The organism is Streptomyces sp. NPDC005728, assembly GCF_040630895.1.
Taxonomy (GTDB): domain Bacteria; phylum Actinomycetota; class Actinomycetes; order Streptomycetales; family Streptomycetaceae; genus Streptomyces.
Map to the genome: position 1 here is coordinate 56694 of NZ_JBEXYL010000012.1, position 53308 is coordinate 110001.

A 53308-nucleotide genomic window follows, 5' to 3' on the forward strand; every position below is an offset into this window, starting at 1 on the left:
CCACCCCAGCACCGCACTTCGCCACCCCACCCGTCCGGCGCCACCCCGGCACCGTCGGAAGCCGTCCGTGTCCGGCTGCTGCGGCTCGTGTACGACGATCCGCGCGCCGCCGCCGAAGCCGCTGTGCGCCTGACCGCCCGCCAGCGGACGGGTGTCGACCCCTTGCCCACCGAACCCACCGCCCTGGCCCCGGGGTTGCTGCGTGCCCTGAGCCGGAAGATCCGCACGCTGCCGGACGACACGCGACGCCTGCTGCTCCTCGCCGCAGCGGACCAGCATCCGGTGGCCGCCCACGCCTGGCTGCGTGCGACGGCGGCGGCCCGGCTCGACACCCGCCCGCTGGAGGCCGCCGAGGCGGCCGGCATCGCCCATGTCACCGCCGCAGGCGTGGTCTTCCGGGACGACTGGACGAGGATCGCCGCCTACGAGGCCGCCTCCCCGGCCGACCGGCGCGAGGCCCACCGACTGCTCGCCCGGGTGCTCGGCGGCAGCAGCGAGGCCGCCCGCCGGTCCTGGCACCGGGCGGCGGGCGCCCTCGGCCCCAGCCGACGTCTCGCGGCCGAACTGCGCGCCGCGGCGGACCGGGCCCGTGCGGCGGGACAGCCCGCCCTGGCAGGCGTCCTCGCCGAACGCGCCGCCGCACTCTGCCCCGACCCGCGCGAACAGGCCCGCCTCCTGGCCCGCGCGGCCGCCGACGCCTGGCACTCGGGCCGGCCCGACCGGGCCCGCCGCCTCGCCTCCCGCACCGACACCCCCGCGCTCGACGGCATCTTCGCCCTCCGCGCGGGCAACGCGCCCGAAGCGTTCGACGCCCTGCTCACCGCAGCAGCCCACCAGCAACGCCCTGCTGAATTCGTCCGGTTACTGGCCCTGGCCGCCGACGCGGCCGTCTACACCGGTGACCTGAGACGCTGCCACGAAGCCTGCGCACTCGCCCACCGCCGGGGCATCCCGCCACCGGGCATCCTGTCCGGCCTCGCGGCGGCGGTCGAGGGCGACTACGAGAAGGCCGGCGACCACCTTCGGGCGACGGCGGGCCGCCACGATCCCAGCACCACGCCCACCCCGCACGCGCCCGGCGACACCCCCGCACTCCACCTCCAGGTCGGCATGGCCGCCCTGCTGCTCGGTGACCACACCCGTGCCGCCACCGCGACCTTGCGCGCCGCCGCCTCGGCCCGGGCCGGCGGCACCCCCGCGACCGAGACCCAGGCCCTGGAGTTCCGGGTGTACACCGACTTCTGGACCGGACGCACCCGTGTCGCCGAGGCCGCCGCCCAGGAGGCGCTGCGGCAGGCGTATGCCACCGGGCAGGACAACGGTGCCTGCCATCTCCAGGCGGCGCTCGCCATGTTCGCCGCCGTCACCGGCGACGAGCAGGCCTGCCGGGAGCGCGCGGCGGCCGCTCGGGCGCATGCCCTCGCCCGCGGTCTCGGTCTGCCCGCCGCCCTCGCCCAGTGGGCGCAGGCCTTCCTCGACCTCGCCGCCGGCCGCTTCCCCGCCGCGGCGGCCCGGCTGCGCGCCCTCGCCGGATTCGGCCCCGGACACGGCCACCGCGCCATCCGGCACCTGGCCGCCCCGCACTATGTGGAGGCCGCCGTCCGCACCGGCGACACCCGGGTGGCCCGCGCCGCCCACGCGGACTACGAGCGCTGGGCCGGCGTCGTGGGCAGCCCCGACGACCTCGCTCTCAGCGCCCGATGCCGGGCCCTGCTCGCACCCGGCACCGAGGCCGTCGAGCACTACCGCACCGCCCTCGACCTGCACGCCCGGGGCACCCGCGACCTCGAACGCGCCCGCACGGAGCTGCTGTTCGCGAGCGCCCTGCGCAGGCTGCGGCACCGCGCCGAGGCCCGCGACCGGCTGCACAGCGCGCTGGAGGCCTTCGAGTCCTTCGGCGCCCCGCACTGCGCGGCCCAGGCCCGGGCGGAACTCCGTGCCCTCGGCGCCCCGGTGTCCGCACCCGCCGCCGGATACCCCGACGCCCTGCTCACGGCCCAGCAGCTGGCGGTCGCCCGCATGGCCGCCGAGGGCGCCACCAACCGCGAGATCGCCGGCCGGCTGGCGCTCAGCCCCCGCACCGTCGACCACCACCTGCGCGGAGTCTTCGCCCGCCTGGGCATCCGCTCACGGATCGAACTGGTACGGCTGCTCGACGGCCCCCAGGGCGAGGCCACGGACAACCACTGAATCCCTGTCGGCCCTGCGTACGTATCTCAATCACCGGAAACCACGCAGCCGTACATGCAGGGACGCTCACCGCGGTGAGGCAGGACGTCATGCTGGAACACCGGCGGGAGATCTCCGCCCGGGTCGCTGACCAGTACGATGCACTCGCCCGGCGCCGCAGCCGCCGCCGGGCCGGTGCCGCAGCGCGCGACGGACGAGCGCTGACACCGCCGCCCGACACAGGGCGTCCGGTGCGCCAGGAATCGAACGACACGGCGGCATGATCCGTGTGCCCGGGTGGAGCGCGCCTTCCTGCCGGGACGGCAGAAGCCTTGGGCAGGCTCTGTCGTCCCAGGTCAGAACTCCGTCAGGGTGCCTGTCGGATTCGGAACGCCTCCGCGTCCCAGGTCCCGTCCAGGCGGGGCGCCAGCCAGCCCGGTGCCGCCGCGCGGAAGCCGGCGGGCGGGAGCGCACCCGCCCCGGCGGGCAGCGCACCGAGCAGGGGGGCGCCGGCGACCTCCGGGAGGTCCATGACGTTGCAGCGGGAGGCGAGGTCGGGGGCGTCGGGCCAGCTCCCGATCACCACGCCGGCCAACTCCAGGTCCCGCGACCGCAGTTCACGCGCCGTCAGTTCCGTGGTGTTCAGGGTGCCGAGGCCCGCGGCGGCGACGACCAGCACCGGCGCGTTCAGGAGCCGGGCCGCGTCCGCCAGGGTCCCGCCCGCCGCGTCGAACCGGACGAGCAGCCCGCCCGCCCCCTCGACCAGCACCAGATCGTGCTCGGTCGCCAGCTTGGCCGCGGCCTCGGCCACCTCGTGCGGATGCACCGGGGCCATCCGGGCCCGCCGAGCGGCCGTACCCGGTGCCAACGGCTCCGGATAGCGGGCCAGCTCGGTGGCCGTCACCGGACCCGCGAGCCGGGCGACCTCGTCCGCGTCACCGCGCTCGTCCGGCCGTACCCCCGTCTGTGCGGCCTTCAGCACGGCCACCGAACGCCCGGCCGCGAGGGCCGTCGCGGCGACGGCCGCGGTCGTGACCGTCTTCCCGACCTCGGTGCCCGTGCCCGTGATCACCAGTACCGGCATCTCATCCCTCCCGTGCCGCGGCGCACACCGCGCGTGCGATCCGTGCCACGTCCGCGTCCCCGGTGACGTACGGCGGCATCGTATAGACCAGGTCGCGGAACGGGCGCAGCCACACGCCCTCCCGCACGGCGGCCCGGGTGGCCGCGGCCATGTCCACCTCGTGGTCGAGCTGGACCACCCCGATGGCGCCCAGCACCCGGACGTCCTTCACGCCCGGCAGGTCCGCGGCCGGCGCGAGTCCCGCACGCAGGCCCGCCTCGATCCGCCCGATCTCCGACCGCCAGTCCTGTCCGAGGAGCAGTTCGAGAGAGGCACAGGCCACGGCCGCCGCCAGCGGATTGCCCATGAACGTCGGCCCGTGCGCGAGCACCGGCACATCGCCCCGCGAGATCCCGTCGGCCACCCGCGCGGTACAGAGCGTGGCCGCCATCGTCAGGTAGCCGCCGGTCAGCGCCTTCCCCACGCACATCACGTCCGGAGCGACGCCCGCGTGCTCCGCAGCGAACAGCGCACCCGTGCGCCCGAAGCCGGTGGCGATCTCGTCGAAGACCAGCAGCACGTCATGCGCGTCGCACGCCTCGCGCAGCACCCGCAGATAGGCGGGGGAGTGGAACCGCATCCCGCCCGCGCCCTGCACCACCGGCTCCACGATCACCGCGGCCAGCTCATCGGCATGCCGCCCGATCAGCTCGCGCAGATGGTCGGCGTACGACTCCTCGTACTCCACCGGCGGCGCCTCGGCGAACACCTGGCGCTGGAGCACGCCGGTCCACAGCTCGTGCATCCCGCCGTCGGGGTCGCACACCGACATCGGCTGCCAGGTGTCGCCGTGGTAGCCGCCCCGCCAGGTCAGCAGCCGCTGCTTCGCGGGGCGGCCGAGCGAGCGCCAGTACTGCAGGCACATCTTCACGGCGACCTCGACCGACACCGACCCGGAGTCGGCCAGGAACACATGCTCCAGACCGTCGGGTGACATGTCGACAAGGAGCTTCGCGAGGCGTACCGCGGGCTCGTGAGTGAGCCCGCCGAACATCACATGGCTCATCCGCCCCAGCTGCTCGCGCGCCGCCTCGTTGAGGACCGGGTGGTTGTAGCCGTGGATCGCCGACCACCACGAGGACATGCCGTCGACGAGTTCGCCCGAGCCGTCGGCCAGCCGCAGCCGGACCCCGCTCGCCGACTCCACGACGAGCGGTTCGACCCGCCCGGGCATCGGACCGTACGGATGCCACACGTGTCGCCGGTCCAGCTCCAGCAGCTCGGGCACGCTCAGGCCGGACGGGTCAGGCATTGGGCGCGAGATCCGTTCCGGCGCCCCGGCGGCGGACGGCTACGAGGTCGGTGCGCGGCTCGTTGACGGCGGGCGCCGCGGCCGTACCGCACACGTCCGCTCCCTCGTGCGAGCCGCAGACGGATCCGCACCCGGCGCTCTCGTGCGACCCGCACCCGCCCGCGACGGCGTCCGCCCGGTGCTCCGGCAGCGTCACCTGGTCGGCGCCCTCCACCTCGAAGCCGGCGTCCGCGATCAGCTCCAGGTCGGTCTTGCCGGCCTGGCCCTCGCTGGTCAGGTAGTCGCCGAGGAAGATCGAGTTGGCCAGGTGCAGGGCGAGGGGCTGCATCGTGCGCAGGTGGACCTCGCGGCCGCCCGCGATGCGCACCTCCACGTCCGGGCAGACGAAGCGGACCATCGCGAGGATGCGCAGACAGCGCTGCGGGGTGAGATTCCACTCCTGGGAGAGCGGGGTGCCCTCCATCGGGATGAGGAAGTTCACCGGAACGGAGTCCGGGTCCAGCTCGCGCAGCGAGAAGACCACGTCCACCAGGTCCTCGTCGGTCTCGCCCATACCGGCGATCAGACCCGAGCAGGCGGAGAGACCGGCCGAGTGCGCCTTCTGCACCGTGTCCACCCGGTCGGCGTACGTGTGGGTGCTGGTGATGTCCCCGTAGGTGGCCTCGGAGGTGTTCAGGTTGTGGTTGTAGGCGTCCGCGCCCGCCTCGCGCAGCCGTTCGGCCTGGCCCTCGGAGAGCAGACCGAGGCAGGCGCACACCTCGACGCCCTCGTTCTGGTCCTTGATCGCCTTGATGGTCTGGGAGACCCGGTCCACGTCCCGGTCCGTCGGGCCGCGCCCGCTGGCCACCAGGCAGACCCGCTTGGCCCCTCCGGCCAGGCCCGCCGCGGCCGCCTGGGAGGCCTCGTCGGGCTTGATCCAGGTGTACTTGAGGATGTCGGCCTTGGAGCCGAGCCGCTGGGAACAGTAGGAGCAGTCCTCCGGGCACAGGCCGGACTTGAGGTTGACCAGGTAGTTGAGTTTCACGCGCCGGCCGAACCAGTGCCGGCGCACCTTGCCGGCCGCGGCCACCACATCGAGCAGGTCGTCATCGGAGGTGGCGAGTACGGCGAGTGCTTCTTCGCGGGTCGGCAGCTCGCGCCGAAGCCCCTTGTCCACCAGCGTGTTCAGCAGGTCCATGGGAGCCGATCCTGTCCTACGTGGCCGTCTCGGGCCAAGGAGAGTTTGCACAACACTGGCAGATCGACGTGTGGGTATTGCCACACCGTGGGCGGCGGGTCGTGCGGCTAGTGTCTGTCCGCTACCTACAAAAGCCCCGGAGGACCCATGGCGTTCGGCTGGATCGACGAGCAGGCCGAGGCGCGCCGCCGCGCAGGACTCGTACGGACGTTGCGCCCGCGCCCCGCCGACTCGCCGCTGCTGGACCTCGCGAGCAACGACTACCTGGGCCTCGCCCACCACCCCGAGGTCGTCGAAGGGGCGGCCGGGGCGGCCCGGACCTGGGGCGGTGGCTCGACCGGCTCCCGGCTGGTCACCGGCACCACCGAGCTGCACACGGCGCTGGAGCGCGAGCTGGCGGACTTCTGCGGTGTCGAGGCGGCCCTGGTCTTCTCCTCCGGCTACGCCGCCAACCTTGCCGCGGTCACCGTGCTCGGCCCGCACGGCTCCCTGATCGTGTCCGACGCGGGCAACCACGCCTCGCTCATCGACGGCTGCCGGCTCGCCCGGGGCACCACCCAGGTGGTCGGGCACGCCGATCCGGAGGCCGTGCACAAGGCGCTCGGCACGCACGAGGGGGACGCGATCGTCGTCTCCGACACCGTGTTCTCCGTCGACGGTGACGCGGCGCCGCTGGCCGCACTGGCCGAGGCGTGCCGGGCGCACGGCGCGGGGCTGGTCGTGGACGACGCCCACGGCCTCGGCGTGCTGGGCGACGGCGGCCGGGGCGCGCCGCACGCGGCCGGGCTCGCGGGCGCCGAGGACGTGGTCGTCACGGCCACGCTGTCCAAGTCGCTGGGCAGCCAGGGCGGGGTGGTGCTGGGTCCGGCCAGAGTGATCGACCACCTGGTCAACGCGGCCCGGACGTTCATCTTCGACACGGGCCTGGCTCCCGCGGCCGCCGGCGCGGCGCTCGCGGCGCTACGGCTGCTGCGACGCGAACCGGCACGAGCCGAACGGGCCCGCGCGGTCGCCGCCGAGCTGCACGCACGCCTGACCGCCGCGGGTCTGGAGGCGGTACGTCCGGACGCCGCGGTGGTCTCGGTGCGGGCTCCGTCCCCGGAGCAGGCCGTGCGCTGGGCGGCCGACTGCCGTACGGCAGGACTGGCCGTGGGCTGTTTCCGTCCTCCTTCCGTGCCCGACGGCATCTCACGGCTGAGGCTGACCGCCCGCGCGGACCTCTCCGGGGCCGAGATCGAACGCGCTGTACGTGTGATCGGCGAAACGCGACCATGAGTCGGCGTGACACGGCCGGGTATCGCACGAAAGTGATCGGATCTGATCAGTAGGGGTCGGTCGGATCGGAGGGGGAGGGGATCACCGCAGCGTGGTCATGAAGCCCGCCCAGCTCTCGGGGGAGAAGAGCAGTGCGGGTCCGGCCGGCTGCTTGGAGTCGCGCACGGCGAGCAGTCCGGCCCCGGGGCCGGAGTACGGCCGGGCCGTCTCCACGCAGTTGTTCGCTCCCGTGCTGTAGCTGCTGCGCAGCCATGGCACGTCGTACAGATCGGTACTGGCAGGGACGTTCCGAGGCAGTGCTGACATGGTGCCTCCTTACGCGCCGTCACCTATCCCGGCGATGTAATCCAACGAGTCCTCGGGTGAAAGGGCGTGGATCTGAAGGGTGTTGAAGGCCTCCAGGTAAGCCTTGAGGTCTTCTTTCCGTTCCAGATAGAGGCTACTCGTCAACTGGTCGAGAACAACCACATCCAGATCAGAAGTGCTCGGAAATGAGAAGATAACGAAAGGCCCCGTGAGGCCGACATGCGCTCCCGTGGCGAACGGCAGTACCTGGAGCCGCACTTGGGGCAGACGGGCGGCCTCGACCAGCCGCTTCAGCTGCCGCGCCATCACCTCGGGCCCGCCGGTCTCGCGCCGGAGCACCGCCTCGTCCAGTACCGCGGACAGCTCCAGCGGTGGATCGGAGCGCAGCACGTCCTGCCTGGCCAGGCGCACCTCCACCAGCGCGTCCAGACGCTCCTCGTCCACCCCCTCCAGGGCCGCCCGGGTCACGGCGCGGGCGTACTCGGGCGTCTGCAGGAGACCGGGGACCACCGTGGTCTCCAGGGTGCGCATCCCGCTGGCCTGCGACTCCAGGCTGATGAAGTCGCGATAGGTGGGCGGCAGGATCCCACGGTAGGCGTGCCACCAGCGGCTGCGGCCGCCCGCCTCCTCGGAGCCCGCCAACATCAGCAGCAACTCGCGCGGTTGTCCGTCCCGCACCCCGTAGGCGTCGAGGAGTAACCGCACATCGGCCGGTTTCACCCCGCTGGCGCCGGTCTCGATGCGGCTGACCTTCGACTGGTGCCAGCCCACCAGACGGGCCGCCTCACCACTGGTGAACCCCGCACCGGTGCGCAGCGCGCGCAGTTCGGCGCCCAGTTTGCGGCGCCGCACCGCGGGACCGTTCTGCATGGGTACTCCTTACTCCTTCCGGGCCGCCCAAATACGGTCTCCCGTCGCAGAGTTCACCGCTTTGAGCGACAGATATATGCATATCCTGGTGGATCGCTCCCCCGACCGGCCCGGTGATGGCAGTCTGGCGACGAAGCACCAGTCCGGGACCGTACTCGAACCATCCGCTCCTCGTCGGACTGCGGTCCCGTGGGAAAGGGACGACGTCGCCATGGCAGACCATCTGGAAGCATCCGTCACTCTGCCGAGCGATCCCGCCTCGGTCTCCGCCGCCCGCTCCTACGTGGTGGGGACCCTCGCGGAGTGGGGCCTCCCGTCGGACACCGACGTGGCCGACACCGTGCGGCTGATCGTCTCCGAACTCGCCACCAACGCCGTACAGCACACTTTCGGGCAGTCACCCACCTTCACGGTCGACATCGCGCTGCACCATGACGAACACCTGCGCATCGGCGTCACGGACAGTCATCCGCGCTTTCCGAAGAGACTGCCCGCGGCCGTCCAGCAGGACAACGGGCGCGGCATGGTCATCATCCGCTGGCTCACCGCCGAGTGCGGCGGCAAGCTCCGCGTCCGCCCCACCCGCGAAGGCGGCAAGACGGTCTCCATCGAACTCCCCTGGACCATCCCGGCCGAACCGGTCCCGGCAGGCCAGGAGCCCTAGGACCTGTCCGGCGGATCATGCGCTGCTGAGGCACCGTCGGCTGAAGCCGGCCTTTTCCGCCGGACAGGCCCTAGCCCGCGCCGCAGGTCGACCAGCAGTTCCGACCCCGGTCTTCTTCGCCATCACGGCAGCGGAGCCAAGCCCACCCGGCCGGGCGACGGGTCAAGGAGACGGGAGCTGACGCACCGGCGTCCGCTGCGCCCGGCCGAACGCGCCGTGCAGCAGGGCCCGGAACGCCTCCGCCGCCGGAGCGACCTCGTCGGCCCGGTAGGCGACCGAGATCGTACGGCGCAGCCGCCCCGGCTCCAGCGGCCGCACCCCGACCGGAGTGACCGCGGTCCGCGCGACCATCTCCGGTACGACGGCCACCCCGAGCCCGGCGCTGACCAGTGCGCACACCACCGCGTACCCCGGCGTCGGCACGAGCAGCGCCGCGGTGGCGCCAGCCTCGGCGAGCAGCGCCTCCACCTCCCGCCGGGCCGGATGGTGCGGCGCCATGCTGATCAGCGGCTGCCCGGCCAGCTCCTCCAGCGGCAGCCGGGACGAGGCACTGCTCAGGGCGTGGCCCGGGGCCGTCACCAGCACCAGCTCCTCCACCAGGACCGGCTCCAGCGCGACCGAGGCCGGTACCGGGGCGGCCTCGCCCGGGTGGTAGGCGTGGGTCAGCGCCAGGTCCACCTCGCCGGCCGCCACCGCGCCGACCCCGGTCGGCGGATCGTAGTCCGCGACCGACAGCTCGACATCCGGGTGCGCCCGGCGGAACGCGCTCAGCGCCGGCGGCAGCAGATGGACGCCCGCGGTCGGGAAGGTGCCGAGCCGCAGCACCCCGCCCGAGAGGCCGGTCAGCCGGGCCAGTTCGTGCCGGGCCTGCTCCAGCTCGTCCAGTACTCGCCGGGCCCGCGCCACCAGCACCTGGCCCGCCTCGGTCAGCCGGGCCCCGCGGTGGTGCCGTACCAGCAGTGTCGTGCCGGCCTCCCGCTCCAGCTTGGCCAGCTGCTGGGAGAGAGCGGGCGGCGTGTAACCGAGCCGGTCGGCGGCCCGTGTGATGGAACCCGCCTCCGCTACGGCGACCAGGGCGGCCAGCCGGGTGGGGTCGTACATGAGGCCAGCCTAAAGCACTGCTTAAGGCAGACCCTTCTCATTCGAAATACCTGCTGAAGGCTCTCTCCGTGCACGCTGGCCGCATGGACGGACAGCTCATCGCCTTCACCGTGATCGCCGCCGGACTCGTCGCCATGCCGGGCGCCGACTTCACGGTGGTCGTACGCAATGCCCTGGTCTCCCGCCGGGCCGGCGCGGTCTGCGGGCTCGGTATCGCGGGCGGTCTCCTGGTGCACACCACGCTGGCGGTGGCCGGGGTCGCGGCCGTGCTGGTCGCCGTACCCGCGCTGTTCCGCGCGCTGCAACTCGCGGGCGGCGCCTATGTGCTGCAGCTGGGCGTGCGGACCCTGTGGTCGCTGCGGCGGCCCGCCGGCGGTTCCGCCGAGGCGGCGCCGTCGGCCGCGCACCCGCTGCGGCAGGGCTTCGTCACCAACGTCCTCAACCCGAAGGCCTCGCTGACCTTCCTCAGCCTGCTTCCCCAGTTCGTGCCGTCCGGCGGTTCCGCACTGCCCAGGACGCTGTTGCTCGCGCTGATCGTCTGCGCGCTGGCGCTGGTGTGGTTCCAGATGGTGGCCCTGCTGGTGGACCGGCTCGGCAGGTGGCTGCGCCGTCCCCGGGCCGCCCGCATGCTGCAGACGGGCACCGGGGTGGCGCTGACGGTCCTCGGAGCGGCCCTGTTGCTGGAGCCGCTCCTGCCCTGAGTCCGGGTCAGCTGACCCGGCCGTACCAGACGCTCCTGCTCCAGATCTTCTCCAGCCGCACCACGGACCCGGTCTTCGGGGCGTGCCAGATCTTGCCCTTACCGGCGTAGATGCCGACGTGGTAGACGCTGGACCCCGAGTGGAAGAACACCAGGTCGCCGGCCTTGCGGTTGCCGGCCGAGATGTGGTGCGTCTTGTTGTACTGCTGGGCGGCCGTACGCGGCAGCTTCTTGCCCGCCTTCTTGAACGAGTAGAGCGTCAGCCCCGAGCAGTCGAACCTGCGCGGCCCGGTGGCGCCCCACGCGTACGGGGCACCCTTCTTGGAGGCCGCGATCTGCAGTGCCTTGGTCCCTATGGTGGCGGCCGAGGCGTCGGTGGCGAGCCCCGGTACCGCGATCGAGCCGCCCACGGCGGCGAGGGTGAGGGCCGAGGCCGTACCGGCCCGGGCCATGAGCGACGGGACACGATTGAGCGCAGTCATGCGCAACCCTTCGTCAGCCGCCTGTGAAGGATGACCTGTCGGATTCGGGCTGGCGAAGTTGCCCGGCCGCGTTGCCGCGGCTTCACCCCAAGGGCTGCTCGGCACGACCGCCCGTCTGTGACGAACGTTCGTCCCGGCGACCCGTCTTGCTCGGGTCCTCCACTCCTGCCGATCCACTCCTGTCGACCGGTCATCCGCGCGGCGGCAGGACTCGGCGTCCGCCCGGATCGCCCCGCCGCTGTGGCGGGGGCTTGTCGTCAGTCAGGGATCTTGACTCACGCCGGTCGGAAAATCCCAACGGAATCGGGAGTTTGTGGCGTTACTCACCACTCACCCGTTCGGGTGGACACTGCTCTGTTCGAGTCACCGTCAGATCTCGTACGTAGCCCCCGACCTGGGGCGGAGCACTTCCGCCCGGACCCGGAAAGCGCGTGCTGCGCAAGCCGGGAGGCCCGGAAAAAAATCTGAAGATACGCCGGCCGGGGGTACACCGTTCGGACCGTTTCAGCTCCGGCCCGGACGGTGTGTCGACAGGTGGGTCCCGCCGGGCCGGACGTGCGTCCGGGTCAGCCGACGCAGTCCGGCGGGAGCACGACGCGAGCGGTACGGCGCTCTCCGTCGAGCACCCTCAACGCCCGTGCCAGCGTGTCCCCGTGCAGCTCCGTCTCGCCCCGGTGGTGCATCAGGGCGAGCGCGTCCCGTAGTTCGGCCGCCTTGCGCACCAGGGCCTGCGCCGCGCGCAGCCCGCGGTAGGTGTCCCCGGTCTGCGCCGGGTTGATCCGGCCCAGCAGGTCGACCGCCTCCAGGTAACGGTCGATCAACTCGCCCTCGGCACGCGTCAGTGCGGGCAGCGGAGGAAGTTCCGGTGGCAGCATCGACGGCTCACCCCGCGTGGGTGCCGGGGGTGGCCCCGCGGCTCGGGACGACGCCGTCCACCAGTCCGTAAGCGAGGGCGCCCGGCGCGTCCAGCACCAGGTCCCGCTCCAGGTCCTGGTGGACCTGCTCGACGCCGCGCCCGGTGTGCCGGGCCAGCATCTCCTCCATCAGTGTGCGCATCCGGGTCAGCTCATCGGCCTGGATGACGAGGTCGCTGGGCTGTCCCTGCGCCGGCTCGGGCAGTGCGGGCTGCTCCAGCACCACGCGCGCGCCGGGCAGGATGAACCGCCTGCCCGGCGTCCCGGCCGCGAGCAGGACCGCTGCGGCCGAGGCGGCCTGGCCCAGGCAGTAGGTCTCCACGTCGCAACTGACGTACCGCATCGTGTCGTAGACCGCCGTCATCGCGCTGAACGAGCCGCCCGGGGAGTTGAGGTACAGCGTGACGGGCCGGTCCGGGGCGGCGTGTTCGAGGTGCATGAACTGCGTGATCACATCGGTCGCCGCCGTGTCGTCGAGCGGTGTCCCGAGGAAGACGATCCGGTTCTCGAACAGCTTCGAGTAGGGATCCAGGGTGCGGTGGCCCGTGCTCGTGCGCTCGGTGAACTCGGGCAGGACGTGACGGGCGGACGGTCGGGTCATGGGCATACCCCTCCTCAGCGACAGGGCCTCGGTCGGCCTCGCTTCTGTAAAAAATGTACAGGATGTACGTGACCTTAGGGGCGGACGCATTCTGGTGATTGCGAGGAAGTAGCAGCTCAGAGGCGCCTTTTCGGCGTCAGCGAGGGTTGATTTCTCACGATTTCTCACACGGCGCTCAGGTCGCGGATTCGTCACCGAAGCCCAAGAGGACCGTCAGGTGTTCGGAAGCCGCCCGTAGATCCTCCGGGCCCGGACGGACGTAGACGCGCTTCGTGAACGACGGGCTCACGTGCCCCGCCCACGCCGCGAGGACGACGTCCTCGAACCCGTTGACCGCCAGGAACGTCAGACAGTTGTGACGAGCGTCGTGCAGCCGCACCTGTCGCATCCCGAGTGATCGCATCAGGGAGTGGGCGCTCTCGCGCAGATGACGTGTCGTCAGCGGCTGCCCGAGGTGGTCGACGAACATGTGGCCGGACGGCAAGTAGTAGCCACCCGGGGACATCTGCTCGATCTCCTGCAGGGCCTTGAAGGCGATCAGAGCCTGCCGTGCGGGTGCCGGAAGGCGGCCTCGGCACGCAGCTCGCGCAGCCGGGCACCGAGGGCTTCACGGGCCGTCTGGAAGTCGGTGGTCACACGGTCGATACCTGCCGGGCGAACTCCTGCGTAGGCACAGCGTGATGCCAGGCAGCGTCTCGGTCCTGGCGGGCGGCGAGCACCTCGGCTGGCTCTTCGGTGATGTACACGCCGAGGATGATGTCGTCCTCGTCGAACGCGAACCGGGCGACTGAGGCGTCTGTCGAAGAGCCAGAGGTCGTAGTCGGCGCAGGCGCTCGAACCGCTTCCCGGCGGCCGTCCGCTCGGCAACGCTTTCCCGCCACGTGCTGGCCGGGTCCTGGGTGATGTCCTCGCCGGCCTGCCGGCGTGCCCACTTGGCGCTGTTGCGGTCGGAGGCGTAGCCACGTCGGGTCTCAAGCCGCCAGGCGGTGTGCCGGAACTCGCGGGACAGGTGGGAGATCGAGAACGACGGCTGCAGTTCCGGCGCTGGTGCGTTCGGGGCGTACCAGGTGAGCAGGCTGCGGGGGACGCGGACGAACGTCTCGGACGGCTTCACGTCCCGCAGCTGTACTTGGTGCTCCGGGTTGGTCTCGCGGTCGCCCTGGACGAGGATCTCGTCGGTGCCCGCGATCTCGTCGAGGGTCGGGCAGTCGCCGCCGTCGCCGGTGGTGCCGAGGAACCTGAGCGCCATGTCGCCTCCGCTGCCGGGTGGTTGGACTGACCTGCACGGCCGCCCGACGACAACGGCCCCGCCCTCACCCCCTGCCCCGGCATCCCCGAGGCGCTGCGCGCCCGACTGTCCGAACTGGACTCCCGGGTCGTCCGGTCGGGGACGAAGCGCGCGGAACTACGACGCTCAGCCCAGCTGGTCGAGAGCAGCCTCTGCCCGATCGGCCCTGGCAAGGAGACGGTCTCGTCTGCGGGGCCACCACAGCAGATCGGCCAGGAAGAGCGCGACCACCAGCCACGAGGCGATGGTCTCGCCGGTGGAGCCCGTCACGGTGTCGTACACGGCGAGAACGACCGTGAGCGCGGTGACGAGCAGGACGACCCAGCGGCGCAGCCGGTCCTCCTCGGCGATCCGGCGCAGGGCGCCGGCGTACTCCACGACCGAGGATGCCAGCCGGGGATCGCCGATGGCCTCACCACGCCGGGTGGCGCGCACCACCGCTGCTCGATCGGCGCCGCTCAGACCCTTGGCGCCAGGCCAGGCCCTTTCCATCCGGCGCGCCACCCGGGCTCCGTAGAAGAGACTCAGCGCCACGAAGACCACGACGGTGCCCGCCCACGACCGGGCCTCGACGAGAACGAAAGCCCCGAAGAAGACCCCGGTGGCGAAGCCGGCACAGGCACCCCGGCTCACCGCCCCCCGTTTCCACATCCAGCCCGGAACGAGAATCACCTGTCCACGGTGGCCGTCATCCCTCCCGGGGGCAACGACCGCACCGGCACGTCGGCACAGGCGCACGGCGCACGACGCACGCGCCGCCTCGTCTCCTCACTGTCGTGGCAGGGCGCCGGTCGTGTGTGTCCAACGGATACGGGTGGAGCCGAAGCCCGTCTCAAGGTTCCGGATGTGGGTGCACGAGGTGCACCGCAGGCGCAGTTCGGACAGGTCACCCGGGCTCGGCGCCCGATGTCCGCCTGCGGATCAAGCGGAAGCGCGGCCGTCCCCACGCTGTTCATGACCGGACACAGGTGCGCCCTCCTGCCACGACAAGAGCACGTGGGGCACGTCACAGCAGCTCTGTGAACTGGCGCCGAATCACCTTTCCGGCACGTTATGAAGCTCATATGGACTACGAGTGACGAGTCGTGAAGTTGCGGGACGGTGCGGTCGGGCATATTTCGAGGCACCCTGTCGCCGGACAAATGTGCAGGATTCGAAACCTCGAATCGAATAGGCGCGGGATCTCGCGGGGCCGGACCTCGTACACCCTCGAAACAAGGAGGGGCGCTCGTCATGCAAGTAGCCACTCGATCAAGGACACAGTCCCGGTGCGCGCACTGGGGAGCCCGGCTCATGGGCGCCGGCCTGACCGCCGTAGTGGCCCTCGGCGTCGCTGCCAGCCCCGCGCTGGCGCAGGCGGGAGCGCCGAGTGGCGCGGGCGTGCAGCCTGTCGAAGTACCCTTCCCGGGCGGGGATCCCGTGTGTCCCGACGGATCGACCGCGCTGAGGGTCAACGAACCGTTCAGCGAGGGATCGACGAACATCAACATCCCCGGTGACGGGACGCTCACCCTCACCATCCACGGCTCGGACAACCAGACGTTCGACTTCACGATCAACGGCAGCACCGCTGCTCGTCAGGTCTTCGTCAAGGGTGGCCCGAACCAGAACCTGTACAACTACGACGCGGCCCACGGCTTCCCCAACGGTGTCTCGGCCGACACCGCCCTCCATGCCCCCCTCGGCGCAGGCCCGAACGGCAGCAAGTTCTTCGGCCTCAGCCACATCGACTTCTGCTTCATCCCCAGCCCGTACAACGGCGGCGTCTGACAGCAGCGGAAGTCGGGGCCCTGCACCACGGGCCCTCCGGACTCCCGTATGCGGCCATGGGGCGGTCCCCACGGACCGCCCCATGGCCGACGCGCTTGCCGCGGTCGGCGCGGCGGGCCTGCTCGCTGGCTCGCTCGAACTCGACGGCGGTGGCCTCGATGGTGTCGGTCTCCGGCATGTCGTCGACGGTGGAGACGTCGGCCGGGTCCAGCGCGGTGATCTCCTCGGCGGCCGGCGTCTCGGCCGGGGCGACGGAGTGGATGGAGTCGGCGGCGGTGTCGACGAGGGTGCCGATCAGGTCGTGCACGGTCCAGGCCTTGCGAGGGGTCAGGAGAAGGTTGAGCACAGCGGACCGTGGGGCGACGGGGTACACGCGCCAACAGGTGCGGCCCATCGTGCTGGCCGGCGACGACTCGGCCACAGGGGAGTCGTGAACGGGGTGGCGCACCCGCCGTCGTCTTGCACATATCTCACGGAGTACCGATGAGGCGACGGCCACCACCGTACTGACCTGGACTTTCTCCGTATTCCATGGACCTCCTGGACCTCATGGACGCCCCGTAAGCTAGGGGCATGGCCTATGAGATTCCGGTGACGCAAGCCAGGGCTGAGCTCGCCGACCTGATCAACCGGGTGGTGTACGGCGGTGAGCGCGTCGTCGTGACGCGGCACGGCAAGCCGTTGGTCGCACTGGTCTCGGCCGCCGACCTGGAGCGGCTCGACGCCCTCGACGAGCCGGCCGGGGAGCAGCAGGTGGTCACCTCGGTGACCGGGGTCCGCGAGGCCGCGCCCCCGACCCGGGAGCAGCAGCGGTTCGGGATCGCGGCGGAGCACCGGAGGCCCGGCGTCTCGTAGCCGGGTATGTGCGGGCCCATCGCGCAGTCATACGTTGATCAAGGTCTGGTTAACGTCGCTGAAACTCCGGCGAACTAGCCTGCCGATCCACGCCACCAGGGGTTTTTCTGCCCGCATTCATCACCGTCGGGCGAATTTGTCTGTGTGTTACACCTATCCCGTCGTGGTGGCTGCGGCAACCGGACCCCGCACGGTCCGGAGCAAGGACTGTGAGGTGGGACGTGCAACTGACCCCGCACGAGCAAGAGAGGCTGCTGATCCATGTGGCGGCCGACGTGGCCGGGAAGCGCAGGGCCCGTGGGCTCAGGCTCAACCACCCGGAGGCGGTCGCCCTCATCACGTCGCACCTCCTCGAGGGCGCGCGGGACGGCCGCACGGTCGCCGAGCTGATGTCCTCCGGCCGTAAGCTCCTGACCAGGGACGACGTCATGGACGGCGTCCCAGAGATGATTCACGACGTTCAGGTCGAGGCCACCTTCCCGGACGGCACCAAGCTCGTCACCGTCCACGAGCCGATCATCTGAGGGGGCCGCGATGATTCCCGGAGAGGTTCTTTTCGCGGACGGCCCGGTCGTCTACAACGAGGGCCGCGAGGTCACCCGGCTGACCGTCCTCAACGCCGCCGACCGGCCCGTCCAGGTCGGCTCCCACTACCACTTCGCCGAGGCCAACCCCGGCCTGGAGTTCGACCGGGCCGCCGCGCGCGGCACGCGGCTGAACATCGCCGCCGGCACCGCCGTGCGCTTCGAGCCCGGCATCCCGGTCGACGTCGAACTCGTGCCCCTCGCCGGCGCCCGGATCGTGCCCGGGCTGCGCGGGGAGACCGGAGGTGCGCTCGATGCCTGAGATCTCCCGTGCCGCCTACGCCGACCTGTTCGGACCCACCACCGGCGACCGCATCCGGCTCGCCGACACGGACCTGCTGATCGAGATCGAGGAGGACCGCTCCGGCGGTCCCGGCCTCGCCGGCGACGAGGCGGTCTTCGGCGGCGGCAAGGTCATCCGCGAGTCCATGGGCCAGTCGCGGGCCACGCGCGCCGAAGGCACCCCCGACACGGTCATCACCGGTGTCGTCATCGTCGACCACTGGGGGATCGTCAAGGCCGACGTCGGCATCCGCGACGGACGGATCACCGGCATCGGCAAGGCGGGCAACCCGGACACGATGGACGGGGTGCATCCGGACCTGGTCATCGGTCCGGAGACCGAGGTCATCGCCGGCAACGGACGGATCCTCACGGCCGGCGCCATCGACGCGCACGTCCACTTCATCTGCCCGCAGATCGCCGACGAGGCGCTCTCCGCCGGCATCACCACTCTGGTCGGCGGCGGCACCGGGCCCGCCGAGGGCTCCAAGGCGACCACCGTGACGCCGGGCCCCTGGCACCTGGCCCGGATGCTGGAGGCGATGGAGCAGTACCCGCTCAACATCGGCTTCCTCGGCAAGGGCAACACCGTCTCGCACGAGGCGATGCTCTCCCAGATCCGCGGCGGCGCCCTGGGCCTGAAGCTCCACGAGGACTGGGGCTCCACCCCGGCGGTCATCGACGCGTCCCTGACCGTCGCCGAGCGCACCGGCATCCAGGTCGCCATACACACCGACACCCTCAACGAGGCCGGATTCGTCGGCGACACGCTCGCCGCGATCGCCGGCCGGGGCATCCACGCCTACCACACCGAGGGCGCCGGCGGCGGGCACGCGCCGGACATCATGACCGTGGTCTCCGAGCCGCACGTGCTGCCCAGCTCGACCAACCCGACCCGGCCGTACACCGTCAACACCGCCGAGGAACACCTCGACATGCTGATGGTGTGCCACCACCTGAACCCGGCGGTCCCGGAGGACCTGGCCTTCGCCGAGTCGCGGATCCGGCCGTCCACCATCGGCGCGGAGGACGTCCTCCACGACCTCGGCGCGATCTCGATCATCTCCTCCGACTCCCAGGCCATGGGCCGCGTGGGCGAGGTCGTCCTGCGCACCTGGCAGACCGCGCACGTGATGAAGCAGCGGCGCGGCGCGCTGCCCGGCGACGGACGGGCGGACAACCGACGGGTACGGCGGTACGTCGCCAAGTACACGATCAACCCGGCGCTGGCCCAGGGGCTCGCCCGCGAGGTCGGCTCCGTCGAGCCCGGCAAGCTCGCCGACCTGGTGCTCTGGGAGCCCGCGTTCTTCGGGGTCAAGCCGCACCTCGTCATCAAGGGCGGCCAGATCGCCTACGCACAGATGGGTGACGCCAACGCCTCCATCCCGACGCCGCAGCCGATCCTGCCCCGGCCGATGTACGGGGCGATCGGACGGGCGCCGGCCGCCAACTCGTTCAACTTCGTGGCACCGCTGGCCATCGAGGACGGCCTGCCGGAGCGGCTGCAGCTGGGCAAGCGCTTCGTCGCCATCGACTCCACGCGCGGGGTGACCAAGGCGGACATGCGGGAGAACGACGCCCGTCCCCAGGTGCGGGTCGACCCCGACAGCTTCGCCGTGCACATCGACGGCGAGCTGGTCGAGGCGGCACCGGCCGCCGAACTGCCCATGGCCCAGCGCTACTTCCTCTTCTGATGTCCAGGGCAGCACTGCTCGTCCTGGCCGACGGCCGCTTCCCCGCCGGAGGGCACGCGCACTCCGGCGGGGCGGAGGCCGCCGTCAAGGCGGGCCGGATCACCTCCGCCGCGAGCCTGGAGGACTTCTGCCGGGGGCGGCTGCACACTGCCGGGCTGGTCGCGGGCGCCCTCGCTGCCGCCGCCGTCCTGGGCGTCGAGCCCCGGGAGCTGGACGCGGCCGCGGACGCCCGTACGCCCTCGCCCGCGCTGCGGACCGCGGCGCGCAGGCTTGGCCGGCAGCTGATGCGGGCCGCACGGGCGAGCTGGCCGTCGGCCGAACTCGACGCTTTGGCAAGGGAGTTCCCCAAGGGGACGCACCAGCCGGTGGTGCTCGGACTCGCCGCCCGTGCGGCCGGTCTTGGGCCCGTGGACGCGGCGTACTGCGCGGTGTACGAGAGCGTGAGCGGGCCGGCGACGGCCACGGTGCGTCTGCTGAGCCTTGATCCGTTCGACGCGACGGGAGTGCTGGCACGGTTGGCCCCCGAGCTGGATCACGTCGCGGACGCGGCGGTGGACGCCGCCCGGAGGGTGCTCGACGAAGGTGTCGATGCCCTGCCCGCCGCGTCGGGGCCGTTGTTGGAGGTCGGTGCGGAGTGGCACGCGGCCTGGCCGGTGCGACTGTTCGCATCGTAGAAACTGGAGTCGTACATGCACCTCGACCACACCCACGACGGCCCCTCCGCCGTCAGCGCCGACGCCCACCGCCCCGACGGCTCGCGCCGCGCGCTGCGGATCGGGCTCGGCGGGCCCGTCGGGTCCGGGAAGACCGCGACCGTCGCCGCGCTGTGCCGGGCGCTGCGCGAGCAGTTGTCGCTGGCCGTCGTCACGAACGACATCTACACCCGGGAGGACGCCGAGTTCCTGCTCCGGGAGGCCGTGCTGCCGCCCGAGCGGATCACGGCCGTGGAGACGGGCGCCTGCCCGCACACCGCGATCCGCGACGACATCTCCGCCAACCTCGAAGCCGTGGAGGACCTGGAGGACGGGATCGGCCCGCTGGACCTCATCCTCGTCGAGTCCGGCGGGGACAACCTGACCGCCACCTTCTCCAAGGGGCTTGTGGACGCGCAGATCTTCGTGATCGACGTGGCCGGTGGCGACGACATCCCGCGCAAGGGCGGGCCCGGCGTCACCACCGCCGACCTGCTCATCGTCAACAAGACCGACCTCGCGCCGTACGTCGGGTCCGACCTCGCCCGGATGGCCGCCGACGCCAAGGCGCAGCGGGCCGAACTCCCGGTCGTCTTCCAGTCGTTGCGCGGCGGCACCGGAGTCGCGGACACGGCCGCGTGGGTGCGGGAGCGGCTCGCCGCGTGGACGGCATGACGGCGACCGGCGTCCGGGCGCACGCACGGATCGTCGCCCGCCCCGACGGACGCGGCGGTACGGCCCTGCCCGTGCTGGACGGCGAAGGCCCGTTGGCGCTGCGCCGCACCCGGGCGAGCGGCGGCGAGGCGCGGGTGATGGTCGTCGGCGCGATGAGCGGCCCGCTCGGCGGCGACCGCTTCTTGCTGGACGCGCGCGTGGAGGAGGGGGCACGGCTGCACGTGGGGTCGGCCGCCGCCACCATCGCGCTGCCGGGACAGGCCAAGGGCGAGGCCCGCTACGACGTACGGCTCGATGTGGCCGACGGGGGTGAGCTGCACTGGCTGCCCGAACAGCTGATCTCGGCCGGCGGCAGCGACCTGTACGTCACCACCCGGGCCGAACTGGGCGCCGGAGCACGGCTCGTGCTGCGCGAGGAGCAGGTGCTCGGCCGGTTCGGAGAGGAGCCCGGACGGCTCACCAGCCGGCTCACGGTGCGCGTCGCGGGCCGGACCGTACTGGACCAGGAGCTGTCCTGCGGGCCCGGGGCACCGGGCGGCTGGGACGGGCCCGCCGTGCTCGCCGGACACCGGTCGGTCGGTCAACTGGTCGTCATACGACCCGAGTTCGCAGGGCAGCCGCCCGCCGCGCGGATGCTGGGGGAGAGCGCCGCCCTGGTGCCGCTCGCGGGGCCCGCCGTCCTCGTCAGTGCCGTGGCCCCCGACGCGCTCGGCCTGCGGCGACTGCTGGACGAGGCCTTGACCCTGCTCGCCCAGGGGGCTCCGCTCAACGGGACCTGAACGTCCGTTTATCGGATTGGTAAAGAAAGGCCTGCTCCCCCTGTTCTCAGACGGCTCACAGCCGAGAGGATCCCCGTCTGACCACTTGTAGCAATGTGTAGGGGGAGGGGCCCACTTGAGGGACAACAGACCGAAGAGCCGCCTGCTGGCACTCGGTTCGGCCGGAGCGCTCGTCACCGCGACCCTGATAGCCGGCGCGGTGTCGGCGCCCGCGGCCAGCGCGGACAGCCGCCACGGACGGGACCGCGAGGCCCAGGGCGCCGCGATCGCCGCCGCCCGCGCCGCCAAGGCCGGCATCCACTGGCAGGACTGCCCCGCCGACTGGGGCCTGGCCAAGCCCATCCAGTGCGGCTGGGTCTCCGTGCCGCTCGACTACGCCAAGCCGTACGGCAAGCAGATCAAGCTCGCCGTCGACCACATCGGCAACACCGGGACGAAGAAGGAGCGTCAGGGCGCCCTCGTCTACAACCCGGGCGGTCCCGGCGCCTCCGGCCTGCGCTTCCCGACGCGGATCACCAACAAGAACCCCATCTGGGCGAACGTCGCCAAGGCCTACGACTTCGTGGGCTTCGACCCGCGCGGCGTCGGCCACTCGGCGCCCATCTCCTGCATCGACCCGCAGGAGTTCGTCAAGGCTCCCAAGGCCGACCCGGTCCCGGACAGCGAGGCGGACAAGACCGCACAGCGCAAGCTCGCCCGCGAGTACGCGGAGGGCTGCGCCGAGCGCAGCGGCGCCATGCTGCCGCACATGACCACGCCGAACACCGCCCGTGACCTGGACGTCGTCAGGGCCGCGCTGGGCGAGAAGAAGCTCAACTACCTCGGCGTCTCCTACGGCACCTACCTCGGCGCCGTCTACGGCACCCTCTTCCCGGGCCACCTGCGCCGCATGATCGTGGACAGCGTGGTCAACCCCTCCCGCGAGAGCATCTGGTACCAGGCCAACCTGGACCAGGACGTCGCCTTCGAGGGCCGCTGGAAGGACTGGGAGGACTGGGTCGCCGCGAACGACGCCGCCTTCCACCTCGGCACCACCCGCGCCGCCGTCCAGGCCAAGTGGCTCGAACTGCGCGCGACCGCCAAGAAGAGTCCCCTCGGCGGGGTCGTCGGCCCGGCCGAGCTGATCTCCTTCTTCCAGAGCGCCCCGTACTACGACTCCTCGTGGGTGCCGGTCGCCTCGGTGTTCAGCAAGTACGTCGCAGGGGACACCAAGGCGCTCGTCGACGCGGCGGCCCCCGACCTGTCGGACACGGCCGGCAACATCAGCTCGGAGAACGGCAACGCCGTCTACACCGCGGTCGAGTGCGCCGACGCCAAGTGGCCCACCAGCTGGCGGAAGTGGGACCGGGACAACACCCGGATCCACACGGACAACCCGTTCATGACCTGGGCCAACGCCTGGATGAACCTGCCCTGCGCCACCTGGCAGGCCAAGCAGCGGACCCCGGTGGACGTCAGGACGCACCGCGGCCTGCCGCCCGTGCTGATCGTGCAGTCCACGCGCGACGCGGCGACCCCCTACCCGGGCGCCGTCGAACTGCACAAGCGCTTCAAGGACTCCCGCCTGATCACCGAGAAGGGCGCGGGCTCCCACGGTGTGACCGGCCTGGTCAACCCCTGCATCAACGAGCGGGTCGACAGCTACCTGCTCACCGGCAAGCTGGACACCTCCGACGTGACCTGCGCGCCGCACGCGACGCCCAAGCCGTAATCGCCCGGATACGGTGACGAGGGGCGGCCGGACTCTCCGGCCGCCCCTTCGTCATGCGCCCGCCCGCCAGGCGTCCTCCGTCGCATAGTCGAACAGGTCGGGGTAGACCCGCGCGAGCAGCGGGAAGCACTCCCGCCAGTCCTCCGCGGCCAGCCGCCGCCGCAGCCACTCCACCGTCTCCGGCAGGCTGTCCACGTACGACACCACCGGCCGGTAGCCCAACTCCCGCTCCGCGGCGGACATGTCGAGGACGACCGGCAGCGGCGCCGACCACGGGGTCCGGCCCACGTTCCCGCGGGGCGGCGGGCCGTCCACCGGCGTGGTCTCCGTCTCCACGCCCATGACCGCGTCGATCGCCGCTCCGATCGCGGCGACCGTCGGCGCCTCGGGGTCGCAGGCGTTGAGCACCCGGGACCCGGGCCGGGCCGCGGCCAGCCGGACCAGTTCGGCGACGTTCCGGGCGCCCGCCGGATGGAACCGGCTCTCCCCGCCGTACGCGAGCACCCGCCTGCCCCGCCCGTCCAGGTTCCGCTTGACGAAGTACAGCTCGCGGGGGAGCGGACTGTACGGCCCGTGCACCGCGCCCGCCCGCAGCACCGTCGTCGGCAACTCCGCGCCCTGCGCGAGCAGTTCGCGCTCCATGGCCGCCTTGCGGGTGCTGTAGCTCGCCTCGCCCGGAGCCACCGTCGGCTGGGTCTCCGCGACCGGCACCGGGTACGCCGGGACCCCGTCGGGCTCGCTCTGGGTGTCGAAGCCCCGCCCCTTGCCGTCCTCGTACACCGACACACTGGAGACCACCACGGCGGAGCCGATCCGGCCCGCGAGAGCCGTCAACTGCCGGGCGTGCCCGGCGTCGTACGCGACCATGTCGACCACCAGATCGCAGCCGTCGCCCACCGCGGCCGCGAGCGCCGCGTCGTCGGAGCGGTCCAGCCGGACCGCCCGCACCCCCTCACCCCACGACGCGTCCCGGCCACCGCCCCGCGAGGCGGCCGTCACCTCCCAGCCGTCGCGTTCCAGCGCCGCCACCGCCGGACGGCCGATCTGCCCGCTCGCCCCGATCACCACAGCCCGTTTCATGCGGCGAGCCTAGGCGCGCGCCCCGCCCGCATCGAAGCCCTTCTGCCGACGGCAGACGTCAACCGAGCGGGGCCCGCGGAAACCTGCGCTCCTTCTTCTCGGCGGCCTGCTCCGCCTTGACGACGGCCGCGTACTGGTCGACGTACTCCTGCTCGGACAGCGAGAGGATCGCGTACATGATCTCGTCGGTGACGGCCCGCAGGATGGCCTTCTCGCTCTCCATGCCGGCGTAGCGGGAGAACTCGAGCGGCTTGCCGAAACGGATGACGACGGGGTGGATGTTCGGAATGACCTTGCCGGGCGGCTGCGCCTCGAAGGTGCCGATCATCGCGCAGGGCACGACCGGCACCCCGGCCCTCAGCGCCATGACCGCGACCCCGACCTTGCCCTTGTACAGCCGGCCGTCGTGCGAGCGGGTCCCCTCCGGATAGATGCCCAGCAGCTCGTCCCTGCTCAGCACCCCGAGTCCCTCGCGAATCGCGGCCTGCCCCGCGTCCTTGCCGGAGCGGTCCACCGGGATCTGCCCGGCGCTGCGGAAGAAGAACGCGGTGAGCCGGCCCTTGAGGCCAGGCCCGGTGAAGTACTCCGCCTTGGCGAGGAAGGTGATGCGCCGCTTCAGCATCGCCGGCATCAGGAAGTGGTCGGAGAAGGACAGATGGTTCCCGGCGACGATCGCGGGCCCCGACGCCGGCACGTTCTCCAGCCCCTCGATCCGAGGGCGGAAGACCAGCCTGAGCAGGGGGCCCAGCAGCACATGTTTGAGCAGGTAGTAGAACAAGGGCACGCTCCTCACTCGGGCGGATCGACTCAGCGTAAATGCGGGTGCACTCACGCGGAACCGGGCCCGTCCCGGTCAATGCTGACTTCTTGCAGCCACTACTGACGGGTACTCAGGCGCGCGATTCGGCGGGGTTCCGGTGCCGGTTCCGTCCGGTACGAGAACCAGGCGAAGAACGCGAGGACGAACAGTCCCTCGGCGAGCAAGGACAGAGGGCCGTACGGCGCCTCCCAGCCGTCCTCGTAATAGCCGCCCGGCAGGCCGACGGTACGCGACACCGCAAAACCGACGATCATTCCGAGGCTGACCAGCACCCCGGTCAGCCACGCGGCCAGCGGGCGGGGCCGGACGACGAGCGCCACGGCCACAGCGAGCATGACGGCGCTGCCCACGGCGAACAGTAGACCGATGTAGAACATCTCCTCCAGGTGATCCGGGATGAGCAGCGTGTGCAGCACAGCGTTTGCGATGGCGCAGGACACGGCCACTCCCCTCCAGATGACGTCTGCGGCATGGGTGGAGTTCATGACGGATCCAGGTTGGGCATGGATGGTTCGAACGAAGCCTTTGCCGGCACGGGGCGCCCTCTATGAAGGGGTACGGACGACAGCAGGGACGGGATTGCGTGATCCGGCATTCTGTTCGGCGGCTTTACGTCAGCCGGTGTACGCCGCGAAGATCTTCGCGAACTCGTAGGGGGACTGCGGGACGTTCGTGCACTGGTACAGGGCGCCGGTACAGGCGTTGCGGTCCCGGGTCGCCTCCCAGAAGGCCAGCTCCCCGAGGTGCCTGCCCTGCGCGAAAGAGACCAGCTGGCGGGCGTCGTTCTGGTCGTAGACGTGGCCGTCGTCGTTCTGGCCGAGCATCGGCGTCACTCCGACCATCGCCCAGATCCGGGCGTCCGTCCTGCCGGGATAGAGCGACTGCAGCTGGGTGAAGGTGCTCTGCGCGGCCTGGACCGCCGCGTCGCCGTAGTCGGTGCTCCTGTAGTAGTCCATGGCCATGATGTTCACCAGGTCGAGGTCGACCCCGGCGTCCCGCGCCGCCTTGACCACGTTCAGGCCGTCCGAGGTCAGGCCCTCCGGGAGCACAGGGAGCGTGAGGGAGATCCGCAGCCCGGGGTGGGCCTGCTGCAGTCGTGCCAGGGCCTGGGACCGGCGGGTGATCGAGGCCGGGTCGGCGGCGGCCGCGCCCTCGATGTCGAAGTCGACGTAGGTCAGGTCGTACGCGTTCACGACCGCGTTGTACTCGGTGTAGAGGGAGTCCACCGAGTCGCAGGCCTGGGCCAGTTCGATGCCGGACGCGCCGCCGAAGGAGACCTTCACGTCCCCGCCGCGTGCCCGGATCGCATCGATCTGGTCCCTGGCCCAGCCGTCGCGCGGGTCATAGGCGTTGAACCACATGGCCTTGCAGCCGGAGGCGGTGACGAACGCCATCGTGTAGCTCGTGAGCCCGCTCGCGGAGGCCATGTCGGGCATGCTCGGGGTGGGCCATGCGCCCATGTCGATGTACGGAGCGGTGTGGACGCCGCCGCTCGGAGGAGTGCCTCCGGAAGCGGTCGTCCCGGTGACCGCCGTACTGTACGCGGAGACGTTGCCGGCGGCGTCCTTGGCCCGCACGCGGAACGAGTAACTCGTGTTCGCCTGGAGGCCGGTGGCGGTGTAGGAGGTGCCGGTCACCGTGGCGGGCGTACCGCCGTCGCGCGAGACCTCGTAACCCGCGACGGATCCGGAGTCGTCGGTGGCGGCCGTCCATCGCACGGTCAGCGTCGAGCTGGACGCAGAGTCCACGCGCACGCCGCCCGGTACGCCGGGCGGGGTGGTGTCGGTGCCGCCGGAGCCGCCCGTGCAGGGCGCGCCGTTGAGCCGGCAGCCCGCCGGTGTGCCGGTCCCGCTCGACACCCACCCGAAGGTGGCGCTCGCGCCGGGCGCCAAAGAGCCGTTGTACTCGCGGTTCTTGAAGGTGTAGTGGCTGCCGTTCCGCGTGAGCAGTGCGTCCCAGTACGAGCCGACCGTGGTGCCGGAGGGCAGGTCGAACTCGACGGTCCAGGCCGATACGGTCGTGCTGCCGCCGTTGGTGACGGTGTACGCACCCTGGTATCCACCGTCCCAGGTCGAGCTCTGGGCGAAGGATGCCGTGGGCGATCCCGCCGCGGACGCGGACGGTGGGGCCACGACCAGGAGGAGTGCCCCGAGGCACAGGGCGACGAGTGCCGATGGTCTTCGCATTGCTGCCTCCACTGGGGGGGTGGGCGCCGGGTCGGCGTGCGGGGCCGTGCAGGATTGGTCCATACCAAGTGATGGCATGTACATATCGACTGAATGGGTCCGCGTCAAGGGTTCTCCGGCGGCCGGGAGCGGGGGACGGCGCTGTGCGCCCGCACCGGCGGGGCCCCGGCTCGTCCCTCGGCCGCGCCCCCTACGATGTCCTCGATGAACCGCACCGGACAGCACCCCACGCGACCGCTCCTGCGGCGATGTCGCGCGCTGTTCGTGCTCGCGGTGCTGGCCGGGCTGCTGGGTATGCACGCCCTGGCGCCCGGCGGGGGCGGGGCGCACACAATGCACGCCGGCCCCGCGCACACGCGGGTCATCATGGTCACCGCCCAGGACGACTGTCCCGAGGGCGACGGCCACTGCGGTGGCCATCGGATGCACCATGCCGACCCCACCTGCGCGTCCGGGGCCGTGAACGGCGGGCCGCAGCTGCCCGCGCTCGTACCCGACGCCGTGACCGCCCCCGCACCGGCCGCCGCCCTCCGCTCGTGCACGGTCACGGGACCCGACGGGGCACGTGCCCCACCCTCCCTGGCAGAACTCCAACTCCTGCGGATCTAGAGGCCGCGACGGCCGCACGCGCTGCGGTCGTCCTCCCCCGCGCGCCCGAGACACCATTCCCACAGCAGGAGTTCCAGCATGACCACCCGTACTCTCACGCGCCGTGCCGCCCTCGTCGCGGTGACCGCCGTCGCCTCCGTCGTCCTCGCCGCGTGTGGCAGCGGCGACGGCGACCACGCGGGCCACGGCACCTCGCCGAGCGCGAGCGCGACCGCGTCCGCCACCGCCCACAACGCCCAGGACGTCGCCTTCTCCCAGGGCATGATCCCGCACCACCAGCAGGCGCTGGAGATGGCGCGGCTCGCCGCCGGCCGGGCCTCCTCGGCGCAGGTGAAGGACCTCGCCTCGCGCATCGAGAAGGCGCAGGACCCGGAGATCCGCACCATGACCGGCTGGCTGAAGGCCTGGGGCGAGCAGGTCCCGATGGCCGGCATGGACCACTCGGGTCACGCCGGGATGTCCGGCACGGCCGGGATGATGAGCGACGACGACATGGCAGCCCTGAAGAAGGCCACCGGCAAGGACTTCGACACGAAGTTCCTGTCCCTGATGGTCGAGCACCACCAGGGCGCCGTGGAGATGGCCGCCACGGAGAAGAGCAAGGGAGCGTACGGCCCCGCCAAGGGCATGGCCGACGACATCGTCCGTGCGCAGAACGCCGAGATCAAGGAGATGAAGCAGATTCTCGGCGACAGCGGCAAGGGCTGACCGGGCGGGCAGGGGGCCGGCCGGACACCGGCGGCCCCCTGCCCCGTCTCAGCCGGCCTGGCCGAGCACCTTCTCCAGCGTGCCCAGCGCGGAGCGCAGCTCCTCGGCCGTGATGGTCAGCGGCGGCGCCAGCCGGATCGTGGAACCGTGGGTGTCCTTGACCAGGACGCCCTCCCGCATGAGGCGCTCGCTGATCTCCCGGCCGGTGCCGATGACCGGGTCCACGTCGACGCCCGCCCACAGTCCGCGCGCACGGAAACCGGTCACGCCCCTGCCGACCAGCTCGGTGAGGCCGTCGTGCAGGATCCGCCCCAGCTCGGTTGCCCGGCGCTGGAACTCGCCGGTCTCCAGCAGCTCGACCACCGCGGTGCCGACCGCCGCCGCCAGCGGGTTGCCGCCGAACGTGGAGCCGTGCTCGCCCGGGTGCAGCACGCCCAGCACCTCGCGCCGGGCCACCACCGCCGACACCGGCACGATGCCGCCGCCGAGCGCCTTCCCGAGCAGCAGCACGTCCGGGACCACGTCCTCGTGCTCGACGGCGAGGGTACGGCCGGTGCGGCCGAGACCGGACTGGATCTCGTCGGCGATGAACAGGCAGCCCTTGCGCCGCGTCAGCTCACGGACGCCGGCCAGATACCCCTCGTCAGGGATGACGACCCCGGCCTCGCCCTGGATGGGCTCCAGCAGCACCGCCGCCGTCGTCTCGTCGACCGCCGCCTCCAGTGCGGCCAGGTCGTTGTACGGCACGATCCGGAAGCCGGGCGTGAAGGGGCCGAAGCCGGCCCGGGCCGACTCGTCCGTGGAGAAGCTGACGATCGTCGTCGTACGGCCGTGGAAGTTCTCCGCCGCGACCACGATCGTCGCCCGGTCGGCGGGGACGCCCTTCACGTCGTACGCCCACTTGCGGGCCACCTTGATGCCGCTCTCCACCGCCTCCGCGCCGGTGTTCATCGGCAGCACCATGTCCAGCCCGGTCAGCTCCGCGAGCCGCTCGGCGAACTCGGCGAGCCGGTCGTTGTGGAAGGCCCGGGAGGTCAGGGTCAGCCGGTCGAGCTGGCGGTGCGCGGCCTCGATCAGCGCCGGGTGCCGGTGGCCGAAGTTGAGCGCCGAGTAGCCGGCCAGCATGTCGAGATAGCGGCGGCCCTCGACGTCCTCCACCCAGGTGCCCTCGGCCCGGGCGACTACCACGGGCAGGGGGTGGTAGTTGTGCGCGAGGACCGGCTCCTCCGCCCGGATCAGGTCGTCGGACGTACGGGCGTGCACGGGTGCGGTCATCAGCGGATCTCCTGGGTGCAGCACTTGATGCCGCCGCCGGCCTTGTGGAACTCCGACAGGTCGACGGGGACGGGGACGTAACCGTGGTCGGCCAGGCGCTCGGCCAGCGCCTCGGCCTTGGGGGCGATGAAGACGTGCCGGCCGTCGGACACCGAGTTCAGGCCGAACGCCATCGCGTCGTCGCGGGTGGCGAGCACCGCGTCCGGGTACAGGCGCTTGAGCGCCTCCCGGCTGCCCGGCGAGAAGGCCTCCGGGTAGTAGGCGATGTTGTCGTCGTCCAGGACGAAGAGTGCCGTGTCCAGGTGGTAGAAGTACGGGTCCACCAGGGTCAGCCCGATCACCGGGTGGCCGAGGAACTCCTGCGCCTCGCGGTGGGCCTCACGGGTGGTGCGGAAGCCGGTGCCGGCCAGCACGTACCGGCCCGTCCACACCAGGTCTCCCTCGCCCTCGGTCACCGCCTCGGGGCGGTACACGTCGTAGCCCGCCGCCTTGAACCAGGTGTCGTAGTGGTGCGATTCGGGGCGCCGCTCCGGCGCGTGGAACAGGGAACCGAAGACCCGGCCGCCGACCACGAACGCCGCGTTCGCGGCGAAGACCATGTCGGGCAGGCCCGGGACCGGCTCGACCGCGTCGACGGCGTGGCCATGGGCGCGGTAGGCGCGGATCAGCTCCTGCCACTGCTCCTGAGCCAGATCCACGTCCACGGGCGTGTCGGGATGCATCCAGGGATTGATCGCGTACTGCACGGCGAAGTGTCTGGGTTCGCAGACGAGGAAGCGCCGAGGGCGCGGCACACGGCTTTCGGGCACAGAGGGTTTCCTCCGCTTTCCTGTGTGTTACTGAGGGGTGACACAACGGTAGGAAGAGAGGGAGAGGGACGACAAGAACGGAAAGCTGCGTGCATGTGCAGCATCGCTGCGTTCTCATCGGCCAGAACGCACGAGAGCTGCGTGGGGCCGGGGTTTGGTTCGCGATCACTCCGGTGCGGCGTGGGTGGCGCCCGCTTCCGGGCTTTCCGGGAGCAGGTGGGACAGCACCATCACGCTGATCGTCTTCCGGATGAAGGGTTCGTCGCGGATGCGCTCCAGCACCTCCTCGAAGTGCTCCACGTCCCGCGCCCGCACGTGCAGCAGCGCGTCCGCGCCGCCGGTCACGGTCATGGCCGCCGTGATCTCCGGATGGTTGCGCACCACCTCCGCCAGGCGGCGCGGCGGGGCAGCGCCCTCGCAGTACACCTCGACGTACGCCTCCGTGCGCCAGCCCAGCGCGGAGGGCTTCACGGTCGCCGTGAACCCGGTGATCACACCGGTCTCCCGCAGCCGGTCCACACGCCGTTTGACCGCGGTGGACGACAGCCCGACCGCCCCGCCGATCTCGGCGAAGCTGGTCCTGGCGTTCGCCATCAGCGCGGTGATGATCTTGCGGTCGAGGTCGTCGAAGGACGTGGCCCTGCTGTTCATGCGGGCACTGTAATCAGCCACGCCCGCAGCGAGCGGCCCTAGGGCTGGGTGACGACCATGGTGAGGGTCAGCAGGCCCAGCACCACCCATCCGAACCACAGCCAGCCGTTGCTGCCGAGGGCGACCGTGTAGGCCGTCACCAGGACGAGCCCGCCGACGGTCATCGCCCCCATCGCCTTGGTGGAACCGTTCGTGGAACCGGGCATCGCGGCACCCTCCTCATGGTCCGTCCTCGACCATGGTGCCCCGATTTCCGCCAGGGCGGGATACCCGGGCCGGATTCCGCCGGCTCAGCCCTCGCGCGCGTTGAGGGAGGCGAGATAGGCGTTGTACGCCTCCAGCTCCTTGTCACCGTCCCGGTCGGCAGCCCGGTCCTTGCGCTTGGCCTGCCGCTGCTCGGACCCGTACCACTGGAACAGCAGGGCGATCAGCACCAGCACGGACGGGATCTCGCTGAACGCCCAGGCGATGCCGCCGGCCGCGTTCTGGTCGGAGAGCGCGTCGATGCCGAGCGAGGCGGGCGGGTTCTTGAACGTCTCCACCATCGGCGTCGACGCCATCATCAGCGCGATGCCGAAGAACGCGTGGAACGGCATGCCCGCGAACAGCTCCAGCATGCGCATCAGGTAACCCGGCCGGTGCGGCCCGGGGTCCACACCGATGATCGGCCAGAAGAACACGACACCCACGGCGAGGAAGTGCACCATCATCGCGATGTGCCCGGTCCTCGACCCCATCAGGAAGTCGAACAGTGGCGTGAAGTACAGCGCGTACAGGCTCGCGATGAACAGCGGGATCGTGAACACGGGGTGGGTGATGATCCGCATGTAGCGGCTGTGCAGCAGCGCCAGCAGCAGCTCACGCGGCCCTTTGCGGCCCCGGCCGGCCACCGGCAGCGCGCGCAGCGCCAGCGTGACCGGGGCGCCCAGCAGGATCAGGATCGGCGACAGCATGCTGATCACCATGTGCTGCACCATGTGCACACTGAACATGACCATGCCGTAGTCGTTCAGCCTGGTGCACATCATCAGCGCGATGGTGAGGACACCGAGGACGTACGAGACGGTCCGGGAGACCGGCCAGGAGTCCCCGCGCCGGCGCAGCCGCACGACACCCCACCCGTACAGAGCCAGCCCGGCCAGACAGGCGACGAGAAAGAAGGGATCCGCCGACCACTGGAGCCCCTGCCCCAGCGTGAACGGCGGCAGATCCATCGTCATGCCGTGCCCGCTGTGATCCATCCGCCGGCTCCTGATTCGTGGGGGTTGTACGCGTCTGTCCGCCCCCAAGAGTAGAACCGCCCCCGGTCACGGCTGTGACCGGGGGCGGGTTGTTCCTGGTGTGGACTACAGCACGCACTCCGCCTCGTCGTACCGCTCCGCGGGAACCGTCTTCAACGTCTCCACGGCCTCGGCCAGCGACACCATCACGATGTCGGTGCCGCGCAGAGCCGTCATCATCCCGAACTCACCCCGGTGCACGGCCTCCACCGCATGCCACCCGAACCGCGTGGCCAGCACCCGGTCGTACGCCGTCGGGGTCCCGCCCCGCTGCACATGGCCCAGGATCACCGGCCGCGCCTCCTTGCCGAGCCGGTGCTCCAGCTCGAGCGACAGCTGCCGCGCGATCCCCGCGAAGCGCTCGTGGCCGTAGATGTCCTTGCCGCCCTCGTCGAACTCCATGGAACCGGGCCGCGGCTTCGCACCCTCCGCGGCGACCACGATGGCGAACCGCTTGCCCGCCTCGAACCGCTCGCCGACCTTCTTCGCCAACTCCTCGATGTCGAAGGGCCGTTCCGGTACGACGATGGCGTGGGCGCCGGCCGCCATGCCGGAGTGCAGCGCGATCCAGCCGGTGTGGCGGCCCATGACCTCCACGACCAGCACACGCTGGTGGGACTCGGCGGTGGTCTTCAGCCGGTCCAGCGCCTCGGTCGCCACGCCGACGGCCGTGTCGAAGCCGAAGGTGACGTCCGTGACCGCGATGTCGTTGTCGATGGTCTTCGGGACGCCGACGACGGGCAGACCGTTGTCCGACATCAGCCGGGCGGCCTTCAGTGTGCCCTCGCCGCCGATCGGGATGATCGCGTCCAGGCCCAGCTCCTCGACATGGCCCTTGGCTCGCTCCACACCGTCCCGCAGATGCGAGGGCTGGACCCGTGAGGAGCCGAGGATGGTGCCGCCGCGGGCCAGGATGCCGCCCACCGCGTCGAGGTCGAGCTTGAGGTAGTCGCACTCCAGGAGGCCCTTCCAGCCGTCCCGGAAGCCGATGACCTCGTCGCCGTGGTCGGCGACGGCACGGTGCACGACGGACCGGATGACGGCGTTCAGGCCGGGGCAGTCGCCGCCGGACGTGAGGACACCAATGCGCATAGCCCGAATTACCTTCTCAACGTGGGCCGGGAAACCGGACCACGTCGTCCGGCGGATTCCAGGCCACCCTACCGGCGTGAGGGGGTCGCTCCGTAGCGGGCGTCCGCCTGCTGGACGCGCCCGCACATGTGAGCGGACGGACCGTCAGGCGGGCCCCACCACGAGCCTGCCGGAACGCACTAGGAGAGCGCTGGAACGACGCTTACGCAGGCTGCTGCGCAGCTGCGATTCGCTCGTTGCGGAGCGCCTCGTACCAGCGGTCGTCGATCGGCGGCAGCGCGTTGACGTCGAGCGCCAGCTTCAGCAGCAGGTCCGCGATCAGCGGGTTGCGGGCGAGAACCGGCCCGTGCATGTACGTGCCGAAGACCGTCCCGTTGTACGCGCCCTCCGTGCCGTCCCCGGTGCCATTGCCCTTGCCGATCTGGGTCCGGGCGAAGGGACGGGCGGTGGCACCGAGGTGGGTGACGCCCTGGTGGTTCTCGAAGCCGGTCAGCTGAGGCAGGCCGAGCTGCGGGTCGATGTCCGCGAGGACGTCGCCGACGCACCGCTCGCCCTCGCCGCGCACCGACACCACGTCGAGCAGGCCGAGGCCCGGCTCGCGCTGGCCGAGGTCGTTGATGAACTCGTGGCCGAGGATCTGGTAACCGGCACAGACGGAGAAGACGATCGCGCCGTTCTGCACCGCCCGCTGCAGATGGCCGTCGCGCCGCAGCCGCTCGGCCGCGAGCCGCTGCGGCCGGTCCTCGCCGCCGCCGATCAGGTAGATGTCGCCGGAGGTCGGGATCGGCTGGTCGCTGCGTACGTCCAGCCGGGCCACGTCCAGGCCGCGCTGCCGGGCCCGGCGCTCCACGACGAGCGCGTTGCCCTGGTCGCCGTAGGTGCTCAGCAGGTCCGGGTAGATCCACACCAGCCGCAGTTGGTTGTCGCTCATGAGGTGATCGCCCTTCCTGATCAGTTGCCGACCCGGCGGCGCAGGTCCTGGAACGCGGTGTAGTTCGCGATGACCTCGATGCGTCCCGGCGGGGCCATCTGGACGGCCTGGTCGAGGTTGTCGCAGACCTGGAAGTGCTGGTTCGCGACCTCCAGGCGGACGGCGAGGTCCAGCTTCCGGTCACCGACGACGAAGATCGGGTGGCCGGTCAGCCGCGTGTAGTCGACGTCCCACAGCCAGGAGGTGTCGGTGCCGTCGGCCCCGCGCGCGTTCACGGACAGGATCACCGGAGCGGGCGGCGGGTCGATCAGGGAGAACGTCTCCAGCCAGCCGGCCGGGTTCTTGGCCAGCAGCAGCCGCAGGTCGCGGTTCTGGAACTGGACGACGTCGTAGCGTCCGGCGACCGCCTGCACCTGGTACATCCGCTCCAGGGCCACCTGCGGCGGCACCCCGAAGACGGCGGCGACGGCCGCGGAGCTGGCTGCGTTCGCCTTGTTGGCGCGGCCCGGCAGCTGCAGATGGATCGGCCAGGCGGACCCGTGCGGATCCAGCACATGGTCGCCGGAGAGCGCCCAGCTGGGCGTGGGCCGGCGGAAGCCGCACTCGCCGCAGAACCAGTCGTCACCGGGCCGCTGCATCACACCGCCGCAGGACGGGCAGGACCAGGCGTCGTCCTTCCACATCTGCCCGGCCGCGACCCAGATCACGTTCGGGGAGGAGGAGGCGGCCCACACCACGAGCGGGTCGTCGCAGTTGGCGACGACCACGGCCTTGGAGCCGGCCAGACCCTCGCGCCAGTTCTCGGCGAGCATCCGGGTCTCGGCGGCGCGGTCCAACTGGTCGCGGGAGAGGTTCAGCAGAGCGATGCACTTGGGGCTGGTGTCCCGCGCCACACCGGCCAGGTACTTCTCGTCGACCTCGATGACGCCGAACTTCGCGTCCGAGCCGCCCGCGAGCGCGGAGGTGATGCCGGCCGGCATGTTGGCGCCGAGCGCGTTCGACACGACCTCGCCCGCGGCGCGCAGCGCCTCCGCGATGAGCCGGGTGGTCGTGGTCTTGCCGTTGGTCGCGGACACCAGGACGACGTCCAGGTTCTGCGCGAGCCGGGCGAGCAGGTCGGGGTCGAGTTTCAGCGCGACCCGGCCACCGATCACCGACCCGCTGCCGCGCCCTGCGGCGCGCGATGCCGCAGCGACCGCCTTGCCCGCGGTCACGGCCAGCTTGGCCCGCGGCGAGAGCGGGTCCGAGTTGCCTGCCATCAGTTCTCGATCCTCCTTGCGTACGCGCCGCGCCTGGGGCCATCCGGCTACGTGGTGTGTGCCTCAGCCTATCGAGATCCGTTCGCACACCCGAATCCCGGCCCACACCTGCGCGGCGAGCATGAGCTGAACGAACCGTACCCTTGCCGCCATGCGACACGGCCCGATCCCGGGCGCCCACGGGCGCGTCCGGCCACTTTCCCTGCTCCACGACCCCGTCCTGCACGAGCCCTGCCGGGACGTCACGGACTTCGGTCCCGAACTCGCCGCACTCGTGGAGGACTTGTTCGCGACCATGTACGCGGCCCAGGGGGTGGGCCTCGCCGCGAACCAGATCGGGGTGCCGCTACGGGTGTTCGTGTACGACTGTCCGGACGACGAGGACATGCGACATCTCGGACATGTCGTGAACCCGCGGCTGGTGGAGGCGGACGGCGTGGTGATCCGGGGGCCGGAGGGCTGCCTGTCCCTGCCGGGGCTGGAGGCGGGGACGGAACGCTACGACCACGCGGTCGTCGAGGGTTTCACGGTGACCGGAGAACCGGTCACCGTGCACGGCACGGGTTTCTTCGCCCGGTGCCTGCAGCACGAGTGCGACCACGTGGAGGGCGCGGTGTACGCCGACCGTCTGACGGGCTGGCGCCGCCGCAGACTGATGAGACAAATCTCGCGATCTTCATGGCGCCGGTCCACAGCCCCCACCTAGGAGGCACGGGGAACCGTGCGATCAGCTCCCCTGTGCCCGCAGCCGGGATTCGGCCGTCAGAATCCCGGACCGCCCATCTTGTCCCCGGCCGCCGCGAGCCGTCCCCACAGGAGATCGGCGAGAGACCGCACCAACTCGGCACGGGTGCACGGCCGCTCACCCAGCCACCAGTCGCCCGCCGCATGCATCATCCCGACGATCCCGTGCCCCCACACCCGCGCCAGCTGCTGACTGCCGGGCCCGAGGTCCAGCCGGTCCTCGATGACCTGGGCCAGCTCCTCGCCCATCCGCCGGAGCAGCGGCGCACTGTGCTTGCCGACGTCGAACCCGTGGTCGCCGCCCGTGCTGCCCTCCGCCGGATGCATGAGGAACCGATACACCTGGGGTCGTGCCTCGATCGCCGCGAGGTAGGTGTCCAGCGTGGACTCCACCCGCTCCCGCCGCTCGGCCGGAGCGTCGAGCGCGGCCCGGAGCGAGTCCAGCAGCGCGTCCGTGTGCCGCTTGGCCAAAGCCGCGTAAAGCCCGCCCTTGTCGCCGAAGTGGCGGTAGAGGATCGGCTTCGTGATACCCGCTTCCGCGGCGATGGCGTTCATCGACGCCTGCGGGCCGTCGCGCAGCACCACCCGGTCGGCGGCCTCCAGCAGCTCGCGCCGTCGGCGGTCGGCGGACCGCTGCTGATCGGTCCGCTGCGTGGTGTCCATGAGCTCTCCCCACCCGTGCTGATTCGGTGACGCCTGCGCAAACTAACACTGTCCACGCCCCTGACATCGAACGGGAGGCCGAGACGTCATCGGGAGTTGACTTTTCCTACCGGTCGGTAACAGACTCGGGGTTACCGCTAGTAACACCGCACGTGCCGCCGCTGGAGGGGACATGGCCGAGTTCACCATGGAGCTCAACGACGAACAGAGGGAAGTCCGGGACTGGCTGCACGGCTTCGCCGCCGATGTGATCCGCCCCGCGGCCGCCGAGTGGGACGAGCGTGAGGAGACTCCCTGGCCGGTCATCCAGGAGGCCGCGAAGGTCGGCATCTACTCCCTCGACTTCTACGCGCAGCAGTACTTCGACCCCACCGGCCTCGGTATTCCGATGGCCATGGAGGAGCTGTTCTGGGGCGACGCGGGCATCGCCCTCTCCATTGTGGGCACCGGCCTCGCCGCCGTGGGCGTTCTCGCCAACGGAACCGAGGAGCAGATCGGCACCTGGATACCCCAGATGTACGGCGACGCGAGCGACGTCAAGGTCGCCGCGTTCTGCTCCTCCGAGCCCGACGCCGGCTCCGACGTCGCGTCCATGCGCACGCGTGCCGTGTACGACGAGGCCAAGGACGAGTGGGTGATCAACGGCACGAAGACCTGGGCGACCAACGGTGGCATCGCCAACGTCCACGTCGTCGTCGCCGTCGTGGACCCGGAGCTGGGTTCCAAGGGCCATGCCTCGTTCATCGTCCCGCCCGGCACGCCGGGCCTCGCCCAGGGCCAGAAGTTCAAGAAGCACGGCATCCGCGCCTCGCACACCGCCGAGGTCATCCTCGACAACGTCCGCGTCCCCGGCTCCTGCCTGCTCGGGGGCAAGGAGAAGCTGGACGAGCGGCTGGCGCGTGCCCACGAGCGGGCCAGGTCGGGAGGCGAGCGGGTGAAGAACGCGGCCATGGCCACGTTCGAGGCGTCCCGCCCGGCCGTCGGTGCGATGGCGGTGGGCACGGCCCGGGCCGCGTACGAGGTGGCTCTCGACTACGCGACGACACGTGAGCAGTTCGGGCGGCACATCATCGACAACCAGGGGGTCGCTTTCCAGCTCGCGGACATGCGCACGCAGATCGACGCCGCCCGGCTGCTCGTCTGGCGGGCCTCCTGGATGGCGGTCAACGGCAAGCCGTTCACCGCGGCCGAGGGCTCGATGTCCAAGCTGTTCGCCAGCGAGACCGCGAAGAAGGTCACCGCCCAGGCGATCCAGATTCTGGGCGGCAACGGTTACACCAGGGAGTACCCGGTGGAGCGCATGCACCGGGACGCGGCGATCTACACGATCTTCGAAGGCACGAGCGAGATCCAGCGCCTGGTGATCGCCCGTACGCTGTCGGGAATGCCCATCCGTTAACGATGTCTGAGCGGCGTCAGCTGCTCGATGTCGTACCGCCTCCGCAACGCCTCGATGGCGGCGTGGTCGGGCGGGCCGTCGGTGCCGAGGATCTCCAGCAGCTCCTCGAAGTAGCGCTCGTGGTCCGGCGGCGGGGATGCCTGGAAGAACATCTTCGTCGGTGTCTCCGTCGGGTTCGCGAACGCGTGAGGGCAGCCCGGGGGTACGACGATGACCGTGCCCGGCGTCGCGCGGACCACCCGGCTGCCCGAACTCGACTCCCACTTCTGCCAGTTGTCGGGCGTGCGGATGCGCGGCTCGAAGGCGAGCACGTCCAGTTCGCCTTCGAGGACGTAGAACAACTCCTCGCTGCGCGTGTGCACATGGGCGCCGACGTCGAAGCCCGGCGGGACCTCCACCTCGAAGGTGGAGGCCGTCCGTGAGTGGGTGCCCGTGACCTTGAAGGTCACACGCTGGGCGGGCGTCGCGACGACGCGGCCGTGGCCCGGCGGTACGAGCAGCCCTTCGGTCGTCGTCATCTGCCGCTCACCACGTCACGGGAAGGGCCTCGGGCCCGCGGATCAACGCGCCCTTCCTGAAGGGCACCTGACCGGGCGACACGGCGAGCTTCAGGCCCGGTACCCGGTCCAGCAGGGCGTCGACCAGCAGCTCGGACTCCAGCCGGGCGAGCTGGCCGCCCGGGCAGTAGTGCGGGCCGAAGCCGAACGCCACATGCGGGTTGGGGCTGCGGGAGAAGTCGATGGTCTCCGGGTCGCAGAAGACGTCCGGGTCGCGGTTGGCGGCCAGGTAGGAGACGTAGACCGGATCGCCCGCGCGGATCCGTACGCCCCTGATCTCCACGTCCTCCAGGGCGATCCGGGAGAGGCCGACGGCGCTGCGGTGCGGGATGTACCGCAGCAGTTCGTCGATCGCCCGGGGGCGGATCTCCGGGTCGGAGCGCAGCCGCCTGGCCAGGTCGGGGCGGGTCAGCAGCAGGTAGAACATCTGCCCGCTGTTGTTGGTGACCGCCTCGCCGCCGATCTGGAGGAGGACGGTGAGACCGACGGCCTCCTCCAGGGTGACCTCGCCCCGGCCCACGGCGGCGCCGAGCAGCGAGGTGACGTCCTCGGCCGTGCTGCCCTCGCGCAGCCGTACGAGGTCGGAGAAGTAGGCGCTCATCTCGCGCTTGGCCTTCTCACTGACCTCCTTGCCGTGCGAGGAGGACAGGATCAGCTGCGTCCAGGTGTGCATGCTGTGCCGGTCGGCCGGCGGCACACCCAGCAGCTCGCAGATCACCGCGATCGGGAAGGGGCTGAGCACCGCACTGGTGAGGTCGGCGGGCGGGCCGTCCTGGAGGAGTTCGCCTACCAGGTCGTCCAGCATGCCGCGCGCCTCGTCCCGGACCCGCTCGACGCCCTTCGCGGTGAACGCGGGGGCGACCGAGCGGCGCAGCCGGGTGTGGTCGGGCGGGTCCAGGAAGCCGACCGCGCCACGGTCCGGGATGAAGTGCGGGGCGACCCGGGTCACCTGCCTGTCCAGGACCGCCTCGCGGCCGAAGCGGGGGTCGTTGGCCACCCTGCGCACATCGTCGTACCGGGTGACCAGCCATGCCCAGCCCTCGCCGTTGGGCAGCTGGATGCGGGTGACCGGGCCCTCGCTCATCAGCTCGGTGAGCACCGGGTCGAAGTCCGTCCCGGAGAGGTGGACGGCCGGCCAGTGCCGGATCGGGGGCAGGGTCTCGGTGAGGGTCTCTTCGCTCATCGTCTCTTCTCGCCGTCCTGGACCCAGCGGCCCACGGTCATCTCGGCGGTGATACCGGGACCGAACCCGGCCAGCAGCCCGCGCGCCCGGTGCTCGGCACCGCCCTCGTCGAAGAGCCGGCGCAGCGCGTCCAGGACGACGGCGCTGGCGATGTTGCCGTACTCGGTGAGCGTGGCTCGGCTGAACCGGAACGCGTGCGGGTCGACCTGCAGGAACTTGCTGAGGTCGTCGAGTATTCGGGGCCCGCCCGCGTGGATGATGTAGAAGTCCAGGTCGGCGGCGTCCCACCCGTGGGATCCCGCGAGCTCCTGGAGCGCCGGGGCGAGCGGCTCCATGGTGGTTGGCACCCGCTTGTCCAGCAGGAAGTGGAAGCCGGTGGCCCGGACGTCGTACGCGATCCAGTCCTCGGTCTTGGGGATCAGGTACGAGCCGTTGCGCTCCAGTTGCACGCCCGTGCCGCCGCGGCCGCGCACCACGGCCGCGGCGATGCCGTCGCCGAACAGGCCGTTGGACAGCAGCGAGCCGACGCCGAGGTCGGTGGGCTGGTAGCACAGCGAGCAGAACTCGCAGGCCACGATCAGGACGTTGCTCTCCGGATAGGCCGCGCAGAAGTCGTGGGCCCGGTTGATGGCCGCGCCGCCGGCCGCACAGCCCAGCTGGGCTATGGGGAGCTGACGGGTGGTGGACGAGAAGTCCATCTCGTTGATCAGCCACGCGGTCAGCGAGGGCATCATGAAGCCCGTGCAGGACACGTAGATGATGACATCGATGTCGGCGGTCAGAAGCTCGGCTTCGTCGAGCGCCCGCTGGATCACCGCGGGGACGCGGGCCTTCGCCTCGGCCTCGTAGAGCTTGTTGCGGTCCTCGAACCCCGGGTGCTTCAGGGTCTCCTCGATGGGCTGCACGATGTGCCGGGTGCGGACGCCCGTGTTCTCGATCAGTCGGAGGGCCAGCGGGAGCTGCGGGTGGTCGGCGTGGTGCTCGCGTGCGAGCTCCAGCGTCTCCTCCATCGTGATCACATGTTCGGGTACGGACACCGAGGGTCTGCACAAAGTCGCCATGAGCCGTCCCTGCTTTCGCCGTCCGGCAGACCTGCGCCCGCCGGTCAGAAAGGTGGTCCACCCAGGTTCACCCGAGGGGGCGACGATCTCTCGTCGGATTACTCCGAATCGGGGACGACGGGTAGGGATCGGATCCGGAGCCCGTAGCCCCCGCAGGAGGATCAGATGACGCTCTCGGCCGCTGAACTGCTGGCCTCGACGACCGCGCAACTCGCCCCGGACTCCCGTGCCAACCGGCTCGTCCCGCTGATCGCCCGAGGCGGGGCGAGCCGCGCAACGCTCGCCGCCCTGGCCCTGGAACAGCAGTGGGTGATTCCCGCGGACCACCGTTCCTTCCTGCATCTGGCGGAACGCGCGGCCGACACCCCCACCGCGGCCGCCTTCTTCACCTCGCTCGCCGAGGGCGAGACGCTGGCGGGGGAGCGGCTGCCCGCGTTCGCCGAGGCGTGCGGAGTGACCGGGGAGCGGACGCGCACCTACGAGCCTCTGCCCGGCTGCCAGGCCTACCCCGCCTACGTGTCCTGGCTGGCCCTCCACGCCTCCCCGGCGGACGTGATCCTGGCCCTCACCGCCAACTTCTCGGAGTGGGGCGGCTATTGCGCCCGCATCGCCGAAGGCCTGCGCCGCCACTACGGCTTTCCGGACGAGGCCTGCGCCTTCTTCGACTTCTTCGCGGCTCCGGCCCCCGACCTGGACGCCCAGGCGACGGCAGCGGTACAGACGGCCCTGGAGACCGGCCGCCTCGACGAGGCAGCCGCGCACCGCCACGGCCGTCTCCTGCAGTCGTACGAGGCAATGTTCTGGGCAACGCTGGGGGAGACCGCCTAGGGGCGCGGGGAACTGCGCGAGAAGCCATGGCGTACCCGCAGCCGGAAGCGCACGCGAACCCCTACGGCGCTCCACTGCTGTGCGCGATGCAGGCCACGTCGATACGATCCGCGAGCTTCGCCAGCTCAATGGTCAGCGCGGCGACCGTATGCTCGTCGAGCCCCTGCTCCCCGGCCTCGACAAGGTGCAGCCACCGCCCACCCACGGTCCGCAACAACTTACTCACGTCGGCCGCAGACACCTGCAAGGTACCGCGGTCGTCGACGATCAGAGGCAGGGTCACTTCGCGGTTCACAAACGGGATGGTAGCCGCGCAGCCCTCACGCACCCTGCCAAACCGTGGTGATGTTGCAGAACTCCCGGATTCCGTGCCCGGACAGCTCACGCCCGTACCCGGACCGCTTCACACCGCCGAACGGGAACGCCGGGTGGGAGGCGGTCATCCCGTTGACGTACACGCCGCCCGCCTCCAGGTCCCGCGCGAACCGCTCCACCTCGTCGTCGTCCCGCGTCCACACGTTCGAACTCAGCCCGAAGGGGGAGTCATTGGCGATCAGTACCGCCTCGTCCAGGTCCTCGGCCCGGTACAGCGTGGCGACCGGCCCGAACGCCTCCTCGCGATGGATGCGCATCTCCCGGGTGATGCCCGCCAGCACGGTCGGCGGGTAGAACCAGCCCGGCCCGTCGGGGCGCTGCCCGCCGCACAGCACCTGCGCCCCACTGCGCTTCGCGTCGTCGACCAGTTCCTCCAGGTCAGCCCGCCCCTGCTCGCTGGCGAGCGGTCCGATCTCGGTGTCCTCCTCCAGGGGGTCGCCGATCCTGAGCGCCTTCATGCCCGCGACGAACTTCTCGGTGAAGGCGTCGTACGCGTCGGTGTGCACGATGAACCGCTTGGCCGCGATGCACGACTGCCCGTTGTTCTGCACCCGGGCGGTCACGGCGACCTGTGCCGCCCGGTCGAGATCGGCGGACGGCATGACGACATAGGGGTCGCTGCCGCCCAGCTCCAGCACCGTCTTCTTGATCATCTCGCCGGAGGTGGCGGCGACGGCGCGTCCGGCCGGCTCGCTGCCCGTGAGCGTCGCCGCCTTCACCCGCTCGTCGCGCAGGACGGCGTCGACCGCTCCCGAGCCGATCAGCAGAGTCTGGAAGCAGCCCTCCTTGAAGCCCGCCCGGTGGAACAGGTCCTCCAGGTACAGGGCGGTCTGGGGGACGTTCGAGGCGTGCTTGAGCAGGCCCACGTTGCCGGCCATCAGCGCGGGCGCGGCGAAGCGGACCACCTGCCAGAGCGGGAAGTTCCACGGCATCACGGCGAGGACGGCGCCGATCGGCCGGTAGCGGACCCGGACCCGGGAGGCGCCCGAGTCCGCCACGTCCGACTCGGGCGGCTCCTCGTCGGCCAGCAGCCCCTCGGCGCGTTCGGCGTACCAGCGCATCGCCCTGGCGCATTTCGCGGCCTCCGCGCGGGCCTGCTTGACCGGCTTGCCCATCTCGGTGGTCATGACCCTGCCGATCTCGTCCAGATCCTCGTCCAGCAGGTCGGCGGCCTTGTTCAGCAGTCGGGAGCGTTCGGCGAAGGCGGTCGTCCGGTAGGTGCGGAACGTGGCCTCGGCGAGCTGGAGCCGGCGTTCCAGCTCCTCCTCGCCCATGGGCTCGTACGTCTTGAGCGTCTCGCCGTTCGCCGGGTTCACCGTCGCGATGGGCATGGCTGGCCTCCCTGGGAGCGGGCTTGCTTCGACCTTCGCGCGCGGTGGAGCCGACCGCAACGTGTGGGAGCTTGTTCAGCCCGTGTGCTCCGCCAGCCGGTCGAGGAAGGCCGCCTGGGCGGTGATGATCACTTCGCGGGCGCGGCCGAGACCGAACCACGCGACCCGGTCCAGCTCCGGGAAATCCTGCGTCCGGCCGGACCTCGGCGGCCACTCCATGGTGAAGGTGCCGGGGTCGATCGTCTCCGGGTCCAGGTCGGCCTCGATCGCCCATACCGTCACGATCTTGCCGTTGGCCTGCACGACCTCGCCGAGCGGCACGGCCTCCCCGTCGGGCGGCGCGAGCCCCAGCTCCTCCCGGAACTCGCGGCGGGCGGCCTCCCAGGCGGGCTCGTCGGGCTCGTACTCGCCCTTGGGCACGGTCCACGCACCGGCGTCCTTCTTGGCGAAGAACGGTCCGCCCATATGGCCGAGCAACACCTCTGGTCCCTCGTCGGTGTGCCGGAACAACAGCAGTCCCGCGCTGCGCTTCGTCGTCCGCACCGTCACGGTCCGACCTCCGGGTGGGCTGCCAGCAGGGCCTCCACCGTATCGGCCTCCTCGGGCCGTTTGTCCTCGCGGTAGCGGACCACGCGGGCGAAGCGCAGGGTGACGCCGGCCGGGTAGCGGGAGGAGCGCTGCAGGCCGTCGTAGGCGATCTCGACGACGAGTTCGGGGCGTACGGTGACCACCCGGCCGTTGTCCTCCACGGCCAGCTCCCGGAGCCGCTCGGTCTGCCAGGCGAGCATCGTGTCGGTCATGCCCTTGAAGGTCTTGCCGAGCATCGCGAAGGTGCCGTCCGGGTTGCGGGCGCCGAGGTGGAGGTTGGAGAGCCTGCCGGTGCGGCGGCCGTGGCCCCACTCGGCGGCCAGTACGACCAGGTCGAGCGTGTGCACGGGCTTGACCTTCAGCCAGGAGGCACCGCGCCGGCCCGCACTGTAGGGGGCGTCCAGCGCCTTGACGACCACGCCCTCGTGGCCGCGGGCCAGCGTGTCGGCGAGGAAGCGTTCCGCCTCCGTGATGCCGTCCGGGCCGGCCACCAGGGTCCGGCGCACCCGCATCGGCCCGGGCACCAGCCGGGCCAGCTCCGCGTGCCGGTCGGTGAAGGGAAGGTCCAGCAGGTCGTTGCCGTCGACCGACAGGGCGTCGAAGAAGACGGGGGAGACCGGGACCTCCCCGGCGGCCTTCGCCACGTCCGTCCGGGAGCCGACCCGGCCGGCCGTCTCCTGGAAGGAGCGGGGCCGGCCGTCCGCGTCGAAGGAGATCACCTCGCCGTCCAGGATGAAGCGCTCGCCCGCCAACCCCAGTGCGGCGGTGGTCACTTCGGGCAGCCGGTCGGTGATGTCGTCCAGGGTGCGGGTGTGGATCCGTACCGAGTCGCCGTCGCGGTGGACCTGGACCCGGATGCCGTCCAGCTTCTCCTCCACGGCGCACGAGCCCAGCTTCTCGACCGCCTCGGCGACCGAGGAAGCGCTCTGCGCCAGCATCGGCAGCACCGGACGGCCCACGGTCAGCCGGAACCGGTCCAGCGCCCCGGGCCCCTCGGCGAGCAGGGCCCCGGCGACCGTCTGCAGCGACCCGGCGAGCATCACCGCCCGCCGTACGTCCGCCGGATCCGCGCCGGTCGCCCGGGCGAGACCCTCCACGGCGACCGCGTCCAGCGCGCCCTGCCGGACCTCGCCGGTGAGCAGACCGAGCAGGAAGTGCTGCTCCTCCTCGGTGGCCGCGCCCATCAGCTCGCCGACGAGCCGGGCCCGCTCCGCCTGGGAACCGGGCCCGGACACCTTGCCCAGTGCGCTCAGCCGGGCGTCGACCTCCCGCACGGTGAGGGAGGGCTCGGCGGCGGCCGGCACCGGGCGGCTCAGCACCTTCCAGCCGACCCCGAGCCGGCCCTGCGGGAGCCGTCCGGCCAGATAGGGGATGACGATCGGCGCGTCGTCCGCCTCCGCGTCCCGGAACAGCTCCGCGAGCAGCGCGGTCTTGCGGGACCTGGCAGCCGTCGCGGCGACCTCCCGGGACACCTCCGCGAGCCGGATCAGCAGCATGCAGCCATGGTGCACCGGCGGTGCGGCGGCTACACCCGGACGGCCGCGTCCAGGTCGGCGAAGAGCAGTTCCGCGTTGATCGCCGCTCCGGCCCGGTAGCCGCGGCTCGCCGCGTTCACCACCTGCTCGGCGAAGCCGCTCGCGTTGCCCGCCGCCCACAGCCCGGGTACGGTCGTCAGGCCCCGCTCGTCGATCACCGGGTAACTGCCGAAGGGCATCTCGGGCAGCTCCGCGCCCAGGCGGACGGGCAGGTCGTCCTGCGGAACGGCACGCGGGGCGACGTACAGCGCCTCGCGCGCGTGGACCGTGCCTCCCCCGGAGGAGGTACCCCAGGCGAGCCGGACCCGCAGAGCCGGTCCTGCGCGGTGAGCACCTCGGCGACCTCGCCGGGTACGACCGCGACTCCGGCGACGGCCAGCCTGCGCCGATCGTCGTCCGTCAGCTCGGTCTCCCGCACCTGGTGCAGGAAGAGGTGCACGTCGTCGGACCACTGGGTGACCATCAGCGCCCGGTGCACGCTCAGCGGGCTCGTCGCGAGCACGCCGGTCGGCCGGTCCCGGACCTCCCAGCCGTGGCAGTGCGGGCAGTGGACCACGTCCCGGCCGAACCGCTCGGCCAGCCCCGGGACCGGGGGAAGCTCGTCCTTCAGGCCGGTGGCGACGACCAGTTGCCGTGCCCGCACGGTACGGCCGCTCGCCAGTTCCACGGTGAAGTCCTCGCCCCTGGCCGTGTCCACGACGCGGTCCCGGACCAGCCGGACGCCGTACCGGGCGATCTCCTCGCGCCCGATCGCCGGCAACTCGGCGGGTGACATGCCGTCCCGGGTCAGACAGCCCTGCACGTGTGCGGACGGCGCGTTGCACGGCTCGCCCGCGTCGACCACCAGCGTGCGGCGCCGGGCCCGGCCCAGCACCAGCGCGGCGGACAGCCCGGCCGCGCCGCCCCCGACGACGACCGCTTCCCAGCCCTCGTCAAGCCTCTCGGTCATGGTGACCGCCTCCGTGGCCGACGGTCGCCCGGGCACTGCCGTATTGACAAATGCCTTTGCCGAATCTGCAATGCGGGCATGAGCACCGAGAGCACGGACGACGTTCTGGCGGGCGTGGGCCCGCGGCTGCGGCGGATCCGCAAGGAGCGGGAGGTGACCCTGGCGGCGCTGTCCGAGGCGACCGGTATCTCCGTCAGCACCCTGTCCCGGCTCGAGTCGGGCCTGCGCAAACCGAGCCTGGAGCTGCTGCTGCCGATCGCCCAGGCCCATCAGGTCCCCCTGGACGAGCTGGTCGGTGCCCCGCCGATCGGCGACCCCCGGGTGCGGGCGAAGCCCGTCGAGCGGTACGGCCGCACCTTCTGGCCGCTGACCCGCCAGCCCGGCGGCCTCCAGGCCTTCAAGGTCCTCGAACCCCAGCGCAATCAGGAGCCGGAGCCGCGCACCCACGAGGGGTACGAGTGGCTGTACGTGCTCTCGGGCAGGCTCCGGCTGGTGCTGGGTGAGCACGACGTGGTGCTGTCGGCGGGGGAGGCCGCCGAGTTCGACACCCGGGTGCCGCACTGGTTCGGGTCGACGGGAGAGGGGCCGGTGGAGTTCCTGAGCCTGTTCGGGCCGCAGGGGGAGCGGATGCATGTGCGGGCGAGGCCGACCCGGACGTGACGTGACGTGCCACCTGTTTCCCGATCGGCAAGCGACCGCTTAGTATGCGTGCGGACCCGGTCAGACGAAGCAGTCCCGTGGAGGCCCCGCATGCAGGCATGGCAAGTGCACGAGAACGGCGAGCCGCGCGAGGTGATGCGCCTGGCGGAGGTGGAGCGGCCCACGCCCGGCGACGGCCAGGTGCTGCTGCGCGTCCGGGCCGCCAACATCAACTTCCCGGACGCCCTGATGTGCCGGGGTCAGTACCAGGTGCGGCCGCCGCTGCCCTTCACGCCCGGCGTGGAGATCTGCGCCGAGACCGAGGACGGCCGCCGGGTGATCGCCAACCCCGAGCTGCCGTACGGCGGATTCGCCGAGTACGCGGTCGCCGACGCCCGCGCCCTGCTGCCCGCACCCGAGTCGCTGGACGACGCCGAGGCCGCCGCGCTGCACATCGGGTACCAGACGGGCTGGTTCGGCCTGCACCGCCGGGCCCGCCTGGAAGCGGGGGAGACCCTGCTCGTGCACGCCGCCGCCGGAGGCGTCGGCAGCGCGGCCGTGCAGCTCGGCAAGGCGGCCGGGGCCACCGTGATCGGTGTCGTGGGCGGCGCCGACAAGGCGGCCGTCGCCCGTGAGCTGGGCTGCGACGTGGTCGTGGACCGCCGCAGCGAGGACGTGGTCGCGGCCGTGAAGGAGGCCACCGGCGGCCGGGGCGCCGACGTGATCTACGACCCCGTCGGCGGCGCGGCCTACGCCCAGTCCGCCAAGCTCGTCGCCTTCGAGGGCCGGATCATCGTCGTCGGCTTCGCCAGCGGCACCATCCCGAGCCCGGCCCTCAACCACGCCCTGGTGAAGAACTACTCGATCATGGGCCTCCACTGGGGCCTGTACAACACCAAGAACCCCAAGCTGGTCCTGCACTGTCACGAGCAGCTCACCGAGCTGGCCGCACGGGGTGCGATCAAGCCGCTGGTGAGCGAGCGGGTGCCGCTGGCCGGCGCCGCCGAGGCCGTGCAGCGGGTCGCCGACGGCGTGACCACCGGCCGGGTCGCCGTACTGCTGGAGAACGGAGCCGCCGCATGACCGACGCCGACGAACTGCGCCGCCGCACACGGGAGTTGCTGGCCGCGTATCCCCCCGCCACGACCGACCGCCTGGAGTTCCTCCGGGCCCGCTTCGACGCCGGGCTCGCCTGGGTCCACTACCCCGAGGGCCTCGGTGGCCTCGGTGTCCCGCGTTCCCTCCAGGTCGTCGTGGACGCCGAGCTGGAGTCCGCCGGAGCCCCCGACAACGACCCGCGGCGCAACGGCATCGGCCTCGGCATGGCGGCGCCGACCATCCTGAAGTACGGCACCGAGGAGCAGAAGGAACGCTTTCTGCGGCCCCTGTGGACGGGCGAGGAGGTGTGGTGCCAGCTCTTCAGCGAGCCCGGCGCCGGATCCGACCTGGCCGGCCTCGGTACGCGTGCCGTCCCTGAGGGCGACGGCTGGGTGGTCAACGGGCAGAAGGTGTGGACGTCCAGCGCGCACAACGCCCGCTGGGCCATCCTCATCGCCCGCACCGACCCGAACGTGCCCAAGCACGCGGGCATCACCTACTTCGTGTGCGACATGACCGACCCGGGCGTCGACGTCCGGCCGCTGCGCCAGATCACCGGCGAGGCCGAGTTCAACGAGGTGTTCCTGACCGACGTCCGCATCCCCGGCTCCCGCCGGCTCGGCGAGATCGGCGACGGCTGGCGCGTCGCCCAGACCACCCTGAACAACGAGCGCGTCGCCATCGGAGGCATGCGGCTGCCCCGTGAGGGCGGCATGATCGGCCCGGTCTCCAGGACCTGGCGTGAACGCCCCGAACTGCGCTCCCACGACCTGCACCAGCGGCTGCTCAAGCTCTGGGTCGAGGCCGAGGTCGCCCGCCTCACCGGCGAACGCCTGCGCCAGCAGCTCGTCGCGGGCCAGCCCGGCCCCGAGGGCGCCGGCATGAAGCTCGCCTTCGCCCGCCTCAACCAGGAGATCAGCGGCCTGGAGGTCGAACTCCGCGGCGAGGAGGGCCTGTTGTACGACGACTGGACCATGCGCCGCCCCGAACTGGTGGATTTCGTCGGCCGCGACGCCGGCTACCGCTACCTCCGCTCCAAGGGCAACAGCATCGAGGGCGGGACCAGCGAGGTCCTGCTGAACATCGTCGCCGAGCGCGTCCTGGGCCTGCCCGCCGAGCCGCGCACCGACAAGGACGTCGCCTGGAAGGACCTGGCCCGATGAGCACACAGCCGGATCTCCTCTACTCCGAGGAGGAAGAGGCGCTGCGCGCCGCGGTCCGCGACCTGCTCACGGACCACTGCGCACCGGCCGACGTGATCGTCCGCACCGAGTCGGACGCCCCGCACGACCTCGCCCTGTGGAAGTCCCTGGCCGTCGACATGGGCCTGGCCGGACTGCTGGTCCCCGAGGCGCAGGGCGGCCAGGGTGCCACGCATCGCGAAGCGGCCGTCGTACTCGAGGAGCTGGGGCGGGCGGTGGCGCCGGTCCCGTACCTGACCAGCGCGATCGTGGCGACCGAGGCCCTGCTGGCCTGCGGGGACGAGGAACTGCTGGGCCGCCTGGCCTCCGGGCGGACCATCGGCGCCCTCGCGGTCGGCCTGCACGCGGCTCCGGGCGCCGCCCTCAGGACCGTACGACTGGAGAACGGCACCCTGCACGGGGAGCTGACGGGCATCGCGGACGCGGCCGCCGCCGACGTCCTGCTCGTCCCGGCCGACGACGGCGGACTCCACGCCGTGGCCGCCGACGCGGTGACCGTCACTCCGCAGGTCTCCCTCGACCTCACCCGCCCGCTCGCCACCGTCACCCTCGACGGCGCGCCCGGCCGCCGCGTCGGCGACGCGGAACCCGCCGTACGACGGGCGCTGCGCGCCGCCGCCGGACTGCTCGCCTCCGAGCAGCTCGGCCTCGCCGACTGGGCGTTGACCGAGACCGTCCGGTACCTGAAGGAGCGCAAGCAGTTCAACCGTCCGGTCGGCGGCTTCCAGGCGCTCAAGCACCGGCTCGCCCAGCTGTGGCTGGAAGTCGTCAACCTCCGGGCGGCTGCCCGCGCCGCCGCCGACGCGTTGGCCTCCGGCGAGGACACCGACGTCACCGTGGCCGTCGCCCAGGCGTACGCCGCTCCCGTCGCCGTACACGCCGCCGAGGAGGCGCTGCAGCTCCACGCCGGCATCGGGATGACCTGGGAGCACCCGATCCACCTGTGCCTGAAGCGGGCCAAGGCCGACTCCATCGCCTACGGCACCGCGGGCGCCCACCGGGAGGCGCTGGCCGGACTGGTCGACCTGCAGGCGCCCTGACCCACCGCGTGTGAAGCCCGCCCCGCTCGGGGCGGGCTTCCTCGTGCGCGCACCCGTCACCAAGTGAACAGAGGGCAGCACTCCGGCCAACTCACCGTAGGACAGGGTCTTTTGGGTGGAGAGCGCACGCATACTCTCCCCGGTCCCATCCGGCCCCTCAAGGGAGGCAGCGCATGGCCCTCACCACCCGTCGCAGAGCCCTCACCACCCTCGGCGCCGCCCTCGCGGGCGCGGTCGCCCTGCCCGCCGCCCAGGCCCGGGCGGGCGGCGGCCACCGCGGCCCGCGCCCGCTGTGGCACGCGCACGCCCACAACGACTACGAGCACCCGCGGCCCCTGTCCGACGCCCTCGACCACCGCTTCGGCAGTGTCGAGGCCGACATCTTCCTCGTCGGCGACCAGCTGCTCATCGGCCACGACGCCTCCGAACTGGACCCGACCCGCACCCTCGAATCCCTCTACCTCGACCCGCTCGCGGCCCGCGTCAGGGCCAACCACGGCTCCGTGTACCGGGGGTGGCACCGGCCGCTCCAGCTCCTCGTCGACATCAAGACCGAGGGCTCCTCGACCTATCTCGAACTCGACCGCCACCTCAGGCGGTACCCGCACCTGTTCACCCGCTGTGCGCACGGCCGCGTCCACCCCGGGCCGGTCACCGCCGTCATCTCCGGCGACCGCGCGGCCCGTGTCCCGATGGAGGCCCAGACCGAGCGCCGCGCCTTCTACGACGGCCGGCTCGCCGACCTCGGCAGCGCGGCCCCCGCCTCCTTCGCTCCGCTGATCAGCGACAACTGGACCCTGAACTTCACCTGGCTGGGCCTGGGCCCCTTCCCGGACACCGAGCGGCAGAAGCTGCGGAGCATCACCGCCGCCGCTCACGCGCGCGGGCAGGAGATCCGGTTCTGGGCCACCCCGGACGCCGCCGGACCGGCCCGCGACGCCCTGTGGACCGAACTGCTCGCGGGCGGCGTCGACTACCTCAACACCGACGACCTCGCCGGGCTCGAGGCGTTCCTGGACGCACATCCGTCCGCATGACACCACACGATCGGAGGACACGTCAGCCGCCCGGACGAACCCTCCGCTACGCCACACTTGCGGCCGAACGCCGCTCATGGGCGTGGCGGAGGAGGTTCCCGATGGCCGTTTCCATCTCTGTGGTGCTGCTGCTCGTGATCATTGCCGTGATCTTCGTGCGCAACGGCGCGCTGAAGATCTCGCACGCCCTGGTCTGCATGCTGCTCGGCTTCTACCTGGCCAGCACCAGCATGGCGCCCACCATCCAAGGCGGGCTCACCGCGACGGCCGACCTGGTGAGCAGCCTGCGGCCCTAGGACCGCAGGCCGCGAGGTCAGGAAGAGAAGACCCCGATGCCGTTGGGCACGGGACGCTCGGCGCCGCCGCTCGGGTGGTTGCGGATCGTCACGCTGCTCGCCCCCGCATCGCGCGTGACCATCTCGCTCGAACCGCCGCCGTCGAGGTTGAACGCGTCGGAGGCGCCCAGCTCCTGCATCGTGCCGGCCTCCTCCGCGATGGTCATGCCGGTCCGGTAGTCGGCGGCCCCGTCCAGGGCGAGCAGCAGCATGCTGTGCCCGTCGTCGGCGAAACCCACGACCGTGCGCACGGCGGAGGCGGAGTCGTCGAGACCGGCCAGCGGCTCGCCGTCGCGCAGGACCGGGTAGCCGCCGATCGCGAACGCGTAGGGGACCTTGGCCGAGGCCGCCACGAGGTCGTGGGTGACGGTCACCGGGTCGCCCACCGACAGCTTGCGCAGCTGCCGCGCGCCCTCCTCGCGGCCCACCAGGACCGTGGTGTCCGCGGCGATCGAGCCGCTGCCCGGGGTGTCGGCGACGGAGACCACCCGGCCGCCCTGCACCTTCACCTCGTAGGTGTCCGCGCTGCACGGCGCCGCCCGGTCGGTGTCCGTGCCGCAGGTGGCCCGCACCCGGGAGACGCTGCCCCACCGCGAGGTGAAGGCGCCGACGGAGTTCTGCGGCAGGGCGTACTGGTTGAGGCCCTTGAGCGGGAGCTGCCCCTCCGGTGTGCCGACGGAGCCGCTGAGCGTGAGGCGGTCCAGGCGGGCCCGATGGTCGGTGCCCACACCGAACACGTCCTGCGTGGTGGTCCCGGGCGGCAGCGAGGGCCCGAACCGCTGGCCCTTCGGCACCGCCGCCTTGAGCACCTGTCCGCCCGCGATCGCCGGTCCCACGGTGGCGCCGGTCGCTTCGACGCCCGGGTGCTGCGTCTCGGTGATGTTGAAGAAGTCGCCGTTGACGCCGGCGACCGCGCCGGCCGAGTCGGCCAGCTTGGAGACGGTCGCGCGGGCGGCCACCGTCCCCGGGTACAACAGGTCCAGTCGGACGTGCGGATTGTTCAGATCGACGGTGAGCAGGTGGGCGTGTGCCTCGCCCGCCGCCGCCGCGATGTCGAACTGCCGGTAGGTGACACCCGGC

At 71.6% G+C, this 53308-nt stretch carries 57 protein-coding genes, 2 pseudogenes and 1 riboswitch (2 of these 60 only partly in view); of the genes and pseudogenes, 24 read left to right on the top strand and 35 right to left on the bottom strand.

The window, feature by feature from the left end; all coding sequences use genetic code 11:
- Nucleotides 1–2190, top strand: the 3' portion of a protein-coding gene (locus ABZ471_RS11400) for a LuxR C-terminal-related transcriptional regulator (RefSeq protein ID WP_359064934.1). The gene continues 21 nt to the left of window position 1, outside the view; the window shows 2190 of its 2211 coding nt (coding positions 22–2211); the start codon falls outside the window, past its left edge; it ends in the stop codon at nt 2188–2190.
- Between the two features lie 346 nt (nt 2191–2536).
- On the opposite strand, the gene bioD is transcribed toward ABZ471_RS11400, so the two are convergent.
- The 3 genes from bioD to bioB are packed head-to-tail and all read right to left on the bottom strand — an operon-like array spanning nt 2537 to nt 5721.
- The gene (gene bioD / locus ABZ471_RS11405) at nt 2537–3253 is read right to left on the bottom strand and encodes a dethiobiotin synthase (protein WP_359064936.1); all 717 of its coding nucleotides are present in this window, start codon (nt 3251–3253) and stop codon (nt 2537–2539) included.
- 1 nt (nt 3254) lies between these two features.
- Entirely contained in the window at nt 3255–4544 is a 1290-nt protein-coding gene (locus ABZ471_RS11410) for an adenosylmethionine--8-amino-7-oxononanoate transaminase (protein ID WP_359064938.1), read from the bottom strand.
- The gene (gene bioB / locus ABZ471_RS11415) at nt 4537–5721 is read right to left on the bottom strand and encodes a biotin synthase BioB (RefSeq protein WP_359064940.1); all 1185 of its coding nucleotides are present in this window, start codon (nt 5719–5721) and stop codon (nt 4537–4539) included. The genes ABZ471_RS11410 and bioB overlap by 8 nt, the downstream gene beginning before the upstream one ends.
- Nucleotides 5722–5868: 147 nt before the next feature.
- Here bioB and ABZ471_RS11420 point away from each other — a divergent pair, with 147 nt between their 5' ends.
- The gene (locus ABZ471_RS11420) at nt 5869–6996 is read left to right on the top strand and encodes an 8-amino-7-oxononanoate synthase (RefSeq protein ID WP_359064942.1); all 1128 of its coding nucleotides are present in this window, start codon (nt 5869–5871) and stop codon (nt 6994–6996) included.
- A gap of 81 nt (nt 6997–7077) precedes the next feature.
- Here ABZ471_RS11420 and ABZ471_RS11425 read toward each other — a convergent pair whose 3' ends face one another.
- Both ABZ471_RS11425 and ABZ471_RS11430 read right to left on the bottom strand, forming a co-directional pair.
- Complete coding sequence (locus ABZ471_RS11425; protein WP_359064944.1) at nt 7078–7302, bottom strand: DUF397 domain-containing protein; 225 nt, start codon at nt 7300–7302, stop codon at nt 7078–7080.
- Between the two features lie 9 nt (nt 7303–7311).
- Nucleotides 7312–8172 carry a helix-turn-helix transcriptional regulator gene (locus ABZ471_RS11430; protein WP_359064946.1) on the bottom strand — a complete coding sequence of 287 codons (861 nt, stop codon included), beginning with the start codon at nt 8170–8172 and terminating at the stop codon, nt 7312–7314.
- Nucleotides 8173–8383: 211 nt separating this feature from the next.
- Here ABZ471_RS11430 and ABZ471_RS11435 point away from each other — a divergent pair, with 211 nt between their 5' ends.
- A complete protein-coding gene (locus ABZ471_RS11435) occupies nt 8384–8836 on the top strand; it encodes an ATP-binding protein (protein ID WP_359064948.1) in 453 nt (150 codons plus the stop codon).
- A gap of 162 nt (nt 8837–8998) precedes the next feature.
- Here the strand turns inward: ABZ471_RS11435 and ABZ471_RS11440 are convergent, their stop codons facing one another.
- Complete coding sequence (locus ABZ471_RS11440) at nt 8999–9937, bottom strand: LysR family transcriptional regulator (protein WP_359064950.1); 939 nt, start codon at nt 9935–9937, stop codon at nt 8999–9001.
- 83 nt (nt 9938–10020) lie between these two features.
- On the opposite strand from ABZ471_RS11440, the gene ABZ471_RS11445 reads away from it, so the two are divergent.
- Nucleotides 10021–10638, top strand: coding sequence for a LysE family translocator (locus tag ABZ471_RS11445; RefSeq protein WP_359064952.1), 618 nt, complete (start codon nt 10021–10023; stop codon nt 10636–10638).
- 7 nt (nt 10639–10645) lie between these two features.
- Here the strand turns inward: ABZ471_RS11445 and ABZ471_RS11450 are convergent, their stop codons facing one another.
- From ABZ471_RS11450 to ABZ471_RS11475, 6 genes and pseudogenes are all read right to left on the bottom strand, one after another.
- Nucleotides 10646–11119 carry a C40 family peptidase gene (locus tag ABZ471_RS11450; RefSeq protein ID WP_359064954.1) on the bottom strand — a complete coding sequence of 158 codons (474 nt, stop codon included), beginning with the start codon at nt 11117–11119 and terminating at the stop codon, nt 10646–10648.
- Nucleotides 11120–11122: 3 nt separating this feature from the next.
- A riboswitch (cyclic di-AMP (ydaO/yuaA leader) is annotated at nt 11123–11346 on the bottom strand.
- A gap of 339 nt (nt 11347–11685) precedes the next feature.
- Nucleotides 11686–11994 carry a hypothetical protein gene (locus ABZ471_RS11455; protein ID WP_359064956.1) on the bottom strand — a complete coding sequence of 103 codons (309 nt, stop codon included), beginning with the start codon at nt 11992–11994 and terminating at the stop codon, nt 11686–11688.
- 7 nt (nt 11995–12001) lie between these two features.
- Entirely contained in the window at nt 12002–12634 is a 633-nt protein-coding gene (locus ABZ471_RS11460) for an ATP-dependent Clp protease proteolytic subunit (RefSeq protein ID WP_359064958.1), read from the bottom strand.
- Nucleotides 12635–12809: 175 nt separating this feature from the next.
- The gene (locus tag ABZ471_RS11465) at nt 12810–13139 is read right to left on the bottom strand and encodes a tyrosine-type recombinase/integrase (RefSeq protein ID WP_359064960.1); all 330 of its coding nucleotides are present in this window, start codon (nt 13137–13139) and stop codon (nt 12810–12812) included.
- Nucleotides 13140–13266: 127 nt separating this feature from the next.
- Nucleotides 13267–13883: pseudogene (locus tag ABZ471_RS11470) on the bottom strand (DUF6879 family protein).
- Between the two features lie 165 nt (nt 13884–14048).
- A complete protein-coding gene (locus tag ABZ471_RS11475) occupies nt 14049–14594 on the bottom strand; it encodes a hypothetical protein (protein WP_359064962.1) in 546 nt (181 codons plus the stop codon).
- Nucleotides 14595–15215: 621 nt separating this feature from the next.
- On the opposite strand from ABZ471_RS11475, the gene ABZ471_RS11480 reads away from it, so the two are divergent.
- Nucleotides 15216–15692, top strand: a complete 477-nt coding sequence (locus ABZ471_RS11480) for a hypothetical protein (RefSeq protein WP_359064964.1) — start codon at nt 15216–15218, stop codon at nt 15690–15692.
- On the opposite strand, the gene ABZ471_RS11485 is transcribed toward ABZ471_RS11480, so the two are convergent.
- Nucleotides 15661–16038, bottom strand: a complete 378-nt coding sequence (locus tag ABZ471_RS11485; protein WP_359064966.1) for a hypothetical protein — start codon at nt 16036–16038, stop codon at nt 15661–15663. The two genes, ABZ471_RS11480 and ABZ471_RS11485, sit on opposite strands and share 32 nt — an antisense overlap.
- Nucleotides 16039–16265: 227 nt before the next feature.
- On the opposite strand from ABZ471_RS11485, the gene ABZ471_RS11490 reads away from it, so the two are divergent.
- The 8 genes from ABZ471_RS11490 to ABZ471_RS11525 all read left to right on the top strand — a co-directional run bounded on the left by ABZ471_RS11490 (nt 16266) and on the right by ABZ471_RS11525 (nt 22964).
- The gene (locus ABZ471_RS11490) at nt 16266–16547 is read left to right on the top strand and encodes a type II toxin-antitoxin system Phd/YefM family antitoxin (protein ID WP_359064968.1); all 282 of its coding nucleotides are present in this window, start codon (nt 16266–16268) and stop codon (nt 16545–16547) included.
- Nucleotides 16548–16768: 221 nt separating this feature from the next.
- Nucleotides 16769–17071, top strand: a complete 303-nt coding sequence (locus ABZ471_RS11495; RefSeq protein WP_359064970.1) for an urease subunit gamma — start codon at nt 16769–16771, stop codon at nt 17069–17071.
- 10 nt (nt 17072–17081) lie between these two features.
- Nucleotides 17082–17393 (top strand): urease subunit beta, encoded by a 312-nt coding sequence (locus ABZ471_RS11500; RefSeq protein ID WP_359064972.1) that lies wholly within the window; start codon nt 17082–17084, stop codon nt 17391–17393.
- Complete coding sequence (locus ABZ471_RS11505) at nt 17386–19107, top strand: urease subunit alpha (protein ID WP_359064974.1); 1722 nt, start codon at nt 17386–17388, stop codon at nt 19105–19107. The genes ABZ471_RS11500 and ABZ471_RS11505 overlap by 8 nt, the downstream gene beginning before the upstream one ends.
- The gene (locus tag ABZ471_RS11510; protein ID WP_359064977.1) at nt 19107–19781 is read left to right on the top strand and encodes an urease accessory UreF family protein; all 675 of its coding nucleotides are present in this window, start codon (nt 19107–19109) and stop codon (nt 19779–19781) included. Before ABZ471_RS11505 ends, ABZ471_RS11510 begins: the two co-directional genes overlap by 1 nt.
- Nucleotides 19782–19796: 15 nt before the next feature.
- The gene (gene ureG / locus ABZ471_RS11515; protein WP_359064979.1) at nt 19797–20474 is read left to right on the top strand and encodes an urease accessory protein UreG; all 678 of its coding nucleotides are present in this window, start codon (nt 19797–19799) and stop codon (nt 20472–20474) included.
- Complete coding sequence (locus tag ABZ471_RS11520; RefSeq protein ID WP_359065092.1) at nt 20471–21253, top strand: urease accessory protein UreD; 783 nt, start codon at nt 20471–20473, stop codon at nt 21251–21253. Before ureG ends, ABZ471_RS11520 begins: the two co-directional genes overlap by 4 nt.
- Before the next feature lie 115 nt (nt 21254–21368).
- Nucleotides 21369–22964 (top strand): alpha/beta hydrolase, encoded by a 1596-nt coding sequence (locus ABZ471_RS11525; protein ID WP_359064981.1) that lies wholly within the window; start codon nt 21369–21371, stop codon nt 22962–22964.
- Nucleotides 22965–23015: 51 nt separating this feature from the next.
- Here ABZ471_RS11525 and ABZ471_RS11530 read toward each other — a convergent pair whose 3' ends face one another.
- The 4 genes from ABZ471_RS11530 to ABZ471_RS11545 all read right to left on the bottom strand — a co-directional run bounded on the left by ABZ471_RS11530 (nt 23016) and on the right by ABZ471_RS11545 (nt 27050).
- The gene (locus ABZ471_RS11530) at nt 23016–24032 is read right to left on the bottom strand and encodes an NAD-dependent epimerase/dehydratase family protein (RefSeq protein ID WP_359065094.1); all 1017 of its coding nucleotides are present in this window, start codon (nt 24030–24032) and stop codon (nt 23016–23018) included.
- Nucleotides 24033–24102: 70 nt separating this feature from the next.
- The gene (locus ABZ471_RS11535) at nt 24103–24822 is read right to left on the bottom strand and encodes a lysophospholipid acyltransferase family protein (protein WP_359064983.1); all 720 of its coding nucleotides are present in this window, start codon (nt 24820–24822) and stop codon (nt 24103–24105) included.
- A gap of 98 nt (nt 24823–24920) precedes the next feature.
- Nucleotides 24921–25349, bottom strand: coding sequence for a hypothetical protein (locus ABZ471_RS11540; RefSeq protein ID WP_359064985.1), 429 nt, complete (start codon nt 25347–25349; stop codon nt 24921–24923).
- Nucleotides 25350–25478: 129 nt separating this feature from the next.
- The gene (locus ABZ471_RS11545) at nt 25479–27050 is read right to left on the bottom strand and encodes a cellulose binding domain-containing protein (protein WP_359064987.1); all 1572 of its coding nucleotides are present in this window, start codon (nt 27048–27050) and stop codon (nt 25479–25481) included.
- A 204-nt stretch (nt 27051–27254) separates the two neighbouring features.
- Here ABZ471_RS11545 and ABZ471_RS11550 point away from each other — a divergent pair, with 204 nt between their 5' ends.
- Together ABZ471_RS11550 and ABZ471_RS11555 are read left to right on the top strand one after the other, a co-directional pair.
- On the top strand, nt 27255–27659 hold the full coding sequence (locus tag ABZ471_RS11550) for a DUF6153 family protein (RefSeq protein WP_359064989.1): 405 nt from the start codon (nt 27255–27257) through the stop codon (nt 27657–27659).
- A 78-nt stretch (nt 27660–27737) separates the two neighbouring features.
- A complete protein-coding gene (locus ABZ471_RS11555) occupies nt 27738–28367 on the top strand; it encodes a DUF305 domain-containing protein (RefSeq protein ID WP_359064991.1) in 630 nt (209 codons plus the stop codon).
- 48 nt (nt 28368–28415) lie between these two features.
- Here the strand turns inward: ABZ471_RS11555 and rocD are convergent, their stop codons facing one another.
- The 8 genes from rocD to ABZ471_RS11595 all read right to left on the bottom strand — a co-directional run bounded on the left by rocD (nt 28416) and on the right by ABZ471_RS11595 (nt 35664).
- Nucleotides 28416–29642, bottom strand: coding sequence for an ornithine--oxo-acid transaminase (gene rocD / locus ABZ471_RS11560; protein ID WP_359064993.1), 1227 nt, complete (start codon nt 29640–29642; stop codon nt 28416–28418).
- Nucleotides 29642–30451, bottom strand: a complete 810-nt coding sequence (ddaH, locus tag ABZ471_RS11565; RefSeq protein ID WP_359064995.1) for a dimethylargininase — start codon at nt 30449–30451, stop codon at nt 29642–29644. Before ddaH ends, rocD begins: the two co-directional genes overlap by 1 nt.
- Before the next feature lie 165 nt (nt 30452–30616).
- Nucleotides 30617–31102 carry an Lrp/AsnC family transcriptional regulator gene (locus ABZ471_RS11570; protein WP_359064997.1) on the bottom strand — a complete coding sequence of 162 codons (486 nt, stop codon included), beginning with the start codon at nt 31100–31102 and terminating at the stop codon, nt 30617–30619.
- 38 nt (nt 31103–31140) lie between these two features.
- On the bottom strand, nt 31141–31308 hold the full coding sequence (locus tag ABZ471_RS11575; RefSeq protein WP_359064999.1) for a hypothetical protein: 168 nt from the start codon (nt 31306–31308) through the stop codon (nt 31141–31143).
- 84 nt (nt 31309–31392) lie between these two features.
- Nucleotides 31393–32343, bottom strand: a complete 951-nt coding sequence (locus tag ABZ471_RS11580; protein ID WP_359065001.1) for a cytochrome c oxidase assembly protein — start codon at nt 32341–32343, stop codon at nt 31393–31395.
- A gap of 105 nt (nt 32344–32448) precedes the next feature.
- A complete protein-coding gene (locus tag ABZ471_RS11585; protein ID WP_359065003.1) occupies nt 32449–33474 on the bottom strand; it encodes a 6-phosphofructokinase in 1026 nt (341 codons plus the stop codon).
- Nucleotides 33475–33676: 202 nt separating this feature from the next.
- Complete coding sequence (locus ABZ471_RS11590; protein ID WP_359065005.1) at nt 33677–34405, bottom strand: glutamine amidotransferase; 729 nt, start codon at nt 34403–34405, stop codon at nt 33677–33679.
- 20 nt (nt 34406–34425) lie between these two features.
- Complete coding sequence (locus ABZ471_RS11595; RefSeq protein ID WP_359065007.1) at nt 34426–35664, bottom strand: MurT ligase domain-containing protein; 1239 nt, start codon at nt 35662–35664, stop codon at nt 34426–34428.
- Between the two features lie 151 nt (nt 35665–35815).
- Here ABZ471_RS11595 and def point away from each other — a divergent pair, with 151 nt between their 5' ends.
- A complete protein-coding gene (gene def, locus ABZ471_RS11600) occupies nt 35816–36370 on the top strand; it encodes a peptide deformylase (RefSeq protein WP_359065009.1) in 555 nt (184 codons plus the stop codon).
- 56 nt (nt 36371–36426) lie between these two features.
- On the opposite strand, the gene ABZ471_RS11605 is transcribed toward def, so the two are convergent.
- The gene (locus ABZ471_RS11605) at nt 36427–37071 is read right to left on the bottom strand and encodes a TetR family transcriptional regulator (protein WP_359065011.1); all 645 of its coding nucleotides are present in this window, start codon (nt 37069–37071) and stop codon (nt 36427–36429) included.
- Nucleotides 37072–37243: 172 nt separating this feature from the next.
- Here ABZ471_RS11605 and ABZ471_RS11610 point away from each other — a divergent pair, with 172 nt between their 5' ends.
- Complete coding sequence (locus ABZ471_RS11610; protein ID WP_359065013.1) at nt 37244–38470, top strand: acyl-CoA dehydrogenase family protein; 1227 nt, start codon at nt 37244–37246, stop codon at nt 38468–38470.
- Here the strand turns inward: ABZ471_RS11610 and ABZ471_RS11615 are convergent.
- Genes ABZ471_RS11615 through ABZ471_RS11625 form a run of 3 tightly spaced genes read right to left on the bottom strand, consistent with a single transcriptional unit; the run spans nt 38467 to nt 41271 of the window.
- Nucleotides 38467–38988 (bottom strand): cupin domain-containing protein, encoded by a 522-nt coding sequence (locus ABZ471_RS11615; protein WP_359065015.1) that lies wholly within the window; start codon nt 38986–38988, stop codon nt 38467–38469. The two genes, ABZ471_RS11610 and ABZ471_RS11615, sit on opposite strands and share 4 nt — an antisense overlap.
- A gap of 7 nt (nt 38989–38995) precedes the next feature.
- On the bottom strand, nt 38996–40210 hold the full coding sequence (locus tag ABZ471_RS11620; protein WP_359065017.1) for a cytochrome P450: 1215 nt from the start codon (nt 40208–40210) through the stop codon (nt 38996–38998).
- Complete coding sequence (locus ABZ471_RS11625) at nt 40207–41271, bottom strand: type III polyketide synthase (RefSeq protein ID WP_359065019.1); 1065 nt, start codon at nt 41269–41271, stop codon at nt 40207–40209. The genes ABZ471_RS11620 and ABZ471_RS11625 overlap by 4 nt, the downstream gene beginning before the upstream one ends.
- Before the next feature lie 165 nt (nt 41272–41436).
- Between ABZ471_RS11625 and ABZ471_RS11630 the strand changes: the two genes are divergently transcribed.
- Nucleotides 41437–42099 (top strand): transcriptional regulator, encoded by a 663-nt coding sequence (locus ABZ471_RS11630; protein ID WP_359065021.1) that lies wholly within the window; start codon nt 41437–41439, stop codon nt 42097–42099.
- A 61-nt stretch (nt 42100–42160) separates the two neighbouring features.
- Here ABZ471_RS11630 and ABZ471_RS11635 read toward each other — a convergent pair whose 3' ends face one another.
- The 5 genes and pseudogenes from ABZ471_RS11635 to ABZ471_RS11655 all read right to left on the bottom strand — a co-directional run bounded on the left by ABZ471_RS11635 (nt 42161) and on the right by ABZ471_RS11655 (nt 46877).
- Entirely contained in the window at nt 42161–42394 is a 234-nt protein-coding gene (locus ABZ471_RS11635) for a DUF6213 family protein (RefSeq protein ID WP_359065023.1), read from the bottom strand.
- Nucleotides 42395–42419: 25 nt separating this feature from the next.
- Complete coding sequence (locus tag ABZ471_RS11640) at nt 42420–43805, bottom strand: NADP-dependent succinic semialdehyde dehydrogenase (RefSeq protein ID WP_359065025.1); 1386 nt, start codon at nt 43803–43805, stop codon at nt 42420–42422.
- 75 nt (nt 43806–43880) lie between these two features.
- Nucleotides 43881–44354, bottom strand: a complete 474-nt coding sequence (locus tag ABZ471_RS11645) for an NUDIX domain-containing protein (RefSeq protein WP_359065028.1) — start codon at nt 44352–44354, stop codon at nt 43881–43883.
- The gene (locus tag ABZ471_RS11650) at nt 44351–45889 is read right to left on the bottom strand and encodes an ATP-dependent DNA ligase (protein ID WP_359065030.1); all 1539 of its coding nucleotides are present in this window, start codon (nt 45887–45889) and stop codon (nt 44351–44353) included. Before ABZ471_RS11650 ends, ABZ471_RS11645 begins: the two co-directional genes overlap by 4 nt.
- Before the next feature lie 29 nt (nt 45890–45918).
- A pseudogene (locus ABZ471_RS11655) lies at nt 45919–46877 on the bottom strand (NAD(P)/FAD-dependent oxidoreductase).
- Nucleotides 46878–46955: 78 nt separating this feature from the next.
- Here ABZ471_RS11655 and ABZ471_RS11660 point away from each other — a divergent pair.
- The 6 genes from ABZ471_RS11660 to ABZ471_RS11685 all read left to right on the top strand — a co-directional run bounded on the left by ABZ471_RS11660 (nt 46956) and on the right by ABZ471_RS11685 (nt 52189).
- Entirely contained in the window at nt 46956–47537 is a 582-nt protein-coding gene (locus ABZ471_RS11660; RefSeq protein ID WP_359065032.1) for an XRE family transcriptional regulator, read from the top strand.
- Nucleotides 47538–47627: 90 nt separating this feature from the next.
- Nucleotides 47628–48599, top strand: coding sequence for an NADPH:quinone oxidoreductase family protein (locus ABZ471_RS11665; RefSeq protein ID WP_359065034.1), 972 nt, complete (start codon nt 47628–47630; stop codon nt 48597–48599).
- The gene (locus ABZ471_RS11670; RefSeq protein WP_359065036.1) at nt 48596–49777 is read left to right on the top strand and encodes an acyl-CoA dehydrogenase family protein; all 1182 of its coding nucleotides are present in this window, start codon (nt 48596–48598) and stop codon (nt 49775–49777) included. The genes ABZ471_RS11665 and ABZ471_RS11670 overlap by 4 nt, the downstream gene beginning before the upstream one ends.
- Complete coding sequence (locus ABZ471_RS11675; RefSeq protein WP_359065038.1) at nt 49774–50856, top strand: acyl-CoA dehydrogenase family protein; 1083 nt, start codon at nt 49774–49776, stop codon at nt 50854–50856. Before ABZ471_RS11670 ends, ABZ471_RS11675 begins: the two co-directional genes overlap by 4 nt.
- Nucleotides 50857–51029: 173 nt before the next feature.
- Nucleotides 51030–51893 (top strand): phosphatidylinositol-specific phospholipase C/glycerophosphodiester phosphodiesterase family protein, encoded by an 864-nt coding sequence (locus ABZ471_RS11680; RefSeq protein ID WP_359065040.1) that lies wholly within the window; start codon nt 51030–51032, stop codon nt 51891–51893.
- 101 nt (nt 51894–51994) lie between these two features.
- A complete protein-coding gene (locus tag ABZ471_RS11685) occupies nt 51995–52189 on the top strand; it encodes a hypothetical protein (protein ID WP_359065042.1) in 195 nt (64 codons plus the stop codon).
- Between the two features lie 17 nt (nt 52190–52206).
- Here ABZ471_RS11685 and ABZ471_RS11690 read toward each other — a convergent pair whose 3' ends face one another.
- Nucleotides 52207–53308, bottom strand: the 3' portion of a protein-coding gene (locus ABZ471_RS11690) for a phosphodiester glycosidase family protein (protein ID WP_359065044.1). 134 nt of this gene lie beyond the right edge of the window; only the last 1102 of its 1236 coding nucleotides appear in the window; its start codon lies beyond the right edge, outside the window — the gene reads right to left on this strand; it ends in the stop codon at nt 52207–52209.

What these genes read in the sequence shown, in the direction of transcription:
- bioD (WP_359064936.1), bottom strand. Translation starts at nt 3,253, where the DNA reads ATGCCGGTACTGGTGATCACGGGCACGGGCACCGAGGTCGGGAAGACG.
- ABZ471_RS11410 (WP_359064938.1), bottom strand. Translation starts at nt 4,544, where the DNA reads ATGCCTGACCCGTCCGGCCTGAGCGTGCCCGAGCTGCTGGAGCTGGAC.
- bioB (WP_359064940.1), bottom strand. Translation starts at nt 5,721, where the DNA reads ATGGACCTGCTGAACACGCTGGTGGACAAGGGGCTTCGGCGCGAGCTG.
- ABZ471_RS11420 (WP_359064942.1), top strand. Translation starts at nt 5,869, where the DNA reads ATGGCGTTCGGCTGGATCGACGAGCAGGCCGAGGCGCGCCGCCGCGCA.
- ABZ471_RS11425 (WP_359064944.1), bottom strand. Translation starts at nt 7,302, where the DNA reads ATGTCAGCACTGCCTCGGAACGTCCCTGCCAGTACCGATCTGTACGAC.
- ABZ471_RS11430 (WP_359064946.1), bottom strand. Translation starts at nt 8,172, where the DNA reads ATGCAGAACGGTCCCGCGGTGCGGCGCCGCAAACTGGGCGCCGAACTG.
- ABZ471_RS11435 (WP_359064948.1), top strand. Translation starts at nt 8,384, where the DNA reads ATGGCAGACCATCTGGAAGCATCCGTCACTCTGCCGAGCGATCCCGCC.
- ABZ471_RS11440 (WP_359064950.1), bottom strand. Translation starts at nt 9,937, where the DNA reads ATGTACGACCCCACCCGGCTGGCCGCCCTGGTCGCCGTAGCGGAGGCG.
- ABZ471_RS11445 (WP_359064952.1), top strand. Translation starts at nt 10,021, where the DNA reads ATGGACGGACAGCTCATCGCCTTCACCGTGATCGCCGCCGGACTCGTC.
- ABZ471_RS11450 (WP_359064954.1), bottom strand. Translation starts at nt 11,119, where the DNA reads ATGACTGCGCTCAATCGTGTCCCGTCGCTCATGGCCCGGGCCGGTACG.
- ABZ471_RS11455 (WP_359064956.1), bottom strand. Translation starts at nt 11,994, where the DNA reads ATGCTGCCACCGGAACTTCCTCCGCTGCCCGCACTGACGCGTGCCGAG.
- ABZ471_RS11460 (WP_359064958.1), bottom strand. Translation starts at nt 12,634, where the DNA reads ATGACCCGACCGTCCGCCCGTCACGTCCTGCCCGAGTTCACCGAGCGC.
- ABZ471_RS11465 (WP_359064960.1), bottom strand. Translation starts at nt 13,139, where the DNA reads ATGTCCCCGGGTGGCTACTACTTGCCGTCCGGCCACATGTTCGTCGAC.
- ABZ471_RS11480 (WP_359064964.1), top strand. Translation starts at nt 15,216, where the DNA reads ATGGGCGCCGGCCTGACCGCCGTAGTGGCCCTCGGCGTCGCTGCCAGC.
- ABZ471_RS11490 (WP_359064968.1), top strand. Translation starts at nt 16,266, where the DNA reads ATGGCCTATGAGATTCCGGTGACGCAAGCCAGGGCTGAGCTCGCCGAC.
- ABZ471_RS11500 (WP_359064972.1), top strand. Translation starts at nt 17,082, where the DNA reads ATGATTCCCGGAGAGGTTCTTTTCGCGGACGGCCCGGTCGTCTACAAC.
- ABZ471_RS11505 (WP_359064974.1), top strand. Translation starts at nt 17,386, where the DNA reads ATGCCTGAGATCTCCCGTGCCGCCTACGCCGACCTGTTCGGACCCACC.
- ABZ471_RS11510 (WP_359064977.1), top strand. Translation starts at nt 19,107, where the DNA reads ATGTCCAGGGCAGCACTGCTCGTCCTGGCCGACGGCCGCTTCCCCGCC.
- ureG (WP_359064979.1), top strand. Translation starts at nt 19,797, where the DNA reads ATGCACCTCGACCACACCCACGACGGCCCCTCCGCCGTCAGCGCCGAC.
- ABZ471_RS11520 (WP_359065092.1), top strand. Translation starts at nt 20,471, where the DNA reads ATGACGGCGACCGGCGTCCGGGCGCACGCACGGATCGTCGCCCGCCCC.
- ABZ471_RS11540 (WP_359064985.1), bottom strand. Translation starts at nt 25,349, where the DNA reads ATGAACTCCACCCATGCCGCAGACGTCATCTGGAGGGGAGTGGCCGTG.
- ABZ471_RS11545 (WP_359064987.1), bottom strand. Translation starts at nt 27,050, where the DNA reads ATGCGAAGACCATCGGCACTCGTCGCCCTGTGCCTCGGGGCACTCCTC.
- ABZ471_RS11550 (WP_359064989.1), top strand. Translation starts at nt 27,255, where the DNA reads ATGAACCGCACCGGACAGCACCCCACGCGACCGCTCCTGCGGCGATGT.
- ABZ471_RS11555 (WP_359064991.1), top strand. Translation starts at nt 27,738, where the DNA reads ATGACCACCCGTACTCTCACGCGCCGTGCCGCCCTCGTCGCGGTGACC.
- rocD (WP_359064993.1), bottom strand. Translation starts at nt 29,642, where the DNA reads ATGACCGCACCCGTGCACGCCCGTACGTCCGACGACCTGATCCGGGCG.
- ABZ471_RS11570 (WP_359064997.1), bottom strand. Translation starts at nt 31,102, where the DNA reads ATGAACAGCAGGGCCACGTCCTTCGACGACCTCGACCGCAAGATCATC.
- ABZ471_RS11575 (WP_359064999.1), bottom strand. Translation starts at nt 31,308, where the DNA reads ATGCCCGGTTCCACGAACGGTTCCACCAAGGCGATGGGGGCGATGACC.
- ABZ471_RS11580 (WP_359065001.1), bottom strand. Translation starts at nt 32,343, where the DNA reads ATGGATCACAGCGGGCACGGCATGACGATGGATCTGCCGCCGTTCACG.
- ABZ471_RS11585 (WP_359065003.1), bottom strand. Translation starts at nt 33,474, where the DNA reads ATGCGCATTGGTGTCCTCACGTCCGGCGGCGACTGCCCCGGCCTGAAC.
- ABZ471_RS11590 (WP_359065005.1), bottom strand. Translation starts at nt 34,405, where the DNA reads ATGAGCGACAACCAACTGCGGCTGGTGTGGATCTACCCGGACCTGCTG.
- ABZ471_RS11595 (WP_359065007.1), bottom strand. Translation starts at nt 35,664, where the DNA reads ATGGCAGGCAACTCGGACCCGCTCTCGCCGCGGGCCAAGCTGGCCGTG.
- def (WP_359065009.1), top strand. Translation starts at nt 35,816, where the DNA reads ATGCGACACGGCCCGATCCCGGGCGCCCACGGGCGCGTCCGGCCACTT.
- ABZ471_RS11605 (WP_359065011.1), bottom strand. Translation starts at nt 37,071, where the DNA reads ATGGACACCACGCAGCGGACCGATCAGCAGCGGTCCGCCGACCGCCGA.
- ABZ471_RS11610 (WP_359065013.1), top strand. Translation starts at nt 37,244, where the DNA reads ATGGCCGAGTTCACCATGGAGCTCAACGACGAACAGAGGGAAGTCCGG.
- ABZ471_RS11615 (WP_359065015.1), bottom strand. Translation starts at nt 38,988, where the DNA reads ATGACGACGACCGAAGGGCTGCTCGTACCGCCGGGCCACGGCCGCGTC.
- ABZ471_RS11620 (WP_359065017.1), bottom strand. Translation starts at nt 40,210, where the DNA reads ATGAGCGAAGAGACCCTCACCGAGACCCTGCCCCCGATCCGGCACTGG.
- ABZ471_RS11625 (WP_359065019.1), bottom strand. Translation starts at nt 41,271, where the DNA reads ATGGCGACTTTGTGCAGACCCTCGGTGTCCGTACCCGAACATGTGATC.
- ABZ471_RS11630 (WP_359065021.1), top strand. Translation starts at nt 41,437, where the DNA reads ATGACGCTCTCGGCCGCTGAACTGCTGGCCTCGACGACCGCGCAACTC.
- ABZ471_RS11640 (WP_359065025.1), bottom strand. Translation starts at nt 43,805, where the DNA reads ATGCCCATCGCGACGGTGAACCCGGCGAACGGCGAGACGCTCAAGACG.
- ABZ471_RS11650 (WP_359065030.1), bottom strand. Translation starts at nt 45,889, where the DNA reads ATGCTGCTGATCCGGCTCGCGGAGGTGTCCCGGGAGGTCGCCGCGACG.
- ABZ471_RS11660 (WP_359065032.1), top strand. Translation starts at nt 46,956, where the DNA reads ATGAGCACCGAGAGCACGGACGACGTTCTGGCGGGCGTGGGCCCGCGG.
- ABZ471_RS11665 (WP_359065034.1), top strand. Translation starts at nt 47,628, where the DNA reads ATGCAGGCATGGCAAGTGCACGAGAACGGCGAGCCGCGCGAGGTGATG.
- ABZ471_RS11670 (WP_359065036.1), top strand. Translation starts at nt 48,596, where the DNA reads ATGACCGACGCCGACGAACTGCGCCGCCGCACACGGGAGTTGCTGGCC.
- ABZ471_RS11675 (WP_359065038.1), top strand. Translation starts at nt 49,774, where the DNA reads ATGAGCACACAGCCGGATCTCCTCTACTCCGAGGAGGAAGAGGCGCTG.
- ABZ471_RS11680 (WP_359065040.1), top strand. Translation starts at nt 51,030, where the DNA reads ATGGCCCTCACCACCCGTCGCAGAGCCCTCACCACCCTCGGCGCCGCC.
- ABZ471_RS11685 (WP_359065042.1), top strand. Translation starts at nt 51,995, where the DNA reads ATGGCCGTTTCCATCTCTGTGGTGCTGCTGCTCGTGATCATTGCCGTG.